Raw genomic sequence first — 57,671 nt, 5'->3', positions numbered from 1 at the left:
TGTTTAGCGATCGGATGCCCGGAGGCGGTTACCGTGGCGGTTAGTTTCTGACCGTTGTTTAAAGAGGCGGTTACCGTGAAATCCTCGTCTACGGGCTGGGAGCCAACGTTCTTCAGCTTCACTTTCAACACGTCTTCCTTCGTGAACGTATTCCCGGTTTCTTGGTGTGAGGTCACTTTCTCCAAGGCCAAGTCATGCGCGAAAGGCTCTGTCAGCTCAATATCATCGACCATCCAATACCAAGAGAAGATATCCCGCCAGAAGAAACGCAAGTAGACGGTTTTCTGATTCGCGGCTACCTCGCTGATGTTGATCTCCTCGTTCACCGGGGCATGAAGCTGGGTAGCGGCGGGGATCTTATCCATCACGTTATACTCTTTCCAATTCACCCCGTCGTTGCTGACGCCTACCCAAAGGCCGGCACGTTTTCCGGTGAACCAATTATTCCAACGAAACAGGTGCTGGAATTTCAATACCACATCGTTCTTTCCCGCGCAATCGATAGCGCTGGTCTGGAAATAGCCGTTCGGGTATTCCTCCCGTTGATTCCACTTCGTGATCTCCTCCCCGGTGACTACGCCCGGCCGGAATTGCATATGATAGCCACGGCTCGTAGATGCGATGGGAGGTGCTTGTTGCTCGAACTGGAAAGAGCCGGGATAAGGCTGATCGGTTACAATCCATTCACACTTTGCCGATTTCGTTGAATCGACAATCATCCAGCCGTCGGGTAATTTCCCGGCGGAGAAATCTTCTTTCCAAAAACTTTGTTGTGCGGACAGGGAGGAAACGCAACCTGTCAGAAACATGGATACAATTAGACTTTTTATCATTTGAATTAGTTGATTAGATTTAGGCAGTAAAGATAGTCTTAATTTACGAGGGTTCGCAAACGTTCGCGTGATTTTTATTCCCTTTTCGCCGGGCGAAAGCGTGTTATTATCAATGGAATCCTTCTATCTTCGCGTATGTACAACCTTGTCATATAAATCAATAAACATATATCATGAACAGACATTTATTCTTGAGCCTTTTACTGGCCCTTTTCGCTTCCAGTACGCTTTCAGCCGATAACCTTAGAATCGAGCCGACCTTCTGGTGGAGTGGTATGAAGAACCCGGAACTCCAGCTGATGGTATACGGTAAGGATATCGCCGGATATCTCCCTAGCGTGAAATATCCCGGCGTACAGTTGAAAAGCTCGGTAGCGTTGGAAAGCCCGAATTACCTATTGATCTATCTGGACGTGGAAAACGCCAAGCCCGGCAGGTTTGATATCACGTTCACGAAGGACAAAAAGAGTTTCAATTACTCGTATGAGTTGAAGGCCCGTAAACCGAACGCCGATCGGATCAAGGGGTTTGACTCTTCCGACGTGCTTTATCTCATCATGCCGGATCGTTTCGCGAACGGAGATCCCTCGAATGATCAAATCCCGATGCGCACCGCTTATAAGGTAGACCGTAACAGCCCGAACGCCCGTCACGGAGGCGACTTGGCCGGTATCGAACAGCATTTGGATTATATCGAGGATCTGGGCGTTACCGCTATCTGGCTGAACCCGGTATTGGAGAATGACATGGAGGGAGGCTCTTATCACGGATATGCCACGACGGATTATTATCGGGTAGACCCACGCTTCGGCACGAACGAGGATTACGTCCGCTTGATCGAGAAGACGCACGAGCGGGGCATGCGTGTCGTAATGGATATGATCTTCAACCATTGTGGAAGCGATCATCCTTGGATGAAAGATATCCCTAGCCACGACTGGTTTAATAATCTCGATAACTACGTGCAGACCAACCACGATAAAGAGGCTTATTTCGATCCTTACGTGTCGGATTATGATAAGGAGACGATGCTGAACGGCTGGTTTGTCCCGAGCATGCCGGACTTGAACCAAAAGAACCCACATGTAGCCAAATACCTTATCCAGAACTCTATCTGGTGGATCGAGTATTGCGGCGTGGATGGTATCCGTCAAGATACGTATCCGTATGCCGACGTGGACATGATGCGGAATTGGTGCACGGAGGTCATGAACGAGTATCCGGAGTATAACATCGTAGGCGAAGCGTGGATGAACTACACGATCGGTTCCGCTTATTGGCAGAAAGGCAGCCGGTTGAACTTCGGGCAGGATACCGAGCTGAAATCGGTAATGGATTTCCGCTTGATGGGTATCGCGAGCAAGGCGTTCCATGAGGAGACTGGGTATTCCGGAGGCTTACACACGATCTTCGAGCATATGTGTTATGATTATGTATATCCCGATATCTATAACGTATTGCGTTTCTTGGAGAACCATGATACGGATCGTTTTCTTCCCTCCATGCCTAAGTCTGTCGATGATTTGTACGCATTCAAGCAAGGGATGACATTCTTGTTGACGATCCCCGGTATTCCCCAGCTCTATTACGGGCAGGAGTTGCTGATGAATGGCACCAAGGAGAAGGGAGACGGATATATCCGTCTGGATGTTCCCGGTGGCTGGCCCGGCGACAAGGTGAATCAATTCGAGGCATCCGGTCGCAGCGAGGTACAAAATGACGCATGGAATTTCCTCCGGACTTTATTGAAATGGCGCAAGGGCAACGCTGTCATCGCTAAGGGTAAGATGAAACATTTCATGGTGAACCAAGGTGTCTACGTGTACGAGCGCAGTCTGGATGGCCGAAGCGTATTGATCTTGATGAATGGCAGTGATAAAGAGGTGAACTTGCCGTTGGCACGCTATGCGGAAGTATTGCGAGGTAAAACCTCCGGAAAAGAGATATTAACCGGAAAGGAGATTCCATTGGGAGACGAATTATCCTTGGCACCGAAAGGGATCTTCGTGCTGGAAATGTGATACCATTAGCCCCGATGATTTTTCATTCGAGGACCTATTTATAGATTACTAATAATTAAATCGGGAGGTTTAAGAGACCTCCCGATTTTCTTTTCACATATACTATTTTAATCTCTTTTCAAGAATCAATCGATGCCTGCATTGAATGCCGTTCTCCCAGATAGGCTCGGCATAGTTCCGCACGAAATAATCACGATCTACGGCTACCAAATCGAAGCCTTCCTGTTGATAAAGCATCATCGGGCCGACGGCTGAGGTTCCGGTACAAATACGCAAAAGCTCGACATCTTGAGCCGGAGCCCATTTATCAGATACATGCCGTAATAGTTTCCGGGCGATTCCTCGCCGACGGAAGATATCCGCCACGGCAAGATTCATGATCTCCGCCTTACCACCCTCCTCCTTGCGAACCACGATCACGCCGGCAACGGAATTTCGTACCGTAGCGATAAAGCAATCCGAATCCTTTAGGTAAACCTCTACTTTCTCCCGATCCGGATCGGCTTCCAGCAGTAACTCATAAGGAGGGAATAAAGCTGCTTGTATCTCCGGCTCCCCGTTAGCGACGATCTCTACGATATTTCCGTCAGGATCTCGGATCACGCCCTCATAGTAACCATCCCCAGAAGTGCGGGTCTCACCGGCGATCGTGTATCCATCCATCCGGAAACGTTCGATCATTTGATCCACTTGCTCCTTCTTATCCGCATGAAAGGCCAGATGAGCCAAGCCGATATGATCCTTGTCGTAAGCCTCAGTAATATCCTGCCGTTGCATGATCTCCAAGGCGGGGCCACTCTCGAAAGAGACGAAATAAGAGGCGAATCCTTTTTTCGAATTCACATATTTCTCGTTACTCTTACCATTAAAATACTTTACATAGAAATCCCGTAAACGTTCCAGATGATTCGTCCATAGGGCGATGTGTGTTAACTGCATAAGTTGGAGGTTTTAATTTGTCACTGCCAAAGATACGAAAAATCAGACATGGTTCCCTACATGATCGTCGGGATAATCCATGCCTGATTATAGTTTTCCTCTTATTCGCAATTATTTACAAATCCGGCAACCGGCGCATTTAGCCAGTTCACCGCGGAAACGTTTCTCTACCAGTTTATGCAAACGGTCTTTCAACGCCTCCAAGCGTACATGGTCGATCACGTCGGAAGTGAAAGCCACGCTCAATAACATACGGGCCTCGTCACGCGGGATACCGCGGCTTTGCATATAGAACAAAGCGTTCTCATCCAACTGACCGGTCGTCATACCGTGCGAGCATTTTACGTCGTCCGCATAAATCTCCAGTTGCGGCTTGCTGTACATACGGGCCTCACGGGTAGCGCACAGATTACGGTTCGTCTGGTAAGCGGCAGTCTTCTGGGCATCCTCTTTCACCAAGATACGTCCACTGAAGACACCTACGGCATGATCATTCAGTACGTTCTTGAACAACTCGTTGCTGGTACAATTCGGAACCGCATGGGTAATATGGCTATAGGTATCCATCTGTTGCTCCTTGTCCAGAACGGACATACCGCATAAGGTAGACTCGGCATACTCGCCATTCAGTTCCACATAATAATTGTTGCGAGTCAAGCCATTCGTCAACGTAATACCGTTTACCAAGACATTGGTCGAGGCCGCCTGCTTTACGTGTACGGAAGAGAAACGGGTCGTAGACTCGCTGCTTTCTTCCAAATCATAATAATCAAAGCGAGCACCTTCCTCCGCGAAAATCTCAACCACTTGAGTCGCCAAGAATTTCACGTCATCGATACTATGATCGCAAACCAATAGCTTCGCTTCCGAATGAGGTTCCATAATCACCAGGACACGACGGTTCGCCATCGTATCCACATCATTACGGAATATATTCACTAATTGGATAGGACGCTCAACCACGACATTTTTCGGTACATACACCACAAAACCATCTTGAGCCAACATCGTATTCAATGCGATAATACCATCCTTGCTACTCGGCGCCGCCTTTCCGTAATACTTGGAAGCGATCTCCGGATATTGCTCCGTAAAAGCCTTCAACCCTCCAGCATACACGCCTTCCGGCAAATGTGCTTTCGGTAAGTCCTTATCGTAAAACGTATCGTTCACGACAAAGTATAACGATGTGCTCAAGTTCGGTACGTCACAACGGAATACGTCATAAGGATTCACCGGGATAGCGACCCGGTTGATATTTAAACCGTAATCCGGAGCGAACGCTTGGGCTACATCCGTATATTTATAATCCTCGCTTCTCGTGGAGGGGAATCCGAGTCGCTCAAAGTTCGCCAAGGCATCAGCCCTAAGGGCATTCATCACCGGCGTACTATGACGACATACCAGATCCTCACATTGGGCGAAAAGATCGATATATTGTTGCTCGGCCTTCATATTACTCATCTCCCATCTCTTTCTTGATCCAGTCGTAACCTTTCTCTTCCAGTTCCAAGGCCAATTCCGGACCGGCGGTCTTCACGATACGGCCTTTGTAAAGCACATGAACCACATCCGGCTTGATGTAATCCAGCAGACGCTGATAGTGCGTGATTACGATAGCGGCATTCTCCGGAGTCCTCAACTGGTTCACGCCATGCGCCACGATACGCAAGGCATCGATATCCAAACCACTATCCGTCTCATCCAAGATCGCCAATTTCGGCTCCAGCATCGCCATCTGGAAGATCTCGTTCCGTTTTTTCTCTCCACCGGAGAAACCTTCGTTCACGCTACGGCTGGCCAGTTTATTATCCAGCTCGACGATCGCACGTTTCTCACGCATCAATTTCAAGAAGTCCGTAGCCGAAACCGGTTCCAGACCGTTATATTTACGGTGCTCGTTCAACGCCGCACGCATAAAGTTCACCATACTAACTCCCGGGATCTCGACCGGATATTGGAAGCTCAAGAAAATACCCTCACGGCTACGATCCTCGGGAGAAAGATCCAGCAGATTCTTACCGTTGAAGATAACCTCTCCTTCCGTTACCTCAAAAGCGGGATTACCTACCAATACACTACTTAACGTACTTTTTCCGGAACCGTTCGGTCCCATGATAGCATGTACCTCACCCGCTTTCACCGACAGGTTGATACCTTTCAATATCTCTTTGCCATTTACGTTGGCATGTAAATTCTTAACCTCTAACATCTTTTCTTATTGAAAATTGAAAGTTGAAAATTGAAAATTATTCTATCCTACGCTGCCTTCCAGCGAGATCGTTAGTAATTTCTGAGCCTCGACAGCAAACTCCATCGGTAACTTATTCATTACCTCGCGGGCATATCCATTCACGATCAAACCAACAGCCTCTTCTACCGAGATACCCCGTTGCTGGCAGTAGAACAATTGCTCCTCACTGATCTTACTCGTCGTAGCCTCATGCTCCACGATCGCCGTCTCATTCTGAATATCAGCGTAAGGGAACGTATGAGCTCCACAAGTAGAGCTTAGTAACAAACTATCGCATTGGCTATGGTTTCGGGCGCCTTCCGCACGGGCGGACACCTTCACCAATCCCCGATAGCTATTCTGGCTATGACCGGCAGAGATACCCTTGGATACGATCGTACTTTTCGTATTCTTACCCAGATGAATCATCTTCGTACCCGTATCGGCCTGTTGGTAATTATTGGTCACGGCAACCGAGTAAAACTCACCTACCGAGTTATCACCCGCCAAGATACAGCTCGGATATTTCCAAGTGATCGCCGAACCGGTCTCTACTTGCGTCCAAGAGATCTTGCTACCCTCACCTTTGCACAAACCTCGTTTCGTCACGAAGTTATAGATACCGCCTTTACCTTCCTTATCACCCGGATACCAATTCTGTACGGTAGAATACTTCACCTCGGCACGCTCGTTCGCCACGATCTCCACGATAGCGGCATGCAATTGGTTCTCGTCACGCATCGGCGCCGTACATCCTTCCAGATAACTTACATACGCCTCATCGTCTGCGACAATCAAGGTACGCTCGAACTGTCCGGTATTAGCGGCATTGATACGGAAATACGTACTCAACTCCATCGGGCAACGTACGCCCTTCGGTATATAAACAAACGAACCATCCGAGAACACGGCCGAATTCAAGGCGGCGAAGAAATTATCACGATAACCAACCACGCTGCCCAAATACTTCTGCACCAAGTCCGGATGATGTTGTACAGCCTCGCTGAACGAACAGAAAATAATCCCCTTCTCCGCGAGATTCTCCTTGAAAGTTGTCTTCACGGAAACACTATCCATCACGGCGTCTACCGCCATTCCGCTTAAATGCTTCTGTTCTTCCAAAGGAATACCCAGTTTATCGAATGTTTTCAACAACTCAGGATCTACCTCATCCAAGCTCTTTGGTCCCTCTTTTTTCTTAGGGGCGGCATAATAGATAATGTCCTGATAATCGATCGGCGGGATATTCAAGTGAGGCCATGTAGGCATCTCCAACGTCTGCCAATGGCGAAAAGCCTTCAAACGGAACTCGAGTAACCATTCCGGCTCGTTCTTCTTGGCAGAGATAATACGGACCGTCTCCTCGTCTAATCCACGATGGATCACCTCCGTATCAATATCGGTAACGAAGCCATATTTATAATCTCCGCTCGTTACCTCATTAATGATATGATTTGAATCCTGCATAATTATAAATTAACCATTGATAAAAGCCCTTCATTCTCCTAATGAAAACAAATTATGTGGGAAAATTGTTGGTACTATTTGCTTCACGCTATAATAAAAACGAGATTCTATCTTCGATTGGCGATGAATCAAGACCGATCCGCGATCCACGAACTCCAGCGCATTCAACAGCAAACTGGTAAAGACCAAAACGACCAGCAACCCGAAAAAACCACCAAACAAATGGTTGATAACGCTCAACGGTGTCGCCCCTACCACCTTGGTAACCAGTTCACCCGCTAGGATAAATACCCCCATAATCAAGATAAAACCCGCTATATAACTCAAGATCGTAACCCCTTCTTCCGGAAACCAACCCAACGCCAAGATATATCCTTTCAGCCAAGCCGCCGCTTTCCCGCAGAAAAAGATCGCGATCACTAGGGCTATAAGCGAAACAACCTGTTTGATGATTCCATCAAACAGGCCTTTCACAAATCCTATCCCTGCCAGACATAGCAATGTAATGTCCAACCAGTTCATCGTTATAACGTCTTCTTAATTTCAGTCTCTTCGTAAGCCTCGATCATATCGCCCACTTGGATATCGTTGAAGTTCGTAATATTCAAACCGCAATCCAAGCCAGCCACGACCTCTTTCGCATCGTCCTTGAAACGTTTCAAAGAGCCTAGCTCGCCGGCATAGATAACGATACCGTCACGTATCAAGCGGATCTTGTTCGTACGTTTGATCTTACCTTCCTTAACCATACATCCGGCAACCGTACCGACCTTGGTGATCTTGAATACCTGCTGAACTTCCACATAAGCGGTAATCTCCTCCTTGATCTCCGGAGAAAGCATGCCTTCCATAGCGCTCTTCACCTCCTCGATCGCATCGTAGATGATAGAGTACAAACGGATCTCCACACCTTCCTTCTCGGCGTTTCTACGTGCTTGCAAAGACGGACGAACTTGGAATCCGATAATGATAGCGTTCGAAGCCGCTGCCAAAACCACATCCGACTCGGAAATCTGACCAACCGCCTTATGAATTACATTCACCTGAATCTCCTCGGTAGACAAACGGATCAAGGAGTCGGACAAAGCCTCTACGGAACCATCTACGTCACCCTTCACGATCACGTTCAACTCTTGGAAGTTACCCACGGCGATACGACGTCCGATATCATCCAAAGTAAGCATCTTCTGCGTACGAAGACCTAACTCACGCTGCAATTGCTCACGACGGTTAGCGATCTCACGCGCCTCTTGCTCAGTCTCCAATACATTAAATGTATCACCGGCCTGAGGAGCACCATTCAAACCGAGGATCAATACCGGCTCGGAAGGACCGGCCTTCTCCACCCGTTGATTACGCTCGTTGAACATCGCCTTGATACGTCCTTGATGAGTTCCCGCCAAAACGATATCTCCCATCTTCAACGTACCGTTCTCCACCAATATGGTAGATACATAGCCACGTCCCTTGTCCAAAGAAGACTCGATGATAGAACCAACCGCACGTTTTTTCGGATTCGCTTTCAAATCCAACAGGTCGGCCTCCAACAAGACCTTCTCCAACAACTCCTCGACACCGATACCTTTCTTAGCGGAGATCTCCTGACTCTGGTACTTACCCCCCCAGTCTTCCACCAAGTAATTCATATTCGCCAACTCCTCCTTGATCTTCTCAGGATTAGCATGTGGCTTATCGATTTTATTAATAGCGAAAACAATAGGAACACCGGCAGCCGAAGCGTGATTAATCGCCTCGATCGTCTGAGGCATCACGTTATCATCAGCGGCCACGATAATAATCGCGATATCCGTCACCTTCGCGCCACGGGCACGCATAGCGGTAAACGCCTCATGACCCGGAGTATCCAAGAACGTGATACGGCGGCCATTCTGCAACTTCACGTTGTAGGCTCCGATATGCTGCGTGATACCACCAGCCTCACCAGCGATTACGTTCGCGCTACGGATATTATCCAATAAAGAAGTCTTACCATGGTCAACGTGTCCCATCACCGTTACGATAGGCGGACGGGCTACCCAATCCTCCTCGTTATCATCTTCCTCATCAGCGTTGATCGCCTCGACAACATCCGCGCTTACATATTCAGTCTTATAACCGAACTCCTCAGCCACGATATTGATCGTCTCCGCATCCAAGCGCTGATTGATCGAAACCATAAGGCCGATGCTCATGCAAGTACCGATAACCTCCGTTACAGATACGTCCATCATGTTCGCCAAGTCGTTGGCCGTAACGAACTCGGTCAGCTTCAATACCTTGCTTTCCAGTTCTTCCTGTTCCATCAACTCGTGCTCACGTTTCACAGCGGCGTCACGTTTATCACGACGGTATTTAGCCCCCTTATTATTCTTATTATTCTTGTTGGTCAAGCGAGCCAAAGTCTCCTTGATCTGCTTTTGAACATCCTCTTCACTAACTTCCGCTTTCACCGGCTTCTTCAAGCGAGGCTTACGGTCGTTATTCGGACGATCGTCACGATTCGGGCGCGGATAATTCGTACCCGGCGTATTATTCACGTCTACCCGATCTTTCTTGATACGTTTACGCTTCTTCTTAGCGTCACCTTCCTCACCCGGTTTAGCAGGAGCGTTCGGTTTTATCAAAGTCGGCGAATTCGGACTCTTATGAGGAGCGCCCGGACCGTTGCTATTATTACCCGGCCGATTGTTATTAAACTTTTGCTTCTCATCACGCTCTTTCCGCTTCTCCTCCTTCGTTTTCTTTTTCGGACGAGTCGATTGGTTAAGCGCATCCAAGTCAATCTTACCGGTTACCTTGATCTTTGACTCCAATTTAACCGAGTTCAAACGGAAAAGATTATCATCCTTTTCCTCGGTCTTCTCTACTTCCTGTTCCGGTTTCACACTTTCCACCTTAGGTTCCGCAACAACCGGTTGCTTCTCTACGGTTTTTTCTTTTTCCACTTCCACTACTATAACTTTTTCTTCTTTTTTCTCCGTGGGAGCCTGCGCAGGCTGCGCGGGTTTAACAGGAGCTTGAGCAGCGGGAGCGGCAGGCGCTTCCTTCACTTTCGGCTCTTCCTTTACCTTAGGCTCTTCTTTCACCTTCGGCTCCTCTTTAGCCTTCGGCTCTTCCTGCTGTTTTTTATGTTGTCCACCATCCAAATCGATATGACCCTTCATTACGATCTTAGGTCTGAATTCTTCCGGTATCACTGTCTTTATTTCCGCGGTCTTCTCTTCTTTCACAGAAGGAACCTCTTTCCGCATACGATCCGCCGCAAAATTACGATCTTTCTCTGGCAGATCCTTTCCAAACTCTTTTACGAGCAAAGCATACTGTTCATCACTGATCCTCGTGTTGGGATTATCCTCAACCGAGAACCCATTCCGGTGCAGGAACTCAACCACCGTGTTGATTCCCACGTTCAATTTTCTCTGTACTTGAATTAATTTTATAGGCATATCTAACTTTGTCGTAATACTTATTCGTTACCTTCATCTTCAAATTCCGCAGATAAGATAGCTAAAAGATCGTCCACGGTCTGTTCTTCCAGATCGGCACGTTCAATAATCTCATTGCGGTCCATAGCAAGGACACTCTTCGCCGTATAGCATCCTATATTCTTCAGTGCGTCGATCACCCAGCTGTCGATCTCGTCGGAGAACTCATCCAAGTAGATATCCTCCTCGTCCGCTCCTTCGATATCACGGAATACGTCAATCGTATACTCAGTCAACATACAAGCCAACTTAATATTCAGACCGCCCTTACCGATCGCTAAAGAAACCTCCTCCGGACGTAGATAAACCTCAGCTTTCTTTTCCTCCTCATTCACACGGATAGAAGAGATCTTAGCCGGGCTTAAGGCACGCTGGATAAACAAAGAGAGATTTGAGGTGTAATTAATCACATCAATGTTCTCGTTTCTCAACTCGCGAACGATTCCGTGGATACGAGAGCCTTTCATACCTACGCAAGCGCCTACCGGATCAATACGGTCATCGTATGACTCGACAGCCACCTTGGCACGCTCTCCCGGAATGCGGGCGATCGCCTTGATCGTAATCAAGCCGTCATTAATCTCCGGAACCTCCAGCTCAAACAACCGTTGCAAGAAGACCTTATCCGTACGGGAAAGAAGGATCTTCGGGTTGTTATTATAGTTATCCACACGTTGAACGATCGCACGTACGGTCTCTCCCTTACGATAGAAATCGGTCGGGATTTGCTCGGATTTCGGCAGTAGCAACTCATTACCATCGTCATCCAGCAACAGGATTTCTTTCTTCCACACCTGATAAACCTCAGCGGCGATGATGTGGCCGATTTTATCCTTATACTTAGCGTACAAGCTGTCTTTCTGCAATTCAAGTATCTTTGAAGCCAAAGTTTGGCGCAAGTTTAAGATCGCACGGCGTCCGAAGTCTGCGAAATGCACCTCGTCGGTCACTTCCTCGCCCACCTCACAGTCGGCATCGATTTTACGGGCCTCCGTCAACGTAAGCTGCAAGTTCTCATCCTCCAATTCATCATCAGCCACAACCGTACGGTTTCTCCATATCTCGAAATCACCTTTCTCAGGGTTGATAATCACGTCATAGTTCTCATCCGTGCCAAACATCTTGGCGATCACGTTACGGAACGAATCTTCCAAAACGCTAATCATCGTATCTTTATCGATATTCTTCAACTCCTTGAACTCCGCAAGGGTGTCAATCATACTGATTGTTTCCTCTTTCTTGGCCATAATCTTACTTGAATCTTATTAAGTATTTTGTATATTTTATTTCATCAAATGTATACGACTCATCCTCCACCACAGTCACCTTCCGCTTAGCGCCTTCCGGTTTCACCTTCTTCTCGACAGAGACAACCACACCGTTCTCGTCGGCAGATTTCAACACACCGGTCAGCTTCGAGCCGTTTTTCAACAGCATCTCCACCTCGTTTCCGATGTTCTTGACGTATTGGCGAAGTACCTTGAAAGGAGAAGTAATGCCGGCGGAGCCAACCTCCAGCTCATAATCCTCGACGTCACGATCCAGATGCTCCTCCAAATACCGGCTCAACTCAGCGCAATCATCAATGCTTACCGCTTCATCGTTATCAATTTCAACGACTATCAGGTTTCCCGGTTTAATCACCACGTCTACTAAATAATTGCTTGAAGAGGCTAGTTTTTCCTCTATTAATTGGCTTACCACTTTCTTTTCTATCATACACATATCTGTTAAGAACAAAAGAAGGGGACTACCCGCCCCCTCCTCAACTTCACTTAATCGCCCGCAAATATACAAAAAATCAATGAGTTCTCAAAATATCCTCATCTTTTTACAGAAAAAATTAATACGACACAAACCGGATTACTATCCATAGTAATCAGAATTAATATCTATAGAAATCCGATTTACTATTGACAGTAATATTTATTAACACTTTTATGCCTATCTTTGCTGCCGAATACGAAGGGGTGCTCGCAAAATCCTTCACGAAAGGAGCGGGCTGAGATCATACCCATAGAACCTGTACAGGTAATGCTGTCGTAGGGATTCATGCTTCTCCGATCCTTTCTATTCATCTATTTAGTTTTAAAGCAAAAAGATGAAAAGATGAAAAATGTATTGGTTATCTTGGCCGGCTCCTTACTGGCTACAACCGTCAAGGCACAAATGCCCAGTCCGGTCGACTCCTTGAAAATCTCAAAAGACGTATCTTTGGATGAAGTAGTTATTACCGCTACCAAAGTCGGGAAAGAAACCCCGGTAGCTTATAGCGACATCTCCAAACAAGAGCTAAGCAGCCGGAACAACGGGCAAGGTATCCCATTCCTTATCTCCCAATCCCCGTCTGTTATCATGACCTCGGATGCCGGAACAGGTATAGGTTACTCCGGTTTTCGTATCCGGGGGACAGACGCGAACCGTATCAATATCACGATCAATGGCGTACCGGTTAATGACTCCGAGTCTCATACCGTATTCTGGGCTAATATGGCCGATATAGCCTCCTCGGTAGAATCGATCCAGATCCAACGAGGTGCCGGAACCTCTACGAACGGAGCCGCGGCTTTTGGCGCTACGGTCGCCATGCAAACCGAGAAACCGTCCTTAAAGCCTTACGGCGAATATTCCGTATCAGCAGGTTCTTTCGGTACGCTGAAGCATACGGTAAAAGGCGGTACCGGATTACTTTACGATCATTTCGCTTTCGACGCCCGCTACTCCAATATCCGTAGCGACGGCTTTATCGATCGTGCCTCCGCCCGTATGAGCTCTTACTATGCCTCCGCCGCTTTCTATGCCGATAATACATTGATTAAATTCCAAGCCTTCGGGAACAGCGAGAAGACCTATCAAGCATGGAACGGTGTTCCGTCTTATTTACTTGACACAGATCGTAGCTATAATCCATGCGGAGAATATGAGGAAGATGGAGTGAAGAAGTTTTATAACAATCAGACGGATAATTATTGGCAACACAACTACCATTTAATGGCCAGCCAGCGTATCGGAGATTTCTGGAATATGAACCTGACCCTTCATTACACCGATGGTAACGGATATTACGAGGATTATAAATCGAAAGCCAAATTCAGCAGTTATAAGCTACCGGAATATATCGATCCGGAGGGTAATACCGTAAAAAAGACCGACCTCGTGCGCCGTAAATGGCTCGACAATTATTTCTATGGGACCGTTTATAGCGCGAACTATCAACGTGACAATACCCGCCTTACGCTGGGAACCGCCGTCAACAACTATGTAGGCGACCATTTTGGCCGGGTAATGTGGACCAAAAGCGCAAACGTCTTGCCACAACCGGATTACGAATATTACCGCAATACCGGTAAGAAATTAGACTACAACGCATACGCAAAATTGACCCAACGTCTTTCCCCTCTTTTCACCGGCTATCTGGACTTACAATACCGTGGGATCCATTACACCATTAAGGGAAACGATGACAAAGCCGAGGAAGAGCTGGACATTCATAAGAACTGGAACTTCTTCAACCCGAAAGCCGGTATAAACTTCCATAATAACGGCCATAACGCATTCGTCTCTTTCTCCGTCGCAAATCGGGAACCGAACCGTGACAATTTCACGGAGGCAGGCCCCGAAGAACGTCCTACCCACGAGACCTTATATGATTACGAGGCCGGTTATAGTTTTGGTAACAACCGTTTCCGGGTTGGAGCCAATCTCTATTTCATGGATTACAACAACCAATTAATCCTGACCGGCAAGATCAGCGAGATCGGTGAGGCCCTCACTTCCAATATAAAGGATAGCTACCGAATGGGCATCGAGCTTACCGGAGGTGTACAAATCACCTCTTGGCTGAATTGGAACGCGAACGTAACCCTCAGCCAAAATAAAATCAAGCATTTCGTGGAATACGTGGATAACTGGGATACCGGAGTACAAGAGATCAACGATCTAGGTACAACGAATATCGCTTTCTCCCCAGACCTAATCGCAAACAGCATGTTCGATTTCGCTTACAAAGGATTTATCGCTAGTTTCAACTCGCAAGTAGTAGGCCGCCAATACATAGACAATTCAAGCAGCAAGGATCGTTCCATCGATCCCTACTTTATCAATAGCCTACGTATCGGTTACGCCTTCCAGCCTAAGTTCATGAAAGAAATAACCCTAGACGTGACTATCAACAACCTCTTCAACGAGAAGTACGAGACCAACGCATGGGTATACTCGTATATCGAAAACGGCACACGTAAAAAGGATGACGGTTATTTCACCCAAGCCGGCACGAACGCCATGGCCAGGATCACCTTCAAATTCTAACTTAATTTTCAATTACTAAAATGGTTTGGCTAGAATACTTCGGAGTAATAACCGGTCTACTCTATCTCTTTCTAGAGATTAAACAACATAAGGCCATGTGGGTGGTGGGATTCCTCACCTCCCTCGTGTATGTATTTGTCTTCCTGTCCGCTAAGATCTATGCGGACATGGGATTGCAAACCTATTACGTAGGAATCAGCATATACGGTTTCTATCAATGGACCCGGAAGAAACATGAGACACACACGGAAAACGACAGTCTTCCCTCCGACCGTATCCTATACACCCATCTGAGCCTTCCGCTTTTCGTGGGGATTATCGGAACATTGGCCGTTGTATTCGCCATCTTATGGTATCTCCTTCATCAATTCACGGACTCTCCCATCCCCGTAGGCGATGCGTTCACCACGTCGGTAGGCATTGTCGCTACTTGGATGCTGGCAAGGCGAATTATCGAGCATTGGATTTTTTGGGTAATCGTAAACCTCGTTTCCGTATATCTTTATTACCTTCGGGGCTTGTATCCGACGATGCTACTCTATTTTTGCTATGCGACACTAGCCATAGTAGGCTATTACAATTGGCGGAAGAAAGGGGAAGAGTTTTGAATTATGAATTTTGAATTATGGGAGATAATATGGAAAGTCTGGAAGGAGGATGTGTGATCGTAGCGAATGGGAGATTTCCTTCCGCTGAGTTACCCTTGAGATTATTAAAGGAAGCGAAAACGATTATCGCTTGTGATGGAGCCGTAAAGACACTTTATGAAAAGGGTATTCATCCGGACGCTATCGTAGGAGACTTGGACAGCATACCCGCCGGCCTGCGCGAACGCTACGCAGACCGAATCCATCATGTAGAGGACCAAGAGATCAACGACCTCACCAAATCCGTCCGTTTCGCCCATACCCAAGGCTATCGAGAAGTTCTCATATTAGGAGCTACCGGATTGCGTGAGGATCATACATTGGGAAATATATCCCTTCTTATGGACTATGCCCACTTATTCAAGCGGGTGGAGATGTTATCCGACTATGGCCTTTTCACTCCTATCTTAGAAACAACAACCTTCGCTTCTTATCCGGGACAACAAATCTCCATTTTCGTTCTTTATCCCGAAGGGGAGATTAGTACGGAAGGACTCCGTTGGCCCATTCGCCGACGAAAGCTCACCTCATGGTGGCAAGGAACTCTCAACGAGGCTTTGGGAGACCAATTCACTGTCACTCTCTCCCCGGATTGCCGGGTAATCATTTACAGGGAGGCATCCCATACAAAAGAATAGTCCTGAAAAGTATCACTACTTTCCAGGACCCTTACACCCCTCAACTTTACATGCTTAAATAAGAAGCGTTCGCTTCCTTATCAAGCAGATAATTTTTTTAACTCATTCTCTTTCCATTCGGAAAAACCTTCTACCCTATCCCTTATCTGGAACTGTAGCTTATCGTCGGCAACCAACTTCAGCACAGCCGTGGGAGAAAGCGGCAAATACATATCATTCACGGCGAAAAAAGCTTTCAGTAAGACCACGTCATAGTCATCGTGGATTACTTCTTTCTTTAATACAACCGGTACCTCCATCTGAGTCAGATAGTAGGCTGAACGTTCGTATGCGCACCAAGCATCTCCTTCCAGATACAGATAGACATTGTTTGGATTATCTACCTCATGAGGCAGAACCAACTCTACTACATCTGATGCTTGTTCCATATAAAAGAAATTATTATTAATATTTGTTTTCATGACATTTACAAATTAAGTGCCTTCTGCCCTATACGTAGGGAGGAATAGCTATCATTTTACAGCGTTGAAACTATCAAATACCGCATTATCCTCTATTTTCTTGCGTAATTCCTCTAAATTTATAGCTGCGGCCTTTACGCCCATATCCTGAGCCTGCTTCAATAGAGATTCCGCTTCTGCCAAATCACCGGTCAACATACTTAACACTCCTTTTGCGTGAACCGCCTCTGGGGCGTTCCCCGCTTTCGCCAAATAGTTCTTAGCGGAAGCATAATCACCCTTGCCCATAGCGATATTCGCAGCGTTAAGATTCGCTACCGGATCATTCGGGAACATACGGACAGCGATATCAAATACATTATTATATTCGTCACTACCGATCTCATAGCTGTTAGCCACCGCGAACATCTCCCCTAAACTTAGCTGTTGCGGACGAGTCTTGATAATCTCACGCCCCTCATCCACCGTAAACTCACGTACCGTATAATCAATCTTATATTCCGAACGACGTAACGAAGGGAAAATATCTTTCAACACATAACGGAAAGCGGCGCCACCACCCAAGGCACGTAACTTAGCCTCCTTGCGATCCGGATCATCCGAGCTATCGATAATCGCCAATACCTCGCTACGATTCGGCACATTCGGATCGGCCTCTACCTTTTCCTTAAAACCGACCCAATCTTCCGGTTCCGAGCTCATCGTGAAGAAATCAGCCTTGAAGTCATTCTTCTGGCGGATATAGTCACGTAACGCTTTGACACGATTATCCGCCAATTTCTTATTACTAGCGTAAGAGCCTTCCGGTGAGGCATATCCTTTCAGTACGATACCTGTCGGTTTCACGTTCTTATCCTCTGTAACGGTACGGATCGTATTATTGATCTTCGCCAACTCCACTGCATTATTACGGAAATCAGGAAGAATCTGATATTTACCCACTTGGAAGTCCAAGAAAGCCGTACCGACTTCCGCACGATGCTTCTCCGTCTCTGCCATCGGCGTGATATAAGAGAATGTAGGCTGAACCTCATAGCGCTTATCCGGACGACGACGAATCTTGTCCGCGATCAATAACGGACTACCGGCCTCTTCCTTACCGCAACCGCATAGATTCGGGTCTAATACGACACGTGCGTCTTTCATCCAATCCTCAAAAGGCACGGCGGTTTTATAACTTACCACTTGATCTTCCTTCCCGGCTTTCAAGATAGTATAATGAGGTACGTCGTTCAAATTATCCAAGGCGACCTCACGGTTATATACTTTCTGGCGGATACGTCCGTTCACCAAAATAGAAGGAAGCCCCTCTTTTTGCGAAGCCGATTCCAAGACGGGGGTCAGTTCCAAATAGCTACGGGATTTCACCGCATCGCTACTTACCGTCACCACGGCATCGATATATACCGAGTCACCCTTCTGTACCACGTCGTTACAAATCACTTTAACCCCATCCGAGGCAGTCTGTCCCATGATTGCCGGAGACACGACGGCCATCATAGCCGCCATCATATATGCATTTATCTTCTTGTTCATCGCTTGGGTCATTTAATAAAGTAAATAATAGAAATAGCGGCTTTCGTAACCCCGAAATAATCTTTCGTATCGCTTTTCAATACGGTTCCGCAAGTGGCACAAGGATATTTATCATAATCCAGATGCGCCCAACCAATACCCAACACGGCTTCCATGCTCCACCGATCGCTTAACAACCACTGATAACCATAAGAGAGTCCGGCGCCATACAAATTACCTTGATAACGGTGATTCTCCATATTCTTGCTCAAGAACTTTAGGCCTCCAACATTGTAATCCGCATAATGCGCATGCAAGCCGAAGAAATGTCCATTAAACTTCTCACACAACCAATAACGAGCTTCTGGTTGTACCAGCCAATGTTTCATACGAGCCTCATCACCAAACTTCCATCCATTATAGTTGCCGGATAGATCCAGCGACCACTTTTTCGCCAAGCCAACCTCTACACCCAAATTGATCGTAGCAGTCGCATCATAGAGCAAGTTCGACTTCACCGCGAACTTCTGGCCGTAAACGCCTGTCGTAGCTACCAAGAGCAGGACTAGGAAAAGAATTCTCTTCATATCGAATATTTTTTCGTTTTTATTATACATACGTGAATGCCTTCACTTCGACGAGCTCGCATTCAACTGTTTAAGTAATAATTTACCGGGCTTAAACTTCACGCTTTTACGAGCTCTTATCATATAAGCCACCCCATTCTTAGGATTTCTGCCGATCCGTTCGGTTTGTTCCCAAGCGGAGAGCGTTCCAAAGCCCAATAGCATCAAAGAACCATCACTTTCCAAAGCCTCTGTCGTAGTCTCTTCCCAAGCTTGAACAAAGCGCATCGCCTCCGCTTGCGTAACCGACAATTTATCAGCCAATGTTTTCACGAGTTCTCTCCTATTCATCCCTTTCACTTTTAATTTGCATCACAAAAATAGATTATAACAATTCTTAGCACGATAGGTGTGAGTTTCAACTTTAAAGGGTAAACCTACCAACTATCCTTGATTGATAAGAACACCTATTCATTTCAAAGAAGGTGATAGGAACACCGATACTTTATAAAGACAGCAAGGGGCAGACTTGTGTAAGCCTGCCCCTTAGCTGTTATACCATATCATCCACATCTAACACTTAATCTCTTCCTTGCGAATGAGATTCTCCAGATCGTTTATCTCCTCCAAGGAAAGCCCCGTACATTGGGCGATCACAGAGGGATCCAAGCCGATTCTCTTTAAGTTCCAAGCAGTACGTAAAGCGGTCAAGCGGCTACCTTTCGCCTCAGCATTCTCCACCGCATACTCCATCGTAGCCTTCCAATCCCGATAGATCTTCAAGTTCTCGTCGTAGATGGCACGCTCCTGCGGGGTGAGGGCACCCAAGTTCGCCACGTCCAGCAAACGGCGGAAGTGGGCCTCTTTCTCCTTTAATGGGGACATATCAAACAGGTTCATATTTTTCAGTACATAAATTGTTTTTTCTAACGGAGTAACGCACTCCTCGTAACGCAAATCGAATCGCTCGAAAGAGATATAGATCTGTTTCAGCCGGATCCGCCCAAAAGTCTTACCTGTTTGCTCGTTTGCCAGAACCACGTCCGTTCGCCATGAAGGGAACTCGGGAAGGCTGAAGTTCAACAGGTAGATTCCATATACCGGGAGCAGGTCGTATTTCCACTCCGGGCCCTTCTCTCCTTGACGGGAGATCATACTGCATTACTTGCTTGTCTCCAAAGACGGCCTTGAAGCCGCTATCCAACATGATATTCACGTAATGTTCCATAGTTCGTATGGGTTTTGATTGATTAATACTTGACAACGTATCTATGTCGTAAAGGTAAGGACTATTTTCCGAATAAAAAATCTCGTCTAGATAAAATAAGCCATTCATATCACTTTAGCATCAAAGATCAACCTGTTAGCCAAACGGACATTATCTGATCCTTTTGATCAATATAAGACGCATATCGTGGCATTCCCTTTTAACGAAAGCCACACAATAAAGACATGGAGCGCCGATTTATTCATGCTTTAGGATAAAAAAGGACGGTTTTCAACGCACATTAGGAGGCAAAAGCCTACACATACGGTGGCGTTGGGCAACACCAACCGTGCTGTTGGGCATCGTAAGCAGTTGCGAATAGGGTTATAAGCGGTTGCGAATGGGCATTCTTGCACTGTTACACCCCAATCGTAAGCCTTGTTTTTCTCCTTTTCACCCTACTTGATATGAATTACGATGAACTAATTTAGCTAGGACGAAAGGGCATTTTTCAGCATCTACGTATATGATAAGCAATTACTGTTTTTTTCTTACGTATTTGGAGACAAGCCGTAGGTTGGGACGAAAAAAGGGATTCTCCGGGAGTTAAGGATACAAAGTGTCAAATTGATTTCTGTTAAATAGAGAGAGACGCAGCACGCTGCGTCTCTACAACTAGATATATTAAAGAATAGTTTTTCGTATGAATTGATTCTATTTGTAGTTATCTTTTATACAACGGATATAACCTCTATCGCCATCTTTCTTCACTAAAGAAACAGCTCCTCCTGCACGCAATTTATAAGCATGTTCTCCGGATTTACCACCTTGGGCTATACCACTATATGAAGTACGAGCTAAAATCACGTTAGCTTTTAAGTCTTTAAAAAATCCTTTGTCATATATAGATGAATATGCACTCGCATCAGTTCCAACCAGATAAATAACAGATAATTCCACTTGATTTGGCATATGCCAGCCCTTCTCACCCATAAGTTTTTCACACGGATTTTTAAGCTTCGTGCGATTGTTCCAGTTATAACCTGTCTGCGACAAAGCCCCTCTAACAATACTAAAAGACTTATAAACCCTGTTTATATCATTATCACGTTCATTATGTGGATCCAATTCTCCTCTAGAAGGAGCGGGCTTTAATGAATTTACATTCATATAGTCAAACGTCACGGTAACAGTAGCATCATCAGCAGAAGATATGCTGAAAAGCGTCTTAGGTGCCTTTACAGCCTCTAAATTAGTCTTATCCTCCCCTTTTTTATTCAAATCACGTACACAACGATAATTTCGAACACTTCCCAACGTATGTCCATCATCATCACCACCTATTGTAATTCCTTCTTCCGCCCAAAAGACAGTTTTTCCAGTTCTATCACTGGGTACATAATGATATTCAGGTGGGATGTTAGTCGTAAAATCTTCACTTTTCCAATCTCCTATATTAAAAAGAGAAGACTCCTCAGATAAAGAGGAACGCCCCAACCATAACGAGATATATTGCCCGGAAGAAGCTAGATACCATTTCGTTTCCGTTTGATCGATCTTACCATCTCCATTCTCATCTCTATTTCTTTGTAAACAGGCATAATACGCATTTCCAGTACCAGTACCGGTAATGATCTGGCTAGAGTTACTTTCTTTTGAATAATCTAAAAAAGTACTCCAATTCCCATTATTTAACTTTGGCGGTAGATTTAAACGGCCATAAGACATATCCTTAATTTTACTTGGATTACTTGAAGTACTAAACAACCCCGTCTCGTTTACGGTCTCAATACCCCAAGCATTATAATCTATCCCTTTATTTAAATCGTACACCGTCTGGATAGAACGCTGTCTGATCACGAACAAGGCATCCGAAGTAAGGGTACTATTTCCTCCTGATGTCTGTTCCTGTGTTTTATCCATAATAAAAAATTCACGATCAAGGGTATTCACGAATTTAGGCCACTCTATGCTTTGATAATAATACTCATTCACAAAACAAACAAATTCAATAAAATCCTCGTTCGTTGGAGATAGAGCAGAGTTTTCCCCCTTTGCCCATTTATTTAACTCTCTCAATAATTCTTCAACACCTAGCACCCCCTCCCCATTCGCAGGATACTTATAGTATTCTTTTGCAGGTACATCCTTAAGCGATTTAAAAGAAACCCAATTTTTTGATTCTTCATTTTTTAAATCTTTAAACTCTGTCAATTGGAAATCAGTTAAAGGATCTTTTACATAAGCTTTTAAATCCGTAGTCTTAAAATCTGTTTTACTGAACCGGATTTTTCTTACCTCAAAATGAGCGTCTAATAGCATTGATCTTCCTTCTCCCGAAATCGTAACATCTCCTTCTTGCCGCCAAACATTACTATTATCAGCAGTAACTTCCGTCATTATACTGTTAACCCCTCTTACCTCGATATTGTATGTATAATTCGTATTACGATTGGTTGAGAAATCTGTATGATCAACCCCATCGCCACTCCCCGCTCCTAAACCTAAATGGACGCAATATACAACTTCCGCACTGGTTTCTTTCCCATCACCCTCTTTTTCGTAATAAGAACCTTTTAGCAACACATACGTAGCAGGCTTATCAACATATGTGAATTCTCGTTGTTCTGGAGTTGAGCGTCTTAAAGAACCCTTCGATAGTTGTTCTCGGGCATCTGCGGTATTACAGCCCTCTTTTCCTGTAGCTATATTTTCAGGCATATAGAAAACGACTACACCTATATCTTTGGATATGGTCAGTTCCGGTGTTGAATAACTACCCATCGCCCCTAAGGTAGCATTTTCCCATACGCTTACCTGCTTAGGAACTTCACAAACTTGGTAACTATTCAAATGGAACTCCCGTCCCTCTGCCACCGTAATCTTAAAGCTCACCTTGGCCGCTACTCGCTTTAAGATAATTCGGCCTTTCTCTACTAACGTCCCGTCCTCTTTGACCGTACAATAATCTTGTGTATCATCATCCTTTTTCCATAATCCACTCACCAATGAAGTCGTATTCGCGAACTGGACCGCATTATCACCTCCAATATCCGCTAAAAGGGATTTCAACTCCGATTTTGAGGGATTCTTTGTCAACCACTCCTCCAATTGTTCCGAAAGTCCCGGAAACATATCATAGTTCACATTCGCTATCGCAAAAATCTGTTGCTCTCCAGACTGAGTAGAGAAAGATATAGTAGTTCCAGAAAGGTCCTTATACTTTTGAGCGGCTAAAAACTCATCAGTACTCTTTTTAAAAGAAAACACATATAAATCAGAAACATCACTATCCAAAAAAGACTTCGTCTCAATCTGATCACTAATACCCGCCCCCACAGATAATTTCACTACTGTAGGAATACCTTCTTTCACTTCTGTTCTTTGAGTCAAATACTCATCATTCGCACAAGCACCCAAGATCAACAGTCCTAATAAAAAAATAATATATCGTTTCATCATCTTGTTTTTTTTAGCAATTAGACATCCATTCTATTATTCAAAAGGGTCAAGTGTGACTTCCTTGTCTTCAACATTTTCTAAAACCCATTCTATTTCCGTAGAAGATTTTAAACCTTTTATCCTATAGTAGTTACCCTTTATAAATTTATTGGCAGGAAAAGGGTATTCCTTTGGCTCTACTCCGCTTTGCACACTCAATATAACCTCTTTAAACGCATCACTAATTTCATACGTATAAAACGTAACTGGCTTAGTCGTAGGATAAGCCAAATCCGAGAAAGCTCCATTCTCTACAGCAGACGTATTAAAAATAGTGATCTTCGAACTAGCATTTAAGCCAGCCACTTTCGTTAATGAGAATCCTTCTAGTAACTCGCCGTTCTCTTTCTTATAAACCCCCGTATATTCTATTTTAGCGCTAAGCTGAATCAATGAGACTGTTACAGGCGCATTATCCTGATTATATTTTAAGGTAGTTTCCGATTTCCCGATTTTCACCAATAGGGAAGCTGTAACAGGTCCTTTTGCTATTGTTTTTGCCGTATAACTATTATCCACACCATCATAGGTGGTTAAGTTATCAAATGGCGAATTATTCGCATTATTCGCATTCGCCACGACCAACACCGATACCTTTTTGTCCTCCTTACCGAAGGTACGTACACCCTCCAATTGTAATTCATAGCCGGATAGATTACCGATAGTTTTCATTTCTCCCAAATCCTTTGAATAGAAATTCTTAAAATAGATACGTTTACCATCCTTATCGAAAACAGCCACATGACAATTCTGAATCGTAAGCTCCTCCGTTGTGGCATATGTGTAATTAGGATCCGATGCTTTTGTCTGCATATCCCCCGTCAATAAAACCAAAGACATATCAAAAGACAGCTCATCCGTATCAAAACCGATCGGTACCTCAGAGGAACAAGTGGACAACCCTCCCAATAGGGCCACTATCAACATAAATAAAACTACATTAAATCTCATAACTCTATATTTTTATTTATTACCCTATTATTCCTTAGAATGTAAACTCTAGCTCATGATCTTTATTAAACACCCAATCCTGTGTCACACATTTCACAGTTACATCGACAGCAGCATTCGTAAGCTTCACCGTCAACTTATACAGATAACCGGCCCATACTTCTGCCTTAGGATCAGAAGCCTCACTCAAACGGGATTTTATCGGGAAACTACAACTTCCTGTTTCTCCATTATTATACACATAATCAATCTTCAATGTTGTTGGCTGACTAGATGAGGTATTTTCATAGCTATACAAACGTTCTGTAGTGCCATTAACGGATTGCATTCCGTATAATTTCTCACCAGAAGAAACCTCACCCGCTACTTGACCTATAGTCTTAGAATTCAGCAAAGATAAACCTTTGATTTCCACATTATCATACTCAGTCCCATCAGACTTTAGAATCTTAAACTGCTGCAACATGATAGCCGCCGTACGTTGGATAAGTTTTACCTCGACAGGGGTATTAGCGGGTTGATCCAAACCCAGAATCTTCTCGGATATGTTCACGTAGACACCTCCTTTATTATCCGGGTAGGTTCCTCCATCTCCCTTTGCTATTTCAGTTTCCCCTACTTTTACAAAAACATTAGGAACCTCAACCAAGGTCTTACCCTTTAAATCCGCATAAGAAATCTGGCTAGCTGAAGCTAAGCCATATTTGGATACGGACGCTGCCGCATTCGCGATTACCACGATCTTGAGATCCGTACGCTCTGATTTATCTTTTGGAATCTTAAAAATTAGGGATTCGCTTATCGATCCGTTCGAGGAATAATAAGAAGTTAAAAAGTCCCCTACATTCTTAGTCTTGGAATCATACTTAAAGATAGCGATGTAACAATCAGAAACAGATCTCTCATCCTTCGTCATATTCTCCTCCGTTCCGTCAGTTGGCCCAGTAAGTTCAGAGCTTTTCGTAGTAACATTCGAATTCCCTACAAGGAGAGAGAGATCTAATGAGGCATAAAGCTCTGTGGCATCGATACCTGCAGGTCCTTTCGTATCCACACCACTCAAAATATCGTCTTCCATGGAGCAGGACACTCCAATACAAAGGAAGCATAATAATGCTAGTATATTCTTTATTTTCATAATGGATTGAATTTTTCTCTTGTTTTACGCTAGCAAAATTAGAGGAATCCATTATTCGGCACGATAGGCGTAACTTTCAACTTTAAGGGGTAAAACTAGCATATCAGAAAATGCTTTTTGGGGGTGTGGTTAAAGCTATCTTAGGCGATAGGGATACCTATGCAGGGCGCAAATCCATCCATCATAGGACAAAAAACGGAGTCCGGAAATTCCGAACCCCGCCTTTCGCTGTTTATTTAAATATAAAATAGCCTATTCAATTAACATCATCCTCTGTTTGCGTGATGACTTTCCAAGGCTCAACCTTAATACTGAAACTGATGCAAGCATTTAACTCACTTGTGTCAGGGTCTTTAGAGCCTTCACCGGTTATCGTAGCATATATCTTATAGATAGTATTACGTTGTACACCGATAACAACACTTGTCGCATCTTGTTTAATCGGTATACGGTAGTAGCGATCTCTTTTAACCACATCATTACCGAGTCCTTCCGTTTTTCCATTTGGATACCAATTGCCTCGAAGAATTAACATGGTCTGTATTTTTCCAGATGGAGAATCACCTTTATCCGAATCTGAAGGCATCGATTTATCCCCCTTCATTTCAAACACATAAAATTGAGGCATCTCTTTATGAGCTTCATCCCCATTAACTGTTTTATCATCAAACAAGAACCAACTTTTACCATTATAATTTATGGAACCATCCTCATTCATATTTGAGGCATGATCATGACCCGTCATTGCGATATCTATCCCCTTATCCATTTGCTTATGCAAAGCCTTTACATCTGTAGTACCAGCTACTAAAAAATAATCATCTCGGTGATAACTACAACCATGAGAATAAGTGGTAGCTTTATCCAAACTATACGGTTCTGCGTCAGCATAGATAAGGGAAGTATTGCTAGCGTTGGCAATATATACATCTGTCAACTCAAATGATGCGTTAGCATAATTGTTCCTGAAGTCGCAATCAATAGCTTGAAGTTGGACACGGGCTACATGGCGAGTTAAGGAAATATTATCAGCCGAGTTCTCCACAGGATAATAAGCTTCACCCTCAGTCCATTGGTCGCCGACTTTAGTGATTGTCGTATGACTGGAGCCTATATTAGCTTGTTTTGTATTTTTAACAGACTGATCATTAGCTATTACCCAATTATCGTAATCCGTCCCTGCCACAAGCCTACCGATTGTGACAATCTGGCTAAACATCGGGACATAAGTAGCTTGAGTTGACGCATGTACATCCGCAAAACTTACGATATTCGAAAGCTTGCCGTTCGTTATATCCCCCCATGTAGAAGGAATTTTATCAAGCACTGTATTCGCGAAGATCACCACTTTCAATTGCGTAGAAGAAACTTCACCTGCCGCCGTAGCCTTCACTTTAACAACGATATCTTCAATCGTTCGCAACTTTTTAGAGTCGGAAGCTTCCACTGTTTTCATGGCCGCAAATTTATCGTTAGCCGCATCATCGTCATTATCCGCATAAAATAAATAAGCGGTCAGGCTCTTTATAAATTGCTCGTTATTACTGCCATTTTCTCCTGCATCAGCCGCTTTTGTCTGTATCCCATCCAAAGCCGTAGCGGTAAGAGAGACGTTCGCGTCTATCATCTGATAGTTCTCTTCCGGTATCTCGATGCCATTCGAGCTATCGTCCGAGCAGGAGGCGAAAGCGCATGCGGCGAAGGAGGCTAATAATAAATGTCTTAGTTTCATATCCTTATGTTTTTTCTTGTTTATACTAAATTTCATTCCCTATGATTCCATTACTTAGTCTATTACCGGATGTTGCATTACCGGGCCCCAGCCTACTACCTGCACGGCTATATTCAAGTTGGTATCTACCTCGGGTTCCGGATCCGGACCTGGGCCCGGGTCTGGCGTTACGGGAATATTGTCGAAACTTTCGCCGTCAAAATAAATACGGAGACGGTAAACGTAGTTGCGACGGATGAAATTATGATCATAGCCGTTCTGCAAGCCACCCGCATTGATCACCGCCGTGAAGATTTTCGTATGGTCCTGATAACTGGAATTTCCCCGTAAGGTAGCTTTTACGGCGATCATCGTGTGATCGTCGCTTTTCATATTTTCCATTACATAATGAACGAATGGCGTATTGGATATCGAAGTGCCATCATTTACCAACAGATCCTCGAACGAGGTATCTTCCGAATTTCGCACGGCATCGGGAGCCTCTGTCTCTCCCCAATCCGCCTCACTGAAATAGTAAGACTTTGTCTTCATATTGTAGATACCTACCGCATCGATTCGCACCTCACGTCCGGCGAACGGCGTTCCGGCAAAACGAGTGGATATATTCACCAAATCAATACGTGCGGCTACACGGGTCAAAAGGATCGGGTCGGAGATGCCATCCACATTCTGATCGCCAAGATCCGTATATCCTAAATAGTTATCTTCCTCAGATAAAGCGGATTTTGTAACGATCACTTGACTACTCATCGTTAGGTTCGTTTGCGATTGCGAGGAGAGGTCTACCAAGCGAGTCTGGAACTCATCGTAGGTAGAAACGGTAGATAATAAATCTCTCGGTACGTTCGCCAAGACAATGATCCGTGCCCGGACAGCCTTCGTTGTCGGCACATCGGCTATTATGGCGGAATGTTCCGCCCCGGAAAGAGCCTCCCATTTATAACCGAGCAGTTCCGTACCGGTCTCATTAAATACTACCACTGCCAAATTATTGATATAAGCCTCACCCTCCAACTCATTCACGTCATTGGGGTTATAGGCTTTCGTAGCCGTACCGGACGCCTTGACAGCGACGGACAGCTTAGCGCCTTCCAAGGGAAGAACCGGATCCTCATCTTTAGAACAACTCACACAAGCGAGAATCGCCAAACCGGATAAAAATATGTTCGCTAATAATTTCATGTTCGTATCGTATTTCTTAATTATATATGATGAGGTACCCTTTAATGCATCGGAATATCTTCTTCCACTACTCCCCAAGGACGAACGGTTGCCCGGACGGATAAGGTTCCGCCCTCACCCCATTCAAGGATCAGATGGGTATTCTCTCCCGCGCTCGTATAAATAGGATCACCATTCTCGTCTACCTTGGCCGAGCCTAACGAGACTCCATTGGCGCTTATCGACACAGCCATATCCTGTCCCGGACAAGCGGTTTGCATAGTAGGGGTTATCCATTCAACCCCGGACTCGTTCCACGCACCTTCCGGATTATAATATACGCTATCGCCAATCTGCGTGCCACGGTAATCAAAACCACTTAATGTATTATTCAAGTAGAAGTCGCAATCCACGGAACTTCTCAACCCCATCCTGCCGAGTTGCTCTTGCAACCCTCGGGTCTCGATCGTGACCGTACCCACTTTCGGACGAATCACGATCTCAGTCTCCTTCGCTACGCCTCCGGCTTTTGTCAACACTTGTTCGCTACCATAATAAAGGCTGTCCGGGGTAACTGCCAAACCATCTTGGCTTTTCAACATCACTTTCAAGTCCTCTATGGTCTGGGCCTCCGATACGGATTGCTTTTCACCCAAGGCATTCACGTTGCCCCATGCCACGATACGTAAACTACGATCGGCGGTATAGCCATCCAAAACAATCTCATTGCGAGAACGGATAAAGTTCTTATCCAAGCGACGTTTCTCCAAGTAATTCAGATTCTCGTCGAATATATACAGATCGGTAGATTCCATCCATCCGTATTCCGTTATATCGTCTCCCTTGATATTCTCGACCTTCAGTTTGAGCGTATAGCATTGATCCAAATCCTCCTTGATGCAGCTAGTCGCTATAATAGCGAACAAAGCCACAACCAAGAGAAGCAATTCCTTTGTAAACAGTATGTGTTTCATAATCCTAATTTTTTCTTATCAATTATTTTACCCTATATTGCTTTATTCTACTTCCTCATGGATAGTCTTCACGTTCCATGGCTCCACTTTCACGGATGCGCTCACATTGGTGGAGATCATCGGGTCGTATGGGATCTCGGAACCGGGGCCGATAATCGTTAAAGAGATCTCGTATTTGTAGTTACGTTGGACGTAAAACTTACTCCTTTTTTCCGTGCCATCAATCGTCACTTCTTCTCCGACAGGAATCGCATAATAACAATTCTCTTTCGTAATAGATTCTTTCGCACCTTGCGGGAGATAGGTATAATCACCTTTTACGATCAATAAGGTATGGTTGGCATAAGCCTCATTGACGTTAGATTCACCGGACTTCACCTCACCCTTTGTATTCTCGTAAACATAAAATTCATGATTCAAGGCTGGATCATTCTCAACATGCTTCTTTGCCAATGCGTCATATTTCGTCTGGAGTCCTTTTTTGTAAGAACCTTCGTCGATATTATTCGGAGACGTTAGAAATAGTAGACCTACCTTATAATCTAAGTATCCAAAATGGGTATCTCCAAAAAAATCTTTCTCGATCGTCCCCCACTCCTCAGTAGAAGCTACGCTTGATACACCTTTCGCACTAGCGATAAAGACCTCCTTCAAAACGAAGGACTTACTTTCATAATTCGCATTTTCTGGATTACCTATGTCTGCACCAGCCAAAGCGATCGAAGCGACATCTCGAACCAAGGGAACCGGGCCTGCGCCATAAACTTCCTTACCAGAAATATCTTTTACCGTTATATCACCAACCTCATCATCATAACCAATATAGTTGGTCGTATTTGCCACTAATGTCACGTCAAGCACTTTACTACTCATCGTCAAGCCTTTTGTCAAAGTCTCGTCAGACAGATTGATTGTTGTTTCAATAAAGTCAGTTATATCCTTAGCCTTTGCCAATTCGGTTTGGATAACAGGAGCAGCGTTCGCCACAACCACTACATGAGCTTCACCCGCATACACTTCTTGCGGACCGACATCCTTTGTCCCATCAGAGTTAGGAGTAGCATCTTTTGTATATATCACACTCCATCCATCAACTCCAAACACCCCAACCGTTAGCGTATTCACGTCCGCATCCGTTGGAGTAGTTTCTCCGGTCTTCGTAACCGCCCCCTCCTCACTCTTGATAGCCAAAGCTAGTTGAGCTTTCTCCAAGACAGGAGCCTTTGGAATTTCTATTTCATTATCATCGGAACAAGCGGCAAATCCGCATAGCACCAACGATAAAAGAATGTATTTCTTGAATCTCATAGTATAATATTTTTTGTTCTCACATTAATATGTGACAAAAATAGAAAGGATATATCGTGGTGCTGATAGGCAGAACTCTCTATAATAAGAGACAAATGTATCAATTTCATAAAAGTGATAGGTTTCCCTACCTTTTGCAACTTTCACCTACAAAAACAGGCTCAATCCGTGTATTTTATGCTACCGGGGTGGTACTCGGATCATCCTAGTAACAAATATACATAATCACTTAAATTCAGCAAAATCATGGCAAGAAAAAAGAATGAGATGAAAGCGAAAGAGCCCGTAAAGCTCCGGTTCAAGAAACTGTCGAACGCAAACCTGTCCATATATCTGGACATCTATTACAAAGGGAAGAGGTATTATGAGTTCCTCAAGCTCTACCTCACCCCGGAACGTTTCCCTGAAGACCGTGATAAGAACCGGATCACTTTGCGCTTGGCCAATAGTATCAAGGCACAACGGATCATTGATCTTCAGAACGAGATTTACGGTGTCCGTATGATAAACGGGCTCGGGAAAAAAACACTTTTAGAATTCCTCTCGGAATTGTCCACCGATAAATCTGCGCATGGCGACAAAGCCTATTCTCTACGATTAAGAAGTCTGGCCAATCATCTTAGAGACTATATGCCGCAATGCCTGCTTAAGGACATAGATACCGGTTTCGTGAAAGGTTTCATCGCTCACTTGCGTAAACAACCCTACCTCAAAAGCGACTTCACGATTCACGGTTATTACCGGCTCCTGAATGTCACACTCAATAAGGCGGTCAAAAAAGGACTGATCCTCTCGAATCCTTGTGGTTCGCTGGATACAGACGAAAAACCCCACAAACCTACCAGCCTGCGTACTTATTTGACCCTAGAGGAACTAAAGAGGTTAATCCGGACAGATTGCGTATGCCCAGAGGTAAAAAAGGCTTTTCTGTTCTGCTGTTTCTGCGGACTCCGGATCAGCGACTTGACCGCTCTTAGATGGGAAGATATGCAAAAAGAAGGAAATGATAAATTCCGTTTACAAATCATACAAAGAAAGACGAAAGAGGCTATTTATCTCCCATTGTCCGAGGAAGCGATAAAATACCTTCCCGCAAGGGAGAATGAGAATGACAATGACAGGCTCGGCTTGATATTCCATCTACCTAGCCTCACGATTATATGTCAGGTATTAAAAGGCTGGACTTTAGCCGCCGGCATCAAGAACAAGAAAGTGACCTTTCACGTAAGCCGCCATACTTTCGCCACTCTTTCACTAGCTCTTGGCATTGACTTGTATACAGTATGTAAATTACTAGGACACAAGAACATCATCTCCACACAAGTATACGCGAAAATCATCGATGCTAGTAAAAGACAGGCAATAGACCGGTTTAATGGCGTATTAGACGCATGAGACGGATATTACTTCAGATTCGTATGGCACGGATCAAGAAAGATACTTCTCCCCAAGATCCGTGTCATCCGCTATAGTTTCAGTCCGCAACTGGCTTATCAGATCAGAGACTTTGTATTATTTCCAACGAAAGCCCCGTGCATTCGGCGATTAATGAAAGATCGACACCGGCTTTCTTCATGTTACGAGCGTTGCGTAGGGTAGCCAAACGCTCACCTTCTGCTTTACCTTTTGTTTCCGCCTCCTCCACGGCGTACTCCATCGTGGCCTTCCAGTCACGGTAGATCTTCAGATTCTCATCGTACGTCGCACGCTCCTTGGGGGACAAGGCATTCACATTCGCTACGTCGAGCAAGCGTCGGAAGTATGCCTCTTTTTCTTTAAATGGGGACATATCAAATAGATTTCATATTCTTCAATACATAAATTGTTTTTTCCAGCGGAGTCTCGCCCTGACGGGAGATCATACGGCAAATGTAATAAAAACCTCGATTAAAGAAGTAACGTTGAGGGTAATTAATACTACTGAGTTGTTACTTCCCTTCACACAACAAAAGCCTAATCAACTAAAGAACAACCCCCTATAACCATTCCCCAATAGAACTTAGAAACTTATTATTCGGGACAATGATCGCTTGCGTGTTCGCGGCGTGTTCAAACGAGGATGATCCTATCGTAGGACCGGATCAACCGCAAACAGGGGAAAATAACGCAACACTGACTATTTCTGTGAAAAATGTGGCTAGAAGTTTGACTAAAGCTGCAGCGGAGGGGACACAGACTGAAAATGAAGCTAAAATTACAAACTTAACAGTTGCTCTTTATGATGCTGAAACTAGAGCGCTTGTCGCTTCAACCTCTGATATTGCCAATGAGGATGCTGCTGCGGATAATGATGAGGTTCAATTTGCCGGACTGACAGAAGGTGCGCAATTACGTGCTATCGCATTTGCTAATATGCCTGAAATCTCACTGGCTGGTACAACAATTGACAACTTTGTATCTCCTGTATATACGATGCCAGCTGCCGGATTCGCAGAAAACTATTTACCAATGAGTAGTGGTTTGTCTGATCCATTCACTTTACAAGCAGGTAAAAACTATTATGGATATACTAAAACAGCGGGAGAAGGTGAACATATTCTTGTAGCAGATCCCTTGTACTTGATAAGAAATGTAGCGCGCATTGATTTTACGGGACTTAGCTTAGACATGACTAGAGCTGCAAAAGATGTATACGTTGAAGGAATTGCGACGATTGTACCAGAATGTGTATTCATCATGCATGGGCGGACGAAGTCCAATGCAGCAGATATGGGTAATGGCAATAGCTGGTGGAATGTCGTTAGCAATACCGTATGGGGTAATGTGTCCGCAACTTATGCTGCTAATGCTACAGATTATGCTTCAGGTTATAGAGGAGATTTCGTGAATGATGACGCTATGTTTACGAATATGAGAGGTTCTATTATTGAAGGATACAAGGCCAGTTTACCAGCCACCGCATTGGTACAGAATATCGCAACTGAAGATGGTGTGTCTGCGACTATCACAATCGCCCCTAAATTCTATGTGTTCGAAAATCCCCAAGTTAAGGCTGCTCGTGAAATGAATGGTGCTGAAAATTTCAAACCAGAGGATCTTGCAACTGAAATTGTAGTTAAAGGTACTTATAAGCTCGAAAATGCTAAAAAGAGCGGAAGTGATGCAGTATACAACTATGCGGAGAAAACAGCATATTGGCCTATTAAAATTGCTGCGACGAATGAAATGGCAGCAGCTACGGCTGAGTATTTAAAGGATGGAAAGATCCATCGTAATATAATTTACAGTATTGACGCAACTTTAGCCGGTAGAGGATATGATGATCCTACTGTTCCTCCAACAGACTTTGTTGAGTTGTTTGTTAAGACAAAGGTTCTTGATTGGGGTAGCGCAAATCAATCTTCAGTTGTCGAATAATATCTATTCTTTGAATAACGTCCAAAAGGCATTCCTTTTATCGGGAGTGCCTTTTTTGCATGTATAATTCTGGTTATAAATTGATCCGGAGACTACAAAATTTACTATCTTTTCCTTATGATGGCGATCCCATATGTCTTGAACCTAAGAGCCGGAATATTATTTCATGAGAATATCTACAATATCTACAATTCAACCTCATACTTATTGTAAATAAATATGTTATATAGTGGTTGCAGATGGAATAACATCTACAATTTTCATTCTGCATCTACCATGTTTTAATGGGAAACGGTAAGCGTCTCCGCGTTGCTATCTTTTTTTCCATTTGTCGGGCAGTAATTCTCTCAACACATTTTTATCGGTATTCGGATTCAGTGAGACAGCCTTGTTGAGTAATTCTTTAAAGTATTCAAAAGTATTGATATTGTTCATCCTGCATGAGCATGCCAGTGAATATATCAGTGCGGCTCTCTTTACGCCCTGATGACTTCCACAGAAGAGTGAGTTTCTTCTACTCAAACTGATGTACCGGTTTATTCTCTCAATCGCATTGTTGTCCAGCTCGTATTCCGGCGCAAGTATATAATTCGACAACGCGGGATATTCCTTGAGGGCATAATTCACCGCTTTCCCCAAAGAGCTTTTAGGCAAGGTCGACTTCTCCGCTTGTATGGCCAGCAGTTTCCGCTTTAATTCATTTAATATAGGAGAGGCGTGCTTCTTTTTGTATTTCATTATCTGCCGCGGTGAGTATCCCGCGGGCATCTCGTGTTCCTTTTGATAGAGCTTATTGATGATTTCTATGACTTCTCGGGCATCCTTGTTTTCTTTAATGTCAAGGAACTTTCGTTTACAATGCTGAAAGCATGCCAGACGCACGGCGTGTGGATATTCGTCCGTCTCCAGTATTTTATAATCTCCCAGACCATCCGTTTGAATGGCTCCCCGATAATCCGGTTTTATATATTGGGTTAAGACCTTTCTGGCACGGGAACCATTCTCATTGAAGAAGTGGACCAGCCTCAGATGACTGGCCAGGGCCGCCCAGATATAGACCTTGCGAGAGGCTTTCCCCGTAGAGGACTTGCTTCCCTTTTCCAATACCGTGTAATAGCTCTCGTCCATATGCAGATATTCATCCTGACGGACCGCCTCCCCCAGGGCCTGCTCCAGAGAGTCGAACAACCACGCTGTTTTTTTTATCAGTCCGTGCGCGGTGGATTTGTTTATATCAAAACCGCTTTCACCGAAAAACTTGATAATCCTTTCCACCGGCATGGAGTAGATATAACGCAGTTGTAGTATGCCGGCAATAAAGGAGGCGTCATAAGAGGAATTGAGCAGGGGCGTGGCAGGAAGATTGCCATATATGATATTTCCCCGGTATCGATAATAATGCAGGTGATGGATATGTTTGATAAAACGGGGAGGAACGAGCTCATAGCGGATGGAGTCTACGGTTTTCAGGAACTTGCCAAGCTCAGGCTGGAAACCGGACCGTGAAGGATAAATGTCGTGTTCCCGCACCTCCAAGTCAAAATGCTCCTTGCGCTTGGCGTTATTGTTACCACGCTCCTTGGCGGAGGGGGCTACTTTTTTTGGGGGTGTCTCATCTGATGGCGAACAGGGAGGTGGAGCTGTAACAATCTTTTCTGATTTATTGCTTATTAATTTTCCTAACGCACGTTTAGTAACCAATGCCTGTTCCAGGGAAGCGTCCCTGGATAGTAAAGCCTGTTCGAGTGAATGAACGGACGCGGTCAATGTCTCGATCTGAGAAGCCATCCGGCTGATCAGTTCTGCCTGTCTTGCGTTTTGTTCGATGAGTTGCGCGTTCTGAGTTTTAGAAAAGCGCAACTGTTCTTCCAACATGGTTATTATCCGCCCGTAATTCATGGGGTAAAGGTATGAATAATAACGCGTTTATCCAAAAAATATAGCGATTAAATATCTGTACGTCAATAGCGTACAATTACAATCGCTATATTTTAAAGCGTTTCCTTAACCGTCTGCTACGCAATGGGATACCCCTGATTATCATGAAGAAAGTTTCCCATTGAAGCTTACATAGCCCTTCGTCCGGCTTAAAACGGGGCAGTTCAAAAGTGCCGCTTTCCAATCGTTTCTGGTATAAGATAAATCCATCGGTATCCCAATGAAGTATTTTTACCAGGTCCCTTTTTTATTAAAAATCCTATTCAAGAATAGTATTTAATTAAGAATAAGCCACTTATGATATGTTTTACAAATATGAGGTAATGACTTGGCAATGGTCATAACTTCTGCGATATGCAGTGCTTTTCTGTCAAATAACTCTGTATGTGTGCAAAGATACTATTTTCTGTTGAACATATGGTCTGTTATCAAGTAAAATTTGGAGGTTTTGCACTCGTTAAGTGATGTGCGTGATTCTGATGAAAGAAAAACAGAATGTCCGAGTAATAAAAACATCGGCAGACCTACAAAGAGGTTGCCGATGTTGCTAATGGAGCGTGTGATTGGTAGATTGAGTAGAACAAGAAAATGTATGCTGAGGTAACTTCTTCTTTATTGGTCATCAGCAATGACCCTTAATGTGAAGATAAAAATCATAGAATTTCATCTTGATATTATCTCGTACTCTACGGAACTCGTTTTTAATAAAATCGGGTGTTCCTGTTACATCGGAAGGGTCGTCAAAGCCGATGTGCAAGCGATGTTTGACATGTCCTGCAAATACCGGGCAGGTTTCATTGGCATTTCCGCATACCGTTATTACATAATCCCATTCTTGGGTAAGGTATTGCCTTACATCTGTGGGAGTATGTTCGGATATGTCTATGCCTATTTCACGCATTACCGCTATGGCATTAGGGTTTACTTGTTCAACAGGATGTGTGCCTGCCGAACAGACCTCAATCGTATCATCCAATGATTGCAAAATGCCATGAGCCATCTGACTGCGGCAACTATTTCCTGTACAAAGTATCAATACTCTCATAATTTCTAAAATAGATTTCCATATATAAAGCCTGAAACCGTTGCCATTACGATTACAAGAGTAACATATACAATGGTCTTCTTTGTACCCATTACACCACGGATGACCAACATATTCGGAAGAGACAATGACGGACCAGCCAACAGCAATGCCAGTGCCGGACCTTTACCCATGCCGGAAGCTAACAGACCTTGAATGATTGGAACTTCGGTCAATGTGGCGAAATACATAAATGCACCTGTAAACGATGCAAAGAAGTTAGACAAAAGCGAATTACCCCCGACTGCCCATTCTATCCAACTGTTCGGAATGACACCTGCAATGGCTGTATTGTCGTGCGTTGAGCCAAGCAGGAAACCTGCTGTCACTACACCTATAGCCAGCAACGGCAATATCTGTTTGGCGAAGCCCCACGAGGATATTGCCCATTCCCTGTTTTCTTCATCCTGTTTGTCAAAGAGCAGGATGACGGCGAGAGCGGTAATCGCAACAATCATCGGCACAAGTGGAATCAGTTTTGTATCATCAATAAACAGATTGGCAAGGATGACGGAAACGGCAGTAGCCATCGCGCCAAGTACCACCCCAAGCACTCGCAGTTTCAGTATTCGGACAAGCGACCAGCAAAGCAACAGCGACAATGCACCGACAATATACCACTTGTAAGTGAATATATAATACCAGAGTCCAGTATCTGACGAAGCAGGTGCGCCCCAGTTTGCAAATACAAGGATAAGAACCAGCGTAAAGAAATGGAACGAAGTCTGCCACATCGGACGTTTTTCTGGGGGCGGAACGATATTCATCTGTTCCTCTTTCTTGGCTTTCTCTTCCTTGCGGAAAATGAATGACATTGCCAATCCGATGATAACGGAGAATAGTACAGCACCGATTATTCGTGCCACCCCCATTTCAAAGCCCAAAATACGAGCCGTCAGTATAATCGACAGAATGCTTATTGCCGGACCGGAATACAGGAATGCCACTGCCGGACCCAATCCTGCACCACGTTTGTAGATGCTTGTGAACAATGGCAGTATAGTACACGAACATACTGCAAGGATTCCACCAGAAATGGCTGCTACCGTATAGGAGAGCCATTTCTTGGCATTAGCCCCGAAGTATTTGAGTACCGAACCCTGACTTACGAATACGGCAATTACTCCGGCAATGAAGAAGGCTGGCAGCAAGCACAAAACCACGTGCTCCCTTGCATACCACTTCGCAAGGTCAAGCGTTGCAGTGACGGCTGTCATGAACCGTTCGCTGTCAAGTGGCAGAAAGAATACTGCCACAAAAACAGCGACAATCCATAACAGAATTTTCAACTCCTTTTTTAACTCCATACAAGACAGATTAAATTCCCAACAGTTGTTTTACTTCACTTTCAGACGGAACATGTCCCTTTATTTTGACAGTACCGTCCACTACAACCGCAGGAGTTGCCATAATGTTGTAGCTCATTATTTCGGCAATGTCCTCTATTTTCGTAAGCTTCACATCAAGTTTGTTTTCGCTGACCACTCTCTCAATAACTTGATAGGTTGATTTGCATTTGGCGCACCCCGGTCCCAATATCTTGATTTCCGTTACCCCTGAATTATTTGCAGATGACTTATCTCCGCAGCAACAAGACGTTTCTGGTTTTTCGGGCTCTTCTATTATCAGATTACTGCCACATGAACACGAGCAAGGCTTCGGAGAGAATAATGAAGCCCAGAATCCTTTTTTGTTTTCTTTTTTTGTTTCCATATTCTTTTGATATTTAATTGTCTTACAATAATATGTTAAATAAATAACCTGTAATTACAGCCGTAAGGAATATTACAACGACAATCGTTGCGACCAATTTCTTACGGAAAATGCTTGCAAGCATTGTCATTTCCGGAATTGCCATACCTGCACCGCCAATAACCAACGCTATCACAGTGCCGATGCTCATACCCTTAGCCATCAGTGCGACCCCGATAGGGATTGCCGTTTCAGCACGGATATACAACGGTATGCCCAATACGGCTGCGATAGGAATGGCAAACAGATTGTCTGGTCCGGCTATCTTCAGCACAAAATCTTGTGGCATATAGCCGTATATCCCTGCTCCGAGTGCGACTCCAATTAACAAGTAACCTAAAATAGGGCGCAGACTGTCCCAAGCCGAAACGAATGCTTCTCTCAGTTTACGCTTTATAGTCCATTGTCTTTTGTCCTCACTGCCTACGTTATGTTCGTTACGGAGACGTACGTTTTTCACATACTTCTGCATCCCCATTTTTTCCAATACCACACCGAACAGGACCGAGGCGGCGAAAGCAATAATGAAATATGCAAGCATCGCCTTTACACCGACCATTGCCCCCAACATTCCTATTATTATAGGATTGAGCAGCGGAGAAGCTATAAGGAATGACATGGTACTTCCAAAAGGAACTCCGGCATTGAGGAAACCGACTGTCATCGGAATGGTGGAACAGGCGCAAAATGGGGTGAGTGCCCCGAATCCTGCTGCCATGACATTGCCTAAGATTCCACGTCCAGAAAGCCATTGCTTGATTTTGTCTTGCGGAATATACATCAGTATTATTTCGACAACCGCACTGATCAGCAGGAACAGTGCTATCAATTCTGCCGTGATAAACACGAAGTATTTTAATGTTTCTATCAAAGTGTTCATTGCATCCTTGGTTAATTAAAACATTACGATACAATAATATACTCCTATTCCTACGAACAGGCAACCAACAATTCCATTCAGCCATTTCTGTACGGTCTGCATCTTGCCGTAGAAACTGCCGATGTGCTGGACACTGAACGCCAATATCCAAGCGACCACCAAAACAGGCAATGCCGTAGCAATGGCAAACAATATCGGCAACAGATAACCCATCGTTGCTGTGGCAGACATCGGTATCAGCATACCGAAATAGAACACACCGCTTGTAGGGCAGAATGCCATAGCGAACAGCATTCCAAGAGCCAATGCTCCCCAACCACCCTTTCGTGCCAGGCTTTCACCATTACCTTTGAATCCGAAAGAGGGCAATTTGAGTTTGTTACCGAATAGAATGAACATCCCGGTCAGAAGTAATGCCGGACCGAGAATCAATTCTCCATATTTGCCTATGAATTTCTGGATACCGAACAGACTTGCCCCTTCTTTCAGTATAAGAATCAAGATGACACCTAATACGGTATAGGCGATGACACGACCCAAGGTGTATAAAAGACCGTTACGAAAGATGCGTTGCCTGTTCTTGATGTCTTTGCTTATAAAACCGATTGCCGCTATATTTGTAGCCAACGGACAAGGCGATACCGCTGTAAGTAATCCTAACAGGAATGCCGTCAGTGTCGGTGTTGTGCTGCTATCCAATAAAGTCTGTAGCCAGTCCATATATGATTATTTCAAGGCGGTTCGGATTTTACTATTTATCTCGCTTTTGAATGCATCTGGGTTCTTACGAGCATTGGCAAAGGCATATTCGGTAAGGTTCTCATAGGTTTCTTTCCCGTCTATCCACTTGCTGATGAACAAGGAAGACCATGTAACCTCGTATTTCTCGGCAATCTTTTCATTCTCCGGTTTGGAAATGTCAATTGCCTTGAAAACCACAGTACCGTTCTTAATTTCTTCTGCGAATTGTGCTTCAATGACTTCTTTGGCGTTTTTCTCTATCGCCATACAGGTGGCACATCTCTGTTTACCGTGAAAATACAGAATTTCCACACGGTTGTTCACTTCTTGTGATTGTGTCTGTTCCACTTTCACAGTGTCGTTCTTTTTTGCATCGTTGTTTCCGCAAGCGGTCAGTCCGAAGCAAACGACAAAAGCCAAAATCAGTTTGTTCATACTTCTTCTTTTATTTGATTAAACTTATGTTTGTATTTCGTAAAACAACGAACATTTGGGATAAAAAAGAATTGCGATTACTTGCAACATCTTTCTTTTTCGCACAGGCATTGCCCAAAAAATTCGGTGAAGAGCATAGAGGCAATCTTCCAATTTTCACGGTTGATGCAGTATTTTACTTTGGGAGTTTCTATTTCTCCCTGTATCAATCCTGCATCTTTCAGCTCTTTCAGATGCTGAGAAACAGTTGCTTTAGAAATCGGCAGTACCTCATGTATATCTCCGAAAAAACACGTATTTTGCTTTATCAGAAATTCAAGAATTGCCATTCTCGCTGGATGTCCCATTGCTTTGGCGAACCGGGCAAGTTGCTCTTGAGTTGTAGTATATTCTTTATTATCCATTTTCACGGTGTTGTTTGTTGTTCGCAAAATTACGAACATATTTCGGAATGCGCAAGTGTTTCCAATTATTTTTATTTGTGCAGTATCATTTTAACTTATCTTTAGTCGAAAAGAGATAAGAGCGAATACAATCCAATAATTCACCCTTATCTCTTTGTTTTGTTTTTATCCCGTTCGGATGGATTTCATCTTTCGCACATAATCCCGAACGTCCGATTATAATATAGTCGCCGATGAAATTTTCCACCGGACTATGTTCTATGGTTGTTACAATCTCATTCCTCGTTTGCGTTTCTTCTTTCTACGAAGTATCTCTGCCATTTCCTGATTGGCTTCTACATCAGCAGCGTTGCAAGAAGAATCACTACCGTTCAGCAATCCCAATGAACCGTTGAAGAACTCACTTTGTGCTATGCTGGATGGTGTACTTGGTGTAGCAACTTCATATTCGTTGGTCATCATTCCTTTCCGTTCCCTGCATCTGTTACTCTGCAAAGCTGCGTCAATCTTGGAATAGCTGAAACGCCTATCCACCTTGGACCCGTTGAAGTGGTAGCCGTTCTTGGTGAACACTACGCCTTGTATCTCGTCCGTCTGTCCTCTGTGGCTGAAATGCACTTCCACTCCTTGCCGTTTTAGATTTGCGACAAGCACGCCCCAGTTTCCACATATGCCGACTTCCGTTTTAAGGATGTCGTAAAGCTCGTACTTTGTCTTATCCGGCTCTTTCAATCGGTTGCGTTTGACATTCTCCTTCCCGTTTGCCATGTGCAAGCCATATATCAAGGTTAGTTCCTTGCAGATACGGGTACTGCGCAGACGCTCGTGCCTGTCGGATATGGTATTGCCGTTGTTGTCTATGCGGTTGAAGGCGATATGCACGTGCGGATGCTCCTTGTCGAAATGACGGGCGATGAAGAACTGCGTGTCCTTGATTCCCATCCGTTCCATATATTCAAGTGCGATACCTCCCATGACACAGTTCGTCAGACGTGGCTCATCCTCTTTGGAAAAACTCAATGCGATATGCCCGACAGGTTTCGCCACATTGCCGTTCATCAGCGACTGGGCATTGAAACTCATGGCAATGGTTTCCTTGTTCTCCATAAACAAGCCATCATATGCGACAACTTGGGCATTCTTTCCTTTATCAAGGATATAATCCACCACACCCTTGAAGTCGCTTCCCTTTACGATTTTCGCCATCATATCCCTATCTTGGTTAAGAGTTCGTGAATCCTTGCCACTGCCACCTTGCAGTCCCACCGTTCATCGTGGAAGCCTCCGGCGTTAGCCTTGTGCGCAAGCTGGTTGAGATTGTTCGCCATGCCACAGAGTTGGCGGATGTATCCGGCGTGTTCCTCAGACAGTCGTTCTTTCACATGACCGTTCCGGAAACACCCCCTCATATATTCACTCGGTGATACACCAGCCTCATGCGCCCGTGTCAGCAGACGGTAGTAGTCGGCTGTCGCCATCTTCACCGCGACACGGTATTTCAGTTTCTCGGTCGCTTCCTTCTTGGGGCGACCACCCTTGTTACGTTCCTTGTTCTGTTCCATATTTCGTTTCTTCTAATTCTGTTACTGATTATACTGTATAGACCAACGGGATGCCATCTTCCGAAACTTGGGAAGTGGGTAGCAAGCGGTTTCGGTACGCCCGAAACACAAACTTGCTACCTCCCAATCCTTATGGAATGAGTTTTGAGCATCTCACGTTTTTCTTGTTCAAGGTGCTATAATCCAAGTCCTTTCTTTTTGGGTTTTACGATGGTTCGTGGAGGTGGATTAACGGTTACATTCTGCCACTTACCGCATAGGTAATCGTTCAGGTCTTTATGTCCGTTGTAGTTGTCGGAGAAGTCCCTGATACGACCGCTGAACTCTCTTGCCAATTCCAAGTAGGCATTTCTTCCAGCCTCGTCATTGTCAAGCAGGCAGTGGATGCGCTCGTACCCATGCAGCACATCCATTGCTTTGGAAACATTGGCAACCGAATTGAGAACGACATAATCCTGCCCATCAAGATTGGGCATGGTCGGGCAGTTCTTCATCCGCAACGTGAGGAAGGACAGATAGTCCATCATACCCTCGAACACGAGACACTTCTCTTGCTGTTCTCCTTGCTGGCGTATATAACTGATGTCTTTGGGTGCGATGCAACCCTTGAAAAAACGGTTACGCACTTCATATCCTCCGGCAACATTGGGAAAGCCGATGGCGAAATAGGGCTTGCCGTTATGGATGAAGTGCAGCTCCTTACATTCCAGCCTTGCCAAGTTGATGTTTATTCCCCTTTCCTGCAAATAACGGAGCAATGCAGGATGGGTAAGTTCTCCCACCTCCAAATGCTGGAAACTCGGTTCGGATGCTTGCTGGCGAAAAGAGAAAGATACGGAACGGATGTGCGGTACTCGCTCCGCTATCTTGTTGAGCAAGTAGGGCACATAGTCGGATGCGTATAGTTCCTCTGCCAAAGCGATGATGTTACCGCCTTTGCCAAGCCCGTAATCGAACCACAGGTTACGGTCGGTGTTCACTTTGAACGAGGCTTCCGTTTCCTCCCGGAATGGTGATTTGTACCAAAGGCTGTTGCCTTGCTGTTTGACGGGCGTGTAGCCCAAACTTTGCAGATAGTCTGCAATTCTGATTTGTTTTGCTTCTTGGATGTTCATGGTTTATTCTTTCTACGGATTTGATGATGAGTGTAATAATGTTGATTTGATGAATGACACATATATTATGCTGTATGTTAAGGCTTTATTTCCTCAACATCTTCTCAACAAACCACTCACAAAAAGAGAATCCAACAAAGGATGCTGTTGTTTTCTCAACATTTCTTTTCGATTGTTGAGCATTTGTTGAGAGTGTATGTTGTTTGTTTTCAGCATGGTTATATACTTATTCAACAATTCAACAAAAAAAGAATGATGTTACAGGGAGTCAAGTTGCTTCCTTGTGACTGTATAGAACCGTCCAACTCTCTTAATCGGCTCATAACGGCACTCCCGATTGTAATTAAATTGGTAGGTCGTATAGGTAAGTCCGTTGGATGCCGGAGTAAGTTTCCAACACTCTTGCAGCACTTTCCGTACTTGGTACTTCTCCACCTTTACCTGTGAGTGTACCAGCAAAAGAAGAAGGTCGTTGTAACAGAACGAGAATGTGTCCGTACCGACACTGTCCATGATGTCAAGGATAAGTTCGTGTATCTCTATCTCCAATCGGTTGCGGTTGCTGCGGATAATCTTCCGCAAGGCTTCGGTATGCAACAACGAGGGTGCAAACCACATACGGCTTTCTTTTTCGGTGGATAGCTGTCTGTGTTGCAGGAAATGGAGAAAGGCAGGTATCTCCGCTTTCAGCTTTTGCAGGAAGTCGGTATCATCGGACTGCAAGCGGTCTATCTTGCGTACCCAATAGCGTGTTTCTCCTGCATCTATGATTACGGGCAGATACTCGTTGTTGGAGCACAGCACAAACTTGGCAAAGAACGCTATCTCGTCACGGTCTTTGCCTTTGGCTTCCACTTTATAGGATAGAGTTGTACTGAGGTTCTTCAACCGCTCGCTGTCCTCCCTGCGGTTGAGCAGCACTTCATCCACCACGATAAGGAGTTTTCCTGCCCAATCGGAATTGAACTGGCTGCGGAAGTCCTCGTTGGTGTTGAACGTGACATTGTTCTGAAAGAGGGCTTTCAGAAAGTTCAGGAACGTGCTCTTGCCCGTATTGCGTTCTTCCGATACCAACAGCAGGATGGGCAGTTTTTGTACGGGTTGCAGGTAGAGCAGTTGCAGATAGTCCATTCCTAACTCGTATTGCTCCCCGAAAATGTGGCGAACCAATGATTGGATGCAGGGAAACTCGCCTTGCTGTGGACAATGCTCTATCGGCTCATAGAGGTTGAGAAACTTGTCCACCACGGGACGATAATCCACATGGTTTGGGACTGTACAGAAACCGTCATACTTCGGCACGGTGGCGAGATAGTCCTTGCCATAGTCCTGCCGTAGTGTCTCGTTGTTCCACACAATGCGTTTCCTCACATAGCCACCGTTCAGACGGGGCTGGTTCACTAACTTGTAGAGGGTTGTACCCACTCGGATAAACTCCTCCTTTTCGTTCTTTGTTTTTGTCATTTACATTTCGCTTAAATCGTTAATAGTTAATCAAGTGCAAAGCTACGGCAAGTCACGCGAAAGCCTGATAAGCAAATCACAGCAGAACGGCGCAAAATTTACACGGAATGAAAAACTTGCTGCGAATTGCACAGGAAGCAGGTAAAGAGCATATAAAGCAAACCCGAAAAAGCATCCGTTACAGGTCTGCTTCTTCGGGCTTTTGTTGGTAATACGTATTATTGGTAAAACAGCAATACGTTAGTTCAACTGAATACTAATACGTTTTACCAACTGAGTGTTTTATCAGCAATCAATTGACAGATAAAGATTTGTCGGTTTCATGATTTCATGTCGTCACATTATTGGATTTTATGCCTGATAATTAGAAGCCTTTGTCCCGTTACTGCCCAGCGAAAAGAAGAAGGTTGTTTTCTCTTTTCGCAAGTACATCCTTTTAAGAATGGCATTGCGCATTTGTTCCGCACCGAAACTATTGATACGGAAAGCAAGCGCAACTATCATCGTGAGACTGAATACATTTGCATGATAGCCGTTTTCCAATCTGATATACTTCTGAACCTCGTATTCTTTCAATGCTCCACTTTTATATATGGCTCTGATGGAAGCTCGGAATGTGGGGGCAATTACTCCGAATAAATCGCCAAGTTCCTGTTCGCTCATCCAAATGTCTGTGACATTGTCCGGCATTATGATATTGCCGGATTCACTCATTGTTATAATACTTCTTTTCATAAGCCATTCTTTATATGGTGAAATGTCCGCTAACCTTATCTTCAAAAGCAGAAATGTCGTTTTCAAGTTTCGTGTTGGTCACTTTTGCATAAATCTGCGTAGTAGTGATATTTGTATGTCCGAGTATTTTGCTGACACTTTCTATTGGCATACCATAATTAAGGGCTAAAACAGCGAAGGAATGCCGGCTCAGGTGAAATGAAATGTTCTTTTCTATTCCACACATTTTTGCCACAGTCTTGATGCGCCTATTTACCATGTCGTAAGAATTTATGTTGAACAAATTCTTACCATTTCTGAATGGCTTATTTCGCTCAATTATTTGAGCGGGAATGTCCATCAGCTTGATTTGAAACGGCACACCTGTTTTCTGCCTTTTGGATACAATCCAACGTGAGCCATTCAGTTCCACGATATTGTCTGTGGTGAGATTTTTGATGTCCACGAATGATATACCCGTCCAGCATCCGAAAATAAAAATGTCCCTTGCAATAGCGAAATTGGCATTTTCCAATTCGATTGTACTCATGGCTTTGATTTCGTTCTCTGTCAAGAAGCCACGTTCCTTATGGTCAGGATTCACATGATATTGTGCAAATGGATTTCTCGGTATCTTCCCGTGGTAATGAGCGGAAGTTACGATATGCTTCAATGGTATGGAATATATCCATACGGAAGATTGGGCAAGTCCGACCTCGTTACGTAGATACAGACAATAATCATGGATAAACTCTTCCGTCAGTTCATTCATCCCCATATCCGAACGCTTATAATGGTTTTTCATAAATTCGGCGACATATTTCCTTACGGTAAGATATTTACGGTATGTACGCTCCGAACGGTCTTTCCCAACACGTTTGGCAAAATCCGCATTCATCTTATCAAAGGCACGTAACACCGTTTCATACTCTGTGCCGATACCTTGATAGGCATTGCGTACCATTTCGGCAGTTACAAATGCCTCCCGGTCAGAAAGCCGCTGGTAATGCTTTGCTATCTGCGCCTTGATATTATCAAGCGCATGATTAACATCCATAGACTTACGGCTCTTACCTTTAGCCCGATTAGCTTTGGCATCCCATAACTCCTTGGATATACTCTGTTTACAACTGAACTGAGCAATCGTCCCATTGATGGTAACCCGTCCCATGATAGGGACAATTCCACTCTTCTCTTTGCTTCCATTTACATAGAAGACAGTCTTAAATGTACTTCTCATAATCCTTGCTTTTTGTTTGGTGCAAAATTAAATCATGAGAGTCATAAGGGCAGAACGCAAACCTACGCAGAACGCAGAAAAATAGGAAGTTAGTGTTAAAAGTGCATTTGATACGAGGTAATGGTTTGGAAGCATAACAACTTCTATATTCTGCTCAGACCATGTCTTCACTACTTATGCCACTTGAAGCCACTTTATGCCAAACACCACTGATGGTCAGTACATTCTCTATGTTTTGCTCATATTTTCATTTTTAAGTGACATTTTTTAAGGAAAAACAGATATACATCCCCGTTCAGGGAATCGGCTCCCATCTGGGAACGAATAAGCTCATAAAGGCATTCAATCCCCTTGCCCGCTGTGATATAACGGGGATAGAGATAGTAAACGAGGGATTCATTTAGGCTGAACATGGTTACGGTCATTTAGTTTGTTGTAGGAATCGATGAGTTTAGTAAGCTCGGAAGCGGTAGTCTGACGGATGTTAATCACAATACCGTCAGGGAATGTGATACAAATGCCTTTTATCGCTTGCGGTGAGGAAGATGTATAAGTATGGGTTTTACCTGTATGGCTGGAAACATTCTTTCTACTTCCGGCCGGGGAGGGAAGTATGAAGTCAGGGTCAGAGTTGTACTTCTCCAGTAGTACGCTATAATAAAAGGTACTGACTGTTAGACCATGACGCCACATCCACTGGCGGATATTTTTTACACGGATGTGATAGGGAGCACAAAATGCCTCGAAACTTAAATAATTGTCATAGGATTCACGCAAGTGATTTTTATAATCTTCTATTATGCGAGAAAAGAGTAAGTTGCTCTCCATTTTTTTTGAGCACAAAGGTAGGATATGGATAATTATGAAAAAAGACGGCATCGCGGAGACGCTTACGGGAAACGCAAAAAAATCACTTCCCAAGCTTGCGGACTCGTATATTTAGTATTATACGATTTTATAAGAGACAGACAAAGGGATTAAAGCCAATAAGAGTTTCAATAGGTGAAGTTAGTGGTTTCATACTGAAGAAACTTTTATTTCATACTAAAGAAACAAAAGTTTCTCTATAGCAAAACTTTTGTTTTTTCTATGCAAAAAACTATTATTTATTGAAATGCAGAATGTTATACATTATTTATCGTTAGTAGTAATTGTTCGTGCTAATCTTTCCGGTAACCTAATGATGGTAGATCGAAGTTTGTAGTGGTAGATGTTCACTATCTACCACCACAAGATAAATTATTTACAATCAAAAGATTACATAAATAATGGTAGATATGGTAGATGATTTGGATTATTTACACATAGAATGGCATCTGGGGCGTGTCCGGAGAGAACAACTTCTTAAACATAAATCTTTTGACTTTCTAACTTTGCCAACGGGCATTGACATATTATATTTATAACAAAAAAGGCATTCCCTGTTGATAGAGAATGCCTTTTGATTATTATTCAAAGAATAAGTATTATTCGATAACAGGAGCTTGAGTGGCTGTACCCCAGTTCATAACCATTGTCTTTACAAACAAGTCAGCTGTAGGATCCCCCTTAGGAAGAGTAGGATCTGCATAACCATTACCTGCGATAGTAGCGGAAATGTTATAAACCACGTTTCTATGTACCTGACCATAATATGTGTCTTCACTATCTAATCCATCGATACCAATCTTTATCGGCCAATAGCGCAATACAGGAGTACTCTCTTCGCCGAATGTCCAAGATGTGTTATCGTTCATTATAGCTTTTATATAAACTTCACCACTGATTACCAATTCGGATGCCAAAGTTGTTTTATCCAAGACGAAAGCCTGGCCTTCTTCTTCCGGATCTTCTTGTTCTCTGGCCGCTTTTGTCTGATCATTAGGCAACACATAAAAATATAAAGAATTAGCAAGAGTAATTGCTTTACTTCCGGTAATAGCAGTACCATCCCAATTCTGAGTATATGTTGTTTCTGCTGTACTCAATGCCTTTATATAATTAGCAGCATCGACAGTTCCAGCAAAACGGCCGAATGAGTTACTAGAGTTGGTTCCGGAATAATAATCATCACTATTAGCTGTTTCATAAGTAGCGGCAATATTACCCCAAACCTTATCTGGCAGATTGAACCACGCAGTATTACTTATGCTTTGGTCTGCCACATTCGCTTTTTTACGACCATGTAATACAAAAACATCTTTAGGCACAAACTTAATTGTTCCTGATTTGTATTTTTGACTATTATTAACCTTGACTTGAGTCATATCCAAAGAAAGAGCACTCAATTCCACACGAGCCACATTTCTAATTAATCCTAAAGGTTTTCCAGATTCAATACTGTTTCCTCCTGTAGCGTTTGAGTAACCATAATAATTTTCACCTTCAGCAAGAGTGAATACTGGACTAATTCCACTACTCATAGGCAATCCATTCGCTTCTGCACCGGTTAAGACATAGTAAGCAGATGTCAAATCAAAAGAGTTAGCAGTTGCAGTAAGAGCCTCTTTGGGGACATTAGCGAAAGCCAACGCACGATAAGAAGCACCAGCCTTTAATCCCTTAAACTGAATCTCATTGTTTGAATTAGTTTGCTCTTCATCCTTATTAGCAGTAATATCACTAACTTGCAAGAATGTCCCATCCTCATTATAAAGTACCACAAACAAATTGTGAATCGCAGTTTCGCCCTCTTTAGCATTAGAATCATCAGCAGCTTTTGTCTGTGTATTCTTTGCCAAATTCTTTACCACAACTGTAAGATCCGCAATCCCTGTCTCCGGTGTCGGATCCACGCTAGGGATAGGATCATCCTCGTTTGAACACGCCGCGAACACGCAAGCGATCATTGTCCCGAATAATAAATTTCTAAGTTTCATATACATATAATTTTATGAGTTAATAAATCTTTTATATAAACCTTTCTTTCTCAATTGCTTTTTAAGTTTTCAGTCACATAACAAGAACTCTTTGTTCAAATCTTCCCCATGACCAATCTGTTGTTCGTTAATGACATTGCAAAGGTATTTGGACGATAAAAAAAAGTAAATAGGTGTTACTTTCATAAATAAGAGGTAAAACTATAAATTTTCATTCGGGATATTTTCGGGCTGATTAGCACCGTTGTAAGGCTATCAAAAAGAGGTTGAAAAATATCGTTTCAAAAAACAAATAAAAAATTTTGCCATTCCCCGACGATTATTCGGGAAATGGCAAAACGATTAATTCTTACCCGGCAGATACTGTGAAGGAGTGACGCCGTATTGTTCCGTAAAACGCTTACGGAAAGTGGCGGTATCGTTGAAGCCGACCATTTCCGAAACCTCTTGGATAGAGTATCGCTGCATACTGATCAGCTCGGCGGCTTTCTTCAAACGTACCATACGGGTAAGCTCCAATATACTACTATCCGAGTAGAGTTTTATCTTTCTATATAATGTAGGGAGACTCATGTTTAAAGAATCCGCCAAAATCTTCGCCTCAAAACTAGGGTCATCCAAATGTTTCTCGATCGTTGAGATAACCGCATCCATAAAAAGATTGGAAGGGGAATCATCTTTCTTTACCGTTTTCTCTCCCTCGGGATGCGCACCTACAGAATTCGACGTATAGAAACGTCTCATCTCATCCCTACGTTTCAATAAACTGTTTACCTTACTTCGTAACACCTCTACATCGAATGGCTTGGTTATATAATCATCGGCGCCACATTCAATGCCAGCTATAACATCCTCACTCTCTACCTTTGCGGTTAGCAAGACAACCGGCACTTGCGCTAATTCTGGGATGCCTTTGATTTCACGACAGGTAGCAAGCCCATCTTTAACGGGCATCATCACGTCACATAAAATAAAATCCGGCCGTTCAACTCGCGCGATCTCTACACCCTCCTGGCCATTATGAGCTTCCGAAACATGATACTCACTGGCAAAAACATGACGCAGGAACCAACGGATCTGATCACTGTCATCAATCACCAACATTTTCTTCCCGGTCTCTTTCTTTTTCGGAACAACTTGGATCAACTCGGCGATCTCCTCCTTCTGCATCTCATTCAGCTTTACCAGATCACCATCCGGCTCGATGAATTCCACGGCACGTTCCATATAATGGCTTCTCCCCAATGGAATCAATATCGTATATTGGGTTCCCGTCTCGTCCTCCGATGAAATTCCTTCGAAAATAGCGCCGGAAGATTCTGTCATATCCACGATCTGTTTCAAACCCAAACGGGTACTTTCGCTTTCTCCTAACCCATCATCTTGGATAGAGAAAGAACAATAAGCCTTGCCATTCGAGCGCACCACGGAAATATTGATCGAGATCTTTCCAAAGCGATAGGTATTTTTTAACGCATTAGATAAAAGTACACGCAAGGCAAACTCCATCTTCCGACGATCTATCCAGACCCAAAGAACAGAGGTTTGGGTATTAATATGAAATTCCACATTATTCATGGCTATCCAGTCCACGAATAAATCACAAATCTGCTTTGTTATACTGATCATGTCATAACGAGCTATCCGAAGATGGTTTGCCACGTCATCTCCATGACGGGTATTTCGCAATTGCTCGATAAGGTCTTGAAGAGCCAAAGTATTACGGTAAGCAGACAATAATTGAGTCGCTTCACTAGAGTCAATATCATTTTTACGTTGCAACAACTCACTCAACGAACCAAGCACAAGCGATAGTGGAGTACGCATTTCATGAATCGTTTCAACAAAAAACGAATTATGGAGCTTTTCCATTTCCTCAAGGCGCTTTTTCAAATCCTCCCGTTCTACCTCATTATCCCTATTCCAATTATCAGTCTCACGGATTTTATTGACCAACATTTGTTGGATCTCCCGATTTTTTACGCTTAACGCATCGACAGACCGAAGAAGCTCATCGTTTCTCGCCATAAGCTCACCACCTTTGGCAATATTCTCTTTCTTCAACCTATACATATAATAACTCAAAAAAGCTATTACACATATGGACACTATCAGTAAAATGATAAAAGGTAGAATTCCTTGAGAGCCCTCCATTGTATCATTGTTCGCAGCAATATAATGAGCTTCAACGAACAAGCCCCAAAATGCCATCATAAATTTCGCTTTAAAACCTTTTGATCTCATATCATTGATTATTAAGATGTTATTTATATAAAACGCCAGTAAAAAACGTTCGTTTAAATCTTGCGTTTTTATCTTCAACTTTTTTGCAGCCTTACAAAGGTCAAAAATTTTATTTAAATTTCAGTTATTCAGTTGGATAAAAATAATAAAAAAATAACATGATTATCAATGAGACTTCATAATTTATGCACATGAAAACGCAAGATTTAAACGAACGTTTTTTACTGTCGTTTTAATAGACGTTAACAACAACTGCATTCCTATCACACAACAGAGGCAAGGCTATCAATAAGGACCAGCGATGATATATTTACCACTCAAATTGACAGGAATAAACCCATTAACATTATTTAATCATCATCCGAAACATGCATCAACAGAGGAATATAGAGGTATAATGATAGTTTTACCCACTTTTTTGATAAAAATACCCATCACAAAAGATACAACCTATGATTTTTATACATACATTTGCGATGTAGTGATAAGGAAAGACCGTTGAGGGGCGGTCAAAAAAACCAAGTCACTTAGATTAAGGGTAAAGCATATAAAAAGTAGGGTCATGAAAAGGGGTAATTTTTTCGCAAATTGCGTATTTGCGGTTTCTGTTATTTTAACAGTTTTGTCATTCTCCGCTTGCACGGATGATTCAAATGACGTAGTAGCAACAACAAGTGAGGTTATTGAACAAGCCGAAGTACCATTCTCCGTGGTATTAAAAGCAATGAATTCAGATGGTAACGACATTACGACCAAGGGAGAGGTGAATGGAGCTACATTATTTGTCTTCGATCAAAACAACGATTTCTTCGAGCAGATTAATGTAAACAAATCTACAATTTTATCTCGCCGGGCTATAGACATTAACTGTCCGAACAGTAATGACATAACCGTGATCGCATGGAGTGGAATCAATTCTGGAAACGAAGAGATTTCAAACATGAGCAAAGCCAATATTATATCCGATTTGCAAGTCAGCCTAAAAGAGAATAACGGCATAGCTAATATTCCGAGCGATTTGTTCTATGGACAAGTTACGCTTCATAAGAACTCTTCAACAAAATCCACCGTATCAAACGAATTACAAATCATTCGCAAAACTTCAATTTTCCAGCTTTCAACAAAAGGACTGATCAAGTATCTAGGGAGTAATGCCGGAAATTTTGAATATCGAATTAAAAATACAAAAAGCTCATTGGACTACAATGGCAACCCAACAGGAGAAGAGGTTGAATTCGCTTTCCCCGCTTCTTTTGACGAAAAAGGTAATTTGACAACAGAAACCCAAGCCATTTTTCCGGCTCAAAATATAACGGTAGAGCTTTACAAGGACGGCAATCTTATTTTTTCTAGCGAAAAAGACAAAAATGGAGAATTATTCGCTGCAACCCCCGGAAAACGCACCGAGATCACTTTCAAGTACTCCGGAGAAGTTTCGGCTAATATTACAATTGCTGACTGGGCAACCGTTATCCAACATATAACAATGAATTAAGATACCCTCAATTTTTATATGCTTTGGCGCACGTCACGAGATTAGAGAATTTCGGGCGTGCGCTGTTTTTCTCTCAAAAACCGCATTCTCCGTGATAGGAATACCCATGATATTGACACGAACACCGTCTTAACTTTATTTAAACACTAACGAAAACCCGCTTCATCACAAGGTTCACTCCACCTGTTGATAGTTTTACACACTAAGCTGATATAAATACCGATCAAATAAAGATACAACCTATGAATATTATGAATATATTCGCAACAGACATTAGGGTAAGCATATAAAAATCACAGCAGGGTCACTACATAAACAAGGGTAACTAGATTTAAATTTTATATGCTAAACGCACGCTTCAGATGATTTCCGAGGCGTGCGTTATCTATATGATAGAAATACATTCTCCTATCGAGACAAATACCATCACTCAAAACATTTAGACATACATATCTTTGTATTTATAAATCAAGCAAAGCAATTTGCGAAATTTTACCCTATGACCCTGCTTACATATATAATTACCCTTAAATTATGATGTAGGCAAACCTAATTAACATAACCGCGAGGTTACATAATTATTTTGCCTGAACAATCAAGATCGTTTACGAGAAAGATTGTTCAGGTTTTTTTATCCTCCCAAAAGACCATCTGATAGCAAAAGAAAAAAGGACATAAAAAAAGGAGATCGAAAAATCGACCTCCTTTTCTAGGTAGCGAGACCCGGGATTGAACCGGGGACCTCATGATTATGAATCATGCGCTCTAACCAGCTGAGCTATCTCGCCATCATTTTATTGTCACTGTTTCTCTTATTGACGGTGCAAAAGTAGGGGTTATTTTTGAATTACACAACATTTTCAATAAAAAAATTCGCTTAATTTTTAAGGTCTCCACCTAAACAGTTAGTTATTAGATACTTTTTTCATCATTAAAATTAGTCGTTTTCAAATCTTTTACGTATCTTGCGGCAAATATAAGGATAAGAACAATGAAGAAAGAGAAGTTTCATATCGAATACATTTTCGATAAAGTTTCACGACGAAGCCTGTGGAATCACCTAACCACCGCTTTGGGACTTTCCGCTTGGTTCGCCGACGAGGTCATTATAAATGATAATCTCTATACCTTTAAATGGAGTAAAGAGGCCCAAGAGGCAACAGTGATCGACTCCAAGCCGGAGAACTTTATCCGTTACCGCTGGGTAGACGAGGAAGATGAGAACGCTTATTTCGAATTTATAATCCATACAATCGAATTAACAGGTTCTACGGCACTTGAGATTACGGATTTCTCCGAACCCGGGGAGAAAAAAGATTCCATTAATTTATGGGACTCGCAAGTGGAAGATTTGAAGCGAACGCTTGGTATTTAGAGTAGTTTTACAGAAATCTGTGGGGTGTTATCGTTTTTTACACTACTTTTGCCACTTCAACCAGATTAGGCAATGTTGAGAATAAAACGATTATATACATTTATGCTGCAGACATTCCTGCCGTTGTTTCTTATGACATTCGGTATTTGTCTGTTTATTGTGTTGATGCAATTTCTTTGGCGATACATCGACGATATGGTGGGAAAAGGCCTTGGCATCCCTGTATTAGCGGAGATGTTTATGTATGCGGCTTTGTTCCTTGTCCCAATGGCACTTCCCTTGGCTATTCTATTAGCCTCATTAATGACTTTTGGAAATTTAGGGGAACGTCTGGAATTACTGGCCATGAAGTCTGCCGGGGTATCATTGATACATATCATGCGTCCTTTGATCGTAACGCTCCTATTCGTGAGCGTGGGAGCCTTTTTCTTCCAAAACAACGTAATGCCCGTTGTCCAAGTCAAGCTATATACATTATTATATTCCATGCGCCAGAAATCACCGGAATTGGATATTCCGGAAGGTTCATTCTACAAAGATATTCCCGGATTCAATGTATATGTGAAGAAAAAGGACCCGAAGGACGGTTTATTAAAAGACGTGATGATCTATGATTATTCGGAAGGATTCAATAACGCCCGTGTAATCGTAGCGGACTCCGGACGGCTAAAGACATCCGCCGATAAATTATTCCTTGTCCTATCTTTATTCAACGGAGAATCTTTCGAGAACGTAGGTAAAAGCCAAGCCAACACGACGCAAGCGAGAACCGCCGTCCCCTATCGACGAGAATCATTCAGCAGCAAGGATATCTTGATTGAATTCGATGCGAATTTCAACCGTACCGACGAATCTTTCATGCAGAACCAATATATGGGAAAAAACTTGAAGGATTTACAAACCTCTATCGATTCGATGGGCGTACGCTTGGATAGCATCAAGGACGTGAACGCAAAAAGCATTTACGATGCCTCATACGTAAAAACACTAAAGTCCTTACGGGCTAAAAAAGAGAGTGAAGCCGAGGGGCAACCAGACGAGCGGCAGGAAAAATTGCCGGTAATCACTCCTACCATCCAGTTAGATTTCGACAGTCTTTACCTAGCGCAAGCAGCGAGTAGCCAAGCCGCCTTATTAGGTCGGGCCAAATCCTCGATCGAGAATATCAAGACCGACTATTATTTCCGCGCGGCCACGGTTGGCGACGAGGCCTATAAGGTACGCCGCCACTTGACGGAATGGCATAAGAAATTCACGGTATCGTTCGCTTGCATCATGTTCTTCTTTATCGGAGCGCCCTTAGGAGCCATCATCCGTAAAGGAGGGTTGGGCGTGCCGGTCGTTATCTCGGTAATCTTGTTTATCTTCTATTATATTATAGATAATATGGGCTTCAAGATGGCACGCGACGGCGTTTGGGACGCATGGGAAGGTATGTGGCTTAGCTCCGTGGTCCTAACACCTATGGGTATATTCCTAACCTATAAAGCGGTAAAAGATTCTGTTATCTTGAATGCCGACACTTACGTGAATGCCTTGAAGAACTTAATAGGTAAGCGTGAAGGGCGAAAAGTGGAACGGAAAGAGGTGATCATATACACCCCCGATTATGAGGCCACCCTCCCCCAACTGGAGAAATTGGTGGAAGAAAGTACGACTTATCTGACAAACCATAAACGTTGGATCAATTATCTGACATTTTGGAAACAAGGAGGAAAAGATAACACAGCGGAACTGTTAGCTCAAGACACGGAAAATATCGTGGAGGAATTAAGTAATTCCGACCAGAATTTGCTCTTGAATAAATTGATGGACTACCCGGTCATCGGAGGTTACAATAATAAGCTAAGCAAGCATATAAACGGGAAACTTGCTTTGGCTATCGGTATTTTCTTCCCACTGGGATTGCCGATCTACCTATTGGCTAC

48 protein-coding genes, 1 tRNA gene, 1 pseudogene and 1 riboswitch (2 of these 51 only partly in view) are annotated in these 57,671 nt (G+C 43.6%); of the genes and pseudogenes, 9 read left to right on the top strand and 41 right to left on the bottom strand.

Annotated features, from left to right (window positions below):
* Positions 1–833: the 5' end (the start) of a TIM-barrel domain-containing protein gene (locus BDI_RS17700; RefSeq protein ID WP_012056064.1), read on the bottom strand. The gene continues 2,335 nt to the left of window position 1, outside the view; the window shows 833 of its 3,168 coding nt (coding positions 1–833); it begins with the start codon at positions 831–833; its stop codon lies beyond the left edge, outside the window.
* A 173-nt stretch (positions 834–1,006) separates the two neighbouring features.
* Here BDI_RS17700 and BDI_RS17695 point away from each other — a divergent pair, with 173 nt between their 5' ends.
* Positions 1,007–2,854, top strand: a complete 1,848-nt coding sequence (locus BDI_RS17695) for a glycoside hydrolase family 13 protein (RefSeq protein ID WP_012056063.1) — start codon at positions 1,007–1,009, stop codon at positions 2,852–2,854.
* Between the two features lie 102 nt (positions 2,855–2,956).
* Here the strand turns inward: BDI_RS17695 and BDI_RS17690 are convergent, their stop codons facing one another.
* The 8 genes from BDI_RS17690 to rimP form a co-directional block, all read right to left on the bottom strand.
* Complete coding sequence (locus tag BDI_RS17690; RefSeq protein WP_012056062.1) at positions 2,957–3,793, bottom strand: GNAT family N-acetyltransferase; 837 nt, start codon at positions 3,791–3,793, stop codon at positions 2,957–2,959.
* A gap of 111 nt (positions 3,794–3,904) precedes the next feature.
* The gene (sufD, locus tag BDI_RS17685; protein ID WP_012056061.1) at positions 3,905–5,257 is read right to left on the bottom strand and encodes a Fe-S cluster assembly protein SufD; all 1,353 of its coding nucleotides are present in this window, start codon (positions 5,255–5,257) and stop codon (positions 3,905–3,907) included.
* The gene (gene sufC / locus BDI_RS17680; RefSeq protein ID WP_005859388.1) at positions 5,250–6,005 is read right to left on the bottom strand and encodes a Fe-S cluster assembly ATPase SufC; all 756 of its coding nucleotides are present in this window, start codon (positions 6,003–6,005) and stop codon (positions 5,250–5,252) included. Before sufC ends, sufD begins: the two co-directional genes overlap by 8 nt.
* A gap of 42 nt (positions 6,006–6,047) precedes the next feature.
* Positions 6,048–7,493, bottom strand: a complete 1,446-nt coding sequence (gene sufB / locus BDI_RS17675; protein ID WP_005859390.1) for a Fe-S cluster assembly protein SufB — start codon at positions 7,491–7,493, stop codon at positions 6,048–6,050.
* A 30-nt stretch (positions 7,494–7,523) separates the two neighbouring features.
* Positions 7,524–8,015, bottom strand: coding sequence for a CvpA family protein (locus tag BDI_RS17670; protein WP_005859392.1), 492 nt, complete (start codon positions 8,013–8,015; stop codon positions 7,524–7,526).
* A 2-nt stretch (positions 8,016–8,017) separates the two neighbouring features.
* Positions 8,018–10,939, bottom strand: a complete 2,922-nt coding sequence (gene infB, locus BDI_RS17665; protein ID WP_005859394.1) for a translation initiation factor IF-2 — start codon at positions 10,937–10,939, stop codon at positions 8,018–8,020.
* A gap of 20 nt (positions 10,940–10,959) precedes the next feature.
* The gene (nusA, locus tag BDI_RS17660) at positions 10,960–12,225 is read right to left on the bottom strand and encodes a transcription termination factor NusA (RefSeq protein ID WP_005859396.1); all 1,266 of its coding nucleotides are present in this window, start codon (positions 12,223–12,225) and stop codon (positions 10,960–10,962) included.
* Positions 12,226–12,229: 4 nt separating this feature from the next.
* Entirely contained in the window at positions 12,230–12,697 is a 468-nt protein-coding gene (gene rimP / locus BDI_RS17655; protein ID WP_005859398.1) for a ribosome assembly cofactor RimP, read from the bottom strand.
* Positions 12,698–12,934: 237 nt separating this feature from the next.
* Positions 12,935–13,045: riboswitch (TPP riboswitch) on the top strand.
* 42 nt (positions 13,046–13,087) lie between these two features.
* Between rimP and BDI_RS17650 the strand changes: the two genes are divergently transcribed.
* From BDI_RS17650 to BDI_RS17640, 3 genes are read left to right on the top strand one after another with little or no spacing between them, the layout of a single operon-like run.
* On the top strand, positions 13,088–15,286 hold the full coding sequence (locus BDI_RS17650; protein ID WP_012056060.1) for a TonB-dependent receptor: 2,199 nt from the start codon (positions 13,088–13,090) through the stop codon (positions 15,284–15,286).
* A gap of 20 nt (positions 15,287–15,306) precedes the next feature.
* Positions 15,307–15,894: a nicotinamide riboside transporter PnuC gene (pnuC, locus tag BDI_RS17645; RefSeq protein WP_012056059.1), complete on the top strand. Its 588-nt coding sequence runs from the start codon at positions 15,307–15,309 to the stop codon at positions 15,892–15,894.
* A 17-nt stretch (positions 15,895–15,911) separates the two neighbouring features.
* Positions 15,912–16,571, top strand: coding sequence for a thiamine diphosphokinase (locus tag BDI_RS17640; RefSeq protein WP_005859406.1), 660 nt, complete (start codon positions 15,912–15,914; stop codon positions 16,569–16,571).
* Between the two features lie 80 nt (positions 16,572–16,651).
* Here the strand turns inward: BDI_RS17640 and BDI_RS17635 are convergent, their stop codons facing one another.
* The 12 genes from BDI_RS17635 to BDI_RS17580 form a co-directional block, all read right to left on the bottom strand.
* A complete protein-coding gene (locus tag BDI_RS17635) occupies positions 16,652–17,032 on the bottom strand; it encodes a hypothetical protein (protein ID WP_009016915.1) in 381 nt (126 codons plus the stop codon).
* Between the two features lie 51 nt (positions 17,033–17,083).
* Complete coding sequence (locus BDI_RS17630) at positions 17,084–18,568, bottom strand: DUF3868 domain-containing protein (protein ID WP_011967364.1); 1,485 nt, start codon at positions 18,566–18,568, stop codon at positions 17,084–17,086.
* Between the two features lie 8 nt (positions 18,569–18,576).
* Positions 18,577–19,134 (bottom strand): DUF3575 domain-containing protein, encoded by a 558-nt coding sequence (locus BDI_RS17625; RefSeq protein ID WP_005859412.1) that lies wholly within the window; start codon positions 19,132–19,134, stop codon positions 18,577–18,579.
* A 42-nt stretch (positions 19,135–19,176) separates the two neighbouring features.
* Positions 19,177–19,464: an HU family DNA-binding protein gene (locus BDI_RS17620; protein WP_005867570.1), complete on the bottom strand. Its 288-nt coding sequence runs from the start codon at positions 19,462–19,464 to the stop codon at positions 19,177–19,179.
* Positions 19,465–19,686: 222 nt separating this feature from the next.
* Positions 19,687–20,268 (bottom strand): PD-(D/E)XK nuclease family transposase, encoded by a 582-nt coding sequence (locus BDI_RS17615; protein ID WP_011967363.1) that lies wholly within the window; start codon positions 20,266–20,268, stop codon positions 19,687–19,689.
* A gap of 766 nt (positions 20,269–21,034) precedes the next feature.
* Complete coding sequence (locus BDI_RS17610; RefSeq protein ID WP_041525619.1) at positions 21,035–23,782, bottom strand: DUF4906 domain-containing protein; 2,748 nt, start codon at positions 23,780–23,782, stop codon at positions 21,035–21,037.
* A 33-nt stretch (positions 23,783–23,815) separates the two neighbouring features.
* Positions 23,816–24,772, bottom strand: a complete 957-nt coding sequence (locus BDI_RS17605) for a fimbrial protein (protein ID WP_009275397.1) — start codon at positions 24,770–24,772, stop codon at positions 23,816–23,818.
* Between the two features lie 34 nt (positions 24,773–24,806).
* Complete coding sequence (locus BDI_RS17600) at positions 24,807–25,910, bottom strand: hypothetical protein (protein WP_011967361.1); 1,104 nt, start codon at positions 25,908–25,910, stop codon at positions 24,807–24,809.
* A 256-nt stretch (positions 25,911–26,166) separates the two neighbouring features.
* Positions 26,167–27,642 (bottom strand): fimbrial protein, encoded by a 1,476-nt coding sequence (locus tag BDI_RS17595; protein ID WP_011967360.1) that lies wholly within the window; start codon positions 27,640–27,642, stop codon positions 26,167–26,169.
* A 54-nt stretch (positions 27,643–27,696) separates the two neighbouring features.
* Entirely contained in the window at positions 27,697–28,824 is a 1,128-nt protein-coding gene (locus BDI_RS17590) for a fimbrial protein (RefSeq protein ID WP_009016908.1), read from the bottom strand.
* A 41-nt stretch (positions 28,825–28,865) separates the two neighbouring features.
* Positions 28,866–29,777 carry a FimB/Mfa2 family fimbrial subunit gene (locus BDI_RS17585; protein ID WP_005859428.1) on the bottom strand — a complete coding sequence of 304 codons (912 nt, stop codon included), beginning with the start codon at positions 29,775–29,777 and terminating at the stop codon, positions 28,866–28,868.
* A 42-nt stretch (positions 29,778–29,819) separates the two neighbouring features.
* Positions 29,820–31,085 (bottom strand): fimbrial protein, encoded by a 1,266-nt coding sequence (locus BDI_RS17580; protein ID WP_008779213.1) that lies wholly within the window; start codon positions 31,083–31,085, stop codon positions 29,820–29,822.
* Between the two features lie 246 nt (positions 31,086–31,331).
* On the opposite strand from BDI_RS17580, the gene BDI_RS17575 reads away from it, so the two are divergent.
* A complete protein-coding gene (locus BDI_RS17575) occupies positions 31,332–32,480 on the top strand; it encodes a site-specific integrase (protein WP_011967359.1) in 1,149 nt (382 codons plus the stop codon).
* Positions 32,481–32,583: 103 nt separating this feature from the next.
* Here BDI_RS17575 and BDI_RS17570 read toward each other — a convergent pair.
* Positions 32,584–32,998: pseudogene (locus BDI_RS17570) on the bottom strand (PD-(D/E)XK nuclease family transposase); the annotation flags it as partial.
* 109 nt (positions 32,999–33,107) lie between these two features.
* On the opposite strand from BDI_RS17570, the gene BDI_RS17565 reads away from it, so the two are divergent.
* Entirely contained in the window at positions 33,108–34,442 is a 1,335-nt protein-coding gene (locus BDI_RS17565) for a fimbrial protein (RefSeq protein ID WP_011967358.1), read from the top strand.
* 312 nt (positions 34,443–34,754) lie between these two features.
* Here the strand turns inward: BDI_RS17565 and tnpC are convergent, their stop codons facing one another.
* The 18 genes from tnpC to BDI_RS17475 all read right to left on the bottom strand — a co-directional run bounded on the left by tnpC (position 34,755) and on the right by BDI_RS17475 (position 52,873).
* The gene (gene tnpC / locus BDI_RS17560) at positions 34,755–36,341 is read right to left on the bottom strand and encodes an IS66 family transposase (RefSeq protein WP_011967357.1); all 1,587 of its coding nucleotides are present in this window, start codon (positions 36,339–36,341) and stop codon (positions 34,755–34,757) included.
* An 85-nt stretch (positions 36,342–36,426) separates the two neighbouring features.
* Positions 36,427–36,582 carry an IS66 family insertion sequence element accessory protein TnpB gene (gene tnpB, locus BDI_RS20525; RefSeq protein WP_338417110.1) on the bottom strand — a complete coding sequence of 52 codons (156 nt, stop codon included), beginning with the start codon at positions 36,580–36,582 and terminating at the stop codon, positions 36,427–36,429.
* 420 nt (positions 36,583–37,002) lie between these two features.
* Positions 37,003–37,425, bottom strand: coding sequence for an arsenate reductase ArsC (locus BDI_RS17555; RefSeq protein ID WP_011967356.1), 423 nt, complete (start codon positions 37,423–37,425; stop codon positions 37,003–37,005).
* 5 nt (positions 37,426–37,430) lie between these two features.
* The gene (locus tag BDI_RS17550; RefSeq protein WP_011967355.1) at positions 37,431–38,771 is read right to left on the bottom strand and encodes a permease; all 1,341 of its coding nucleotides are present in this window, start codon (positions 38,769–38,771) and stop codon (positions 37,431–37,433) included.
* Positions 38,772–38,781: 10 nt separating this feature from the next.
* The gene (locus tag BDI_RS21295; RefSeq protein ID WP_041525701.1) at positions 38,782–39,009 is read right to left on the bottom strand and encodes a thioredoxin family protein; all 228 of its coding nucleotides are present in this window, start codon (positions 39,007–39,009) and stop codon (positions 38,782–38,784) included.
* Positions 39,010–39,199: 190 nt separating this feature from the next.
* Entirely contained in the window at positions 39,200–40,096 is an 897-nt protein-coding gene (locus tag BDI_RS17540) for a permease (RefSeq protein WP_011967353.1), read from the bottom strand.
* Positions 40,097–40,111: 15 nt separating this feature from the next.
* Positions 40,112–40,816, bottom strand: a complete 705-nt coding sequence (locus BDI_RS17535) for an aromatic aminobenezylarsenical efflux permease ArsG family transporter (protein ID WP_011967352.1) — start codon at positions 40,814–40,816, stop codon at positions 40,112–40,114.
* A gap of 6 nt (positions 40,817–40,822) precedes the next feature.
* A complete protein-coding gene (locus BDI_RS17530; RefSeq protein ID WP_011967351.1) occupies positions 40,823–41,272 on the bottom strand; it encodes a nitrophenyl compound nitroreductase subunit ArsF family protein in 450 nt (149 codons plus the stop codon).
* 77 nt (positions 41,273–41,349) lie between these two features.
* On the bottom strand, positions 41,350–41,676 hold the full coding sequence (locus BDI_RS17525) for an ArsR/SmtB family transcription factor (RefSeq protein ID WP_041525699.1): 327 nt from the start codon (positions 41,674–41,676) through the stop codon (positions 41,350–41,352).
* Between the two features lie 267 nt (positions 41,677–41,943).
* Positions 41,944–42,885, bottom strand: coding sequence for a relaxase/mobilization nuclease domain-containing protein (locus BDI_RS17520; protein ID WP_011967349.1), 942 nt, complete (start codon positions 42,883–42,885; stop codon positions 41,944–41,946).
* Entirely contained in the window at positions 42,882–43,238 is a 357-nt protein-coding gene (locus BDI_RS17515; protein ID WP_011967348.1) for a MobC family plasmid mobilization relaxosome protein, read from the bottom strand. The genes BDI_RS17520 and BDI_RS17515 overlap by 4 nt, the downstream gene beginning before the upstream one ends.
* 176 nt (positions 43,239–43,414) lie before the next feature.
* Positions 43,415–44,353: a toprim domain-containing protein gene (locus tag BDI_RS17510; protein ID WP_011967347.1), complete on the bottom strand. Its 939-nt coding sequence runs from the start codon at positions 44,351–44,353 to the stop codon at positions 43,415–43,417.
* Between the two features lie 258 nt (positions 44,354–44,611).
* Positions 44,612–45,817 carry a primase-helicase family protein gene (locus BDI_RS17505; RefSeq protein WP_011967346.1) on the bottom strand — a complete coding sequence of 402 codons (1,206 nt, stop codon included), beginning with the start codon at positions 45,815–45,817 and terminating at the stop codon, positions 44,612–44,614.
* A 351-nt stretch (positions 45,818–46,168) separates the two neighbouring features.
* Complete coding sequence (locus BDI_RS17500; RefSeq protein ID WP_011967345.1) at positions 46,169–46,552, bottom strand: hypothetical protein; 384 nt, start codon at positions 46,550–46,552, stop codon at positions 46,169–46,171.
* A gap of 10 nt (positions 46,553–46,562) precedes the next feature.
* On the bottom strand, positions 46,563–47,774 hold the full coding sequence (locus tag BDI_RS17495) for a site-specific integrase (RefSeq protein WP_041525618.1): 1,212 nt from the start codon (positions 47,772–47,774) through the stop codon (positions 46,563–46,565).
* Positions 47,775–48,167: 393 nt separating this feature from the next.
* The gene (locus BDI_RS17485; protein WP_041525617.1) at positions 48,168–48,599 is read right to left on the bottom strand and encodes a hypothetical protein; all 432 of its coding nucleotides are present in this window, start codon (positions 48,597–48,599) and stop codon (positions 48,168–48,170) included.
* Positions 48,600–49,237: 638 nt separating this feature from the next.
* Positions 49,238–50,629 carry a fimbrial protein gene (locus tag BDI_RS17480; protein ID WP_011967342.1) on the bottom strand — a complete coding sequence of 464 codons (1,392 nt, stop codon included), beginning with the start codon at positions 50,627–50,629 and terminating at the stop codon, positions 49,238–49,240.
* A 342-nt stretch (positions 50,630–50,971) separates the two neighbouring features.
* The gene (locus BDI_RS17475; RefSeq protein WP_011967341.1) at positions 50,972–52,873 is read right to left on the bottom strand and encodes a hybrid sensor histidine kinase/response regulator transcription factor; all 1,902 of its coding nucleotides are present in this window, start codon (positions 52,871–52,873) and stop codon (positions 50,972–50,974) included.
* A 562-nt stretch (positions 52,874–53,435) separates the two neighbouring features.
* Between BDI_RS17475 and BDI_RS17470 the strand changes: the two genes are divergently transcribed.
* Positions 53,436–54,368, top strand: a complete 933-nt coding sequence (locus BDI_RS17470) for a FimB/Mfa2 family fimbrial subunit (protein WP_005859470.1) — start codon at positions 53,436–53,438, stop codon at positions 54,366–54,368.
* A 714-nt stretch (positions 54,369–55,082) separates the two neighbouring features.
* Here BDI_RS17470 and BDI_RS17465 read toward each other — a convergent pair.
* Positions 55,083–55,156 (bottom strand) — tRNA-Met (locus tag BDI_RS17465).
* 203 nt (positions 55,157–55,359) lie between these two features.
* Here BDI_RS17465 and BDI_RS17460 point away from each other — a divergent pair.
* Together BDI_RS17460 and BDI_RS17455 are read left to right on the top strand one after the other, a co-directional pair.
* Complete coding sequence (locus BDI_RS17460) at positions 55,360–55,743, top strand: START-like domain-containing protein (protein WP_005859472.1); 384 nt, start codon at positions 55,360–55,362, stop codon at positions 55,741–55,743.
* Positions 55,744–55,845: 102 nt separating this feature from the next.
* Positions 55,846–57,671, top strand: the 5' portion of a protein-coding gene (locus tag BDI_RS17455; RefSeq protein WP_049762373.1) for an LptF/LptG family permease. It continues 100 nt past the right edge of the window; 1,826 of the gene's 1,926 nt are visible here — the first part of the coding sequence; it begins with the start codon at positions 55,846–55,848; its stop codon lies off the right edge, out of view.

Origin of the sequence: Parabacteroides distasonis ATCC 8503 (genome assembly GCF_000012845.1) — a bacterium.
Classification (GTDB): Bacteria; Bacteroidota; Bacteroidia; order Bacteroidales; family Tannerellaceae; genus Parabacteroides; species Parabacteroides distasonis.
This window is presented reverse-complemented; position numbering and strand designations above follow the sequence as displayed.

Coding starts and splice junctions, on each gene's coding strand:
- BDI_RS17575 (WP_011967359.1), top strand. CDS start 31,332: ATGGCAAGAAAAAAGAATGAGATGAAAGCGAAAGAGCCCGTAAAGCTC.
- rimP (WP_005859398.1), bottom strand. CDS start 12,697: ATGATAGAAAAGAAAGTGGTAAGCCAATTAATAGAGGAAAAACTAGCC.
- BDI_RS17585 (WP_005859428.1), bottom strand. CDS start 29,777: ATGAAACACATACTGTTTACAAAGGAATTGCTTCTCTTGGTTGTGGCT.
- BDI_RS17505 (WP_011967346.1), bottom strand. CDS start 45,817: ATGACAAAAACAAAGAACGAAAAGGAGGAGTTTATCCGAGTGGGTACA.
- BDI_RS17590 (WP_009016908.1), bottom strand. CDS start 28,824: ATGAAATTATTAGCGAACATATTTTTATCCGGTTTGGCGATTCTCGCT.
- BDI_RS17520 (WP_011967349.1), bottom strand. CDS start 42,885: ATGATGGCGAAAATCGTAAAGGGAAGCGACTTCAAGGGTGTGGTGGAT.
- BDI_RS17600 (WP_011967361.1), bottom strand. CDS start 25,910: ATGAAAATAAAGAATATACTAGCATTATTATGCTTCCTTTGTATTGGA.
- sufB (WP_005859390.1), bottom strand. CDS start 7,493: ATGCAGGATTCAAATCATATCATTAATGAGGTAACGAGCGGAGATTAT.
- BDI_RS17635 (WP_009016915.1), bottom strand. CDS start 17,032: ATGAAAACAAATATTAATAATAATTTCTTTTATATGGAACAAGCATCA.
- BDI_RS17555 (WP_011967356.1), bottom strand. CDS start 37,425: ATGAGAGTATTGATACTTTGTACAGGAAATAGTTGCCGCAGTCAGATG.
- BDI_RS17475 (WP_011967341.1), bottom strand. CDS start 52,873: ATGAGATCAAAAGGTTTTAAAGCGAAATTTATGATGGCATTTTGGGGC.
- BDI_RS17620 (WP_005867570.1), bottom strand. CDS start 19,464: ATGAATAGGAGAGAACTCGTGAAAACATTGGCTGATAAATTGTCGGTT.
- pnuC (WP_012056059.1), top strand. CDS start 15,307: ATGGTTTGGCTAGAATACTTCGGAGTAATAACCGGTCTACTCTATCTC.
- BDI_RS17565 (WP_011967358.1), top strand. CDS start 33,108: ATGATCGCTTGCGTGTTCGCGGCGTGTTCAAACGAGGATGATCCTATC.
- infB (WP_005859394.1), bottom strand. CDS start 10,939: ATGCCTATAAAATTAATTCAAGTACAGAGAAAATTGAACGTGGGAATC.
- sufC (WP_005859388.1), bottom strand. CDS start 6,005: ATGTTAGAGGTTAAGAATTTACATGCCAACGTAAATGGCAAAGAGATA.
- BDI_RS17695 (WP_012056063.1), top strand. CDS start 1,007: ATGAACAGACATTTATTCTTGAGCCTTTTACTGGCCCTTTTCGCTTCC.
- BDI_RS17580 (WP_008779213.1), bottom strand. CDS start 31,085: ATGAGATTCAAGAAATACATTCTTTTATCGTTGGTGCTATGCGGATTT.
- BDI_RS17470 (WP_005859470.1), top strand. CDS start 53,436: ATGAAAAGGGGTAATTTTTTCGCAAATTGCGTATTTGCGGTTTCTGTT.
- BDI_RS17640 (WP_005859406.1), top strand. CDS start 15,912: ATGGGAGATAATATGGAAAGTCTGGAAGGAGGATGTGTGATCGTAGCG.
- BDI_RS17525 (WP_041525699.1), bottom strand. CDS start 41,676: ATGGATAATAAAGAATATACTACAACTCAAGAGCAACTTGCCCGGTTC.
- BDI_RS17630 (WP_011967364.1), bottom strand. CDS start 18,568: ATGAACAAGAAGATAAATGCATATATGATGGCGGCTATGATGGCCGTC.
- BDI_RS17530 (WP_011967351.1), bottom strand. CDS start 41,272: ATGAACAAACTGATTTTGGCTTTTGTCGTTTGCTTCGGACTGACCGCT.
- nusA (WP_005859396.1), bottom strand. CDS start 12,225: ATGGCCAAGAAAGAGGAAACAATCAGTATGATTGACACCCTTGCGGAG.
- BDI_RS17670 (WP_005859392.1), bottom strand. CDS start 8,015: ATGAACTGGTTGGACATTACATTGCTATGTCTGGCAGGGATAGGATTT.
- BDI_RS17485 (WP_041525617.1), bottom strand. CDS start 48,599: ATGGAGAGCAACTTACTCTTTTCTCGCATAATAGAAGATTATAAAAAT.
- BDI_RS17535 (WP_011967352.1), bottom strand. CDS start 40,816: ATGGACTGGCTACAGACTTTATTGGATAGCAGCACAACACCGACACTG.
- BDI_RS17510 (WP_011967347.1), bottom strand. CDS start 44,353: ATGAACATCCAAGAAGCAAAACAAATCAGAATTGCAGACTATCTGCAA.
- tnpC (WP_011967357.1), bottom strand. CDS start 36,341: ATGAATTACGGGCGGATAATAACCATGTTGGAAGAACAGTTGCGCTTT.
- BDI_RS17460 (WP_005859472.1), top strand. CDS start 55,360: ATGAAGAAAGAGAAGTTTCATATCGAATACATTTTCGATAAAGTTTCA.
- BDI_RS17480 (WP_011967342.1), bottom strand. CDS start 50,629: ATGAAACTTAGAAATTTATTATTCGGGACAATGATCGCTTGCGTGTTC.
- BDI_RS17550 (WP_011967355.1), bottom strand. CDS start 38,771: ATGGAGTTAAAAAAGGAGTTGAAAATTCTGTTATGGATTGTCGCTGTT.
- BDI_RS17650 (WP_012056060.1), top strand. CDS start 13,088: ATGAAAAATGTATTGGTTATCTTGGCCGGCTCCTTACTGGCTACAACC.
- BDI_RS17540 (WP_011967353.1), bottom strand. CDS start 40,096: ATGAACACTTTGATAGAAACATTAAAATACTTCGTGTTTATCACGGCA.
- BDI_RS17605 (WP_009275397.1), bottom strand. CDS start 24,772: ATGAGATTTAATGTAGTTTTATTTATGTTGATAGTGGCCCTATTGGGA.
- sufD (WP_012056061.1), bottom strand. CDS start 5,257: ATGAGTAATATGAAGGCCGAGCAACAATATATCGATCTTTTCGCCCAA.
- BDI_RS17515 (WP_011967348.1), bottom strand. CDS start 43,238: ATGGAACAGAACAAGGAACGTAACAAGGGTGGTCGCCCCAAGAAGGAA.
- BDI_RS17500 (WP_011967345.1), bottom strand. CDS start 46,552: ATGAAAAGAAGTATTATAACAATGAGTGAATCCGGCAATATCATAATG.
- BDI_RS17690 (WP_012056062.1), bottom strand. CDS start 3,793: ATGCAGTTAACACACATCGCCCTATGGACGAATCATCTGGAACGTTTA.
- BDI_RS17610 (WP_041525619.1), bottom strand. CDS start 23,782: ATGATGAAACGATATATTATTTTTTTATTAGGACTGTTGATCTTGGGT.
- BDI_RS17595 (WP_011967360.1), bottom strand. CDS start 27,642: ATGAAACTAAGACATTTATTATTAGCCTCCTTCGCCGCATGCGCTTTC.
- BDI_RS17615 (WP_011967363.1), bottom strand. CDS start 20,268: ATGATCTCCCGTCAAGGAGAGAAGGGCCCGGAGTGGAAATACGACCTG.
- BDI_RS17625 (WP_005859412.1), bottom strand. CDS start 19,134: ATGAAGAGAATTCTTTTCCTAGTCCTGCTCTTGGTAGCTACGACAGGC.